Origin of the sequence: Acidovorax sp. 56 (genome assembly GCF_002749705.1) — a bacterium.
In the GTDB taxonomy this organism is placed as follows: domain Bacteria; phylum Pseudomonadota; class Gammaproteobacteria; order Burkholderiales; family Burkholderiaceae_C; genus Acidovorax.
The window spans coordinates 1,340,684-1,395,002 of the sequence record NZ_PEEV01000001.1 but is presented as its reverse complement, the minus strand read 5'-3'; the positions used below and the strand labels follow the sequence as shown (position 1 = coordinate 1,395,002).

The 54,319-nt window shown below is 63.4% G+C and carries 55 protein-coding genes, 1 other RNA gene and 1 pseudogene (2 of these 57 cut by a window edge); 37 read left to right on the top strand and 20 right to left on the bottom strand.

The window, feature by feature from the left end; genetic code table 11:
• From rpsA to gyrA, 6 genes are all read right to left on the bottom strand, one after another.
• A protein-coding gene (gene rpsA, locus CLU88_RS06075; protein ID WP_255408839.1) for a 30S ribosomal protein S1 crosses the window boundary here: on the bottom strand, window positions 1–854 show its 5' portion. 973 nt of this gene lie to the left of the window's left edge; 854 of the gene's 1,827 nt are visible here — the first part of the coding sequence; it begins with the start codon at window positions 852–854; the stop codon falls past the left edge of the window.
• Window positions 855–887: 33 nt separating this feature from the next.
• Window positions 888–2,930 (bottom strand): bifunctional 3-phosphoshikimate 1-carboxyvinyltransferase/cytidylate kinase, encoded by a 2,043-nt coding sequence (locus CLU88_RS06070; RefSeq protein ID WP_099655822.1) that lies wholly within the window; start codon window positions 2,928–2,930, stop codon window positions 888–890.
• The gene (locus CLU88_RS06065; RefSeq protein ID WP_099655821.1) at window positions 2,931–3,815 is read right to left on the bottom strand and encodes a prephenate dehydrogenase/arogenate dehydrogenase family protein; all 885 of its coding nucleotides are present in this window, start codon (window positions 3,813–3,815) and stop codon (window positions 2,931–2,933) included. It abuts the gene before it with no gap.
• 12 nt (window positions 3,816–3,827) lie between these two features.
• Window positions 3,828–4,925 (bottom strand): prephenate dehydratase, encoded by a 1,098-nt coding sequence (gene pheA, locus CLU88_RS06060; RefSeq protein WP_099655820.1) that lies wholly within the window; start codon window positions 4,923–4,925, stop codon window positions 3,828–3,830.
• A 23-nt stretch (window positions 4,926–4,948) separates the two neighbouring features.
• The gene (gene serC, locus CLU88_RS06055) at window positions 4,949–6,058 is read right to left on the bottom strand and encodes a 3-phosphoserine/phosphohydroxythreonine transaminase (protein ID WP_099655819.1); all 1,110 of its coding nucleotides are present in this window, start codon (window positions 6,056–6,058) and stop codon (window positions 4,949–4,951) included.
• Between the two features lie 110 nt (window positions 6,059–6,168).
• Window positions 6,169–8,835, bottom strand: a complete 2,667-nt coding sequence (gyrA, locus tag CLU88_RS06050; protein WP_099655818.1) for a DNA gyrase subunit A — start codon at window positions 8,833–8,835, stop codon at window positions 6,169–6,171.
• A 223-nt stretch (window positions 8,836–9,058) separates the two neighbouring features.
• Here gyrA and ompA point away from each other — a divergent pair, with 223 nt between their 5' ends.
• From ompA to ssrA, 4 genes are all read left to right on the top strand, one after another.
• On the top strand, window positions 9,059–9,703 hold the full coding sequence (gene ompA / locus CLU88_RS06045; protein ID WP_099655817.1) for an outer membrane protein OmpA: 645 nt from the start codon (window positions 9,059–9,061) through the stop codon (window positions 9,701–9,703).
• Window positions 9,704–9,870: 167 nt separating this feature from the next.
• Window positions 9,871–10,581, top strand: a complete 711-nt coding sequence (gene ubiG / locus CLU88_RS06040; RefSeq protein ID WP_099658682.1) for a bifunctional 2-polyprenyl-6-hydroxyphenol methylase/3-demethylubiquinol 3-O-methyltransferase UbiG — start codon at window positions 9,871–9,873, stop codon at window positions 10,579–10,581.
• A 9-nt stretch (window positions 10,582–10,590) separates the two neighbouring features.
• Entirely contained in the window at window positions 10,591–11,256 is a 666-nt protein-coding gene (locus CLU88_RS06035; RefSeq protein ID WP_099655816.1) for an HAD-IA family hydrolase, read from the top strand.
• A 12-nt stretch (window positions 11,257–11,268) separates the two neighbouring features.
• Window positions 11,269–11,655, top strand: a transfer-messenger RNA (tmRNA) gene (ssrA, locus tag CLU88_RS06030).
• A gap of 278 nt (window positions 11,656–11,933) precedes the next feature.
• Here ssrA and CLU88_RS06025 read toward each other — a convergent pair.
• From CLU88_RS06025 to CLU88_RS06005, 6 genes and pseudogenes are all read right to left on the bottom strand, one after another.
• On the bottom strand, window positions 11,934–12,437 hold the full coding sequence (locus tag CLU88_RS06025; protein WP_099655815.1) for a nuclear transport factor 2 family protein: 504 nt from the start codon (window positions 12,435–12,437) through the stop codon (window positions 11,934–11,936).
• A gap of 399 nt (window positions 12,438–12,836) precedes the next feature.
• Complete coding sequence (locus tag CLU88_RS06020) at window positions 12,837–13,544, bottom strand: SEL1-like repeat protein (RefSeq protein WP_233205384.1); 708 nt, start codon at window positions 13,542–13,544, stop codon at window positions 12,837–12,839.
• A gap of 63 nt (window positions 13,545–13,607) precedes the next feature.
• A pseudogene (locus tag CLU88_RS23495) lies at window positions 13,608–13,994 on the bottom strand (SEL1-like repeat protein); the annotation flags it as partial.
• A gap of 23 nt (window positions 13,995–14,017) precedes the next feature.
• Window positions 14,018–15,772 carry a DUF4384 domain-containing protein gene (locus tag CLU88_RS06015; protein ID WP_099655813.1) on the bottom strand — a complete coding sequence of 585 codons (1,755 nt, stop codon included), beginning with the start codon at window positions 15,770–15,772 and terminating at the stop codon, window positions 14,018–14,020.
• A 44-nt stretch (window positions 15,773–15,816) separates the two neighbouring features.
• On the bottom strand, window positions 15,817–16,245 hold the full coding sequence (locus CLU88_RS06010) for a hypothetical protein (protein ID WP_099655812.1): 429 nt from the start codon (window positions 16,243–16,245) through the stop codon (window positions 15,817–15,819).
• A 151-nt stretch (window positions 16,246–16,396) separates the two neighbouring features.
• Window positions 16,397–16,870 carry a hypothetical protein gene (locus CLU88_RS06005; RefSeq protein WP_121728567.1) on the bottom strand — a complete coding sequence of 158 codons (474 nt, stop codon included), beginning with the start codon at window positions 16,868–16,870 and terminating at the stop codon, window positions 16,397–16,399.
• Window positions 16,871–17,521: 651 nt separating this feature from the next.
• On the opposite strand from CLU88_RS06005, the gene CLU88_RS06000 reads away from it, so the two are divergent.
• Window positions 17,522–18,190 (top strand): response regulator transcription factor, encoded by a 669-nt coding sequence (locus tag CLU88_RS06000; protein ID WP_099655810.1) that lies wholly within the window; start codon window positions 17,522–17,524, stop codon window positions 18,188–18,190.
• A gap of 36 nt (window positions 18,191–18,226) precedes the next feature.
• On the top strand, window positions 18,227–19,066 hold the full coding sequence (locus tag CLU88_RS05995; protein WP_099655809.1) for a sensor histidine kinase: 840 nt from the start codon (window positions 18,227–18,229) through the stop codon (window positions 19,064–19,066).
• A 193-nt stretch (window positions 19,067–19,259) separates the two neighbouring features.
• Here CLU88_RS05995 and CLU88_RS05990 read toward each other — a convergent pair whose 3' ends face one another.
• Window positions 19,260–19,808, bottom strand: coding sequence for a phasin family protein (locus CLU88_RS05990; protein ID WP_099655808.1), 549 nt, complete (start codon window positions 19,806–19,808; stop codon window positions 19,260–19,262).
• A gap of 203 nt (window positions 19,809–20,011) precedes the next feature.
• Between CLU88_RS05990 and CLU88_RS05985 the strand changes: the two genes are divergently transcribed.
• The 22 genes from CLU88_RS05985 to CLU88_RS05880 all read left to right on the top strand — a co-directional run bounded on the left by CLU88_RS05985 (window position 20,012) and on the right by CLU88_RS05880 (window position 42,703).
• On the top strand, window positions 20,012–20,971 hold the full coding sequence (locus tag CLU88_RS05985; protein WP_099655807.1) for a histone deacetylase: 960 nt from the start codon (window positions 20,012–20,014) through the stop codon (window positions 20,969–20,971).
• Window positions 20,968–21,465 carry a thioesterase family protein gene (locus CLU88_RS05980; protein WP_099655806.1) on the top strand — a complete coding sequence of 166 codons (498 nt, stop codon included), beginning with the start codon at window positions 20,968–20,970 and terminating at the stop codon, window positions 21,463–21,465. The genes CLU88_RS05985 and CLU88_RS05980 overlap by 4 nt, the downstream gene beginning before the upstream one ends.
• A 387-nt stretch (window positions 21,466–21,852) precedes the next feature.
• The gene (pncB, locus tag CLU88_RS05975) at window positions 21,853–23,109 is read left to right on the top strand and encodes a nicotinate phosphoribosyltransferase (protein ID WP_099655805.1); all 1,257 of its coding nucleotides are present in this window, start codon (window positions 21,853–21,855) and stop codon (window positions 23,107–23,109) included.
• A 60-nt stretch (window positions 23,110–23,169) separates the two neighbouring features.
• Complete coding sequence (locus CLU88_RS05970) at window positions 23,170–24,588, top strand: sodium:proton antiporter (protein WP_369827603.1); 1,419 nt, start codon at window positions 23,170–23,172, stop codon at window positions 24,586–24,588.
• A gap of 170 nt (window positions 24,589–24,758) precedes the next feature.
• A complete protein-coding gene (locus CLU88_RS05965) occupies window positions 24,759–25,751 on the top strand; it encodes a D-glycerate dehydrogenase (RefSeq protein WP_099655803.1) in 993 nt (330 codons plus the stop codon).
• Between the two features lie 80 nt (window positions 25,752–25,831).
• On the top strand, window positions 25,832–27,418 hold the full coding sequence (gene rmuC, locus CLU88_RS05960; protein WP_099655802.1) for a DNA recombination protein RmuC: 1,587 nt from the start codon (window positions 25,832–25,834) through the stop codon (window positions 27,416–27,418).
• Window positions 27,415–28,611, top strand: coding sequence for an MFS transporter (locus CLU88_RS05955; RefSeq protein ID WP_099655801.1), 1,197 nt, complete (start codon window positions 27,415–27,417; stop codon window positions 28,609–28,611). The genes rmuC and CLU88_RS05955 overlap by 4 nt, the downstream gene beginning before the upstream one ends.
• Window positions 28,601–29,629 (top strand): adenosylcobinamide-phosphate synthase CbiB, encoded by a 1,029-nt coding sequence (gene cbiB / locus CLU88_RS05950; protein WP_099655800.1) that lies wholly within the window; start codon window positions 28,601–28,603, stop codon window positions 29,627–29,629. The genes CLU88_RS05955 and cbiB overlap by 11 nt, the downstream gene beginning before the upstream one ends.
• Window positions 29,630–29,632: 3 nt before the next feature.
• Window positions 29,633–30,787, top strand: a complete 1,155-nt coding sequence (locus CLU88_RS05945) for an aminotransferase class I/II-fold pyridoxal phosphate-dependent enzyme (RefSeq protein WP_099655799.1) — start codon at window positions 29,633–29,635, stop codon at window positions 30,785–30,787.
• The gene (locus CLU88_RS05940; protein WP_099655798.1) at window positions 30,784–31,578 is read left to right on the top strand and encodes a HipA family kinase; all 795 of its coding nucleotides are present in this window, start codon (window positions 30,784–30,786) and stop codon (window positions 31,576–31,578) included. Before CLU88_RS05945 ends, CLU88_RS05940 begins: the two co-directional genes overlap by 4 nt.
• Window positions 31,565–31,957: a DUF3037 domain-containing protein gene (locus CLU88_RS05935; protein ID WP_099655797.1), complete on the top strand. Its 393-nt coding sequence runs from the start codon at window positions 31,565–31,567 to the stop codon at window positions 31,955–31,957. Before CLU88_RS05940 ends, CLU88_RS05935 begins: the two co-directional genes overlap by 14 nt.
• 35 nt (window positions 31,958–31,992) lie before the next feature.
• On the top strand, window positions 31,993–33,516 hold the full coding sequence (locus CLU88_RS05930) for a cobyric acid synthase (protein ID WP_099655796.1): 1,524 nt from the start codon (window positions 31,993–31,995) through the stop codon (window positions 33,514–33,516).
• Between the two features lie 93 nt (window positions 33,517–33,609).
• On the top strand, window positions 33,610–34,671 hold the full coding sequence (gene cobT / locus CLU88_RS05925; protein ID WP_099655795.1) for a nicotinate-nucleotide--dimethylbenzimidazole phosphoribosyltransferase: 1,062 nt from the start codon (window positions 33,610–33,612) through the stop codon (window positions 34,669–34,671).
• Between the two features lie 167 nt (window positions 34,672–34,838).
• Window positions 34,839–35,723, top strand: a complete 885-nt coding sequence (locus tag CLU88_RS05920) for an alpha/beta hydrolase (RefSeq protein WP_099655794.1) — start codon at window positions 34,839–34,841, stop codon at window positions 35,721–35,723.
• A 336-nt stretch (window positions 35,724–36,059) separates the two neighbouring features.
• A complete protein-coding gene (locus tag CLU88_RS05915) occupies window positions 36,060–37,154 on the top strand; it encodes an ABC transporter ATP-binding protein (RefSeq protein WP_099658681.1) in 1,095 nt (364 codons plus the stop codon).
• A 60-nt stretch (window positions 37,155–37,214) separates the two neighbouring features.
• A complete protein-coding gene (locus CLU88_RS05910) occupies window positions 37,215–38,507 on the top strand; it encodes a PotD/PotF family extracellular solute-binding protein (protein WP_099655793.1) in 1,293 nt (430 codons plus the stop codon).
• Window positions 38,508–38,687: 180 nt separating this feature from the next.
• Window positions 38,688–39,599, top strand: a complete 912-nt coding sequence (locus CLU88_RS05905) for an ABC transporter permease (protein WP_099658680.1) — start codon at window positions 38,688–38,690, stop codon at window positions 39,597–39,599.
• A 1-nt stretch (window position 39,600) separates the two neighbouring features.
• On the top strand, window positions 39,601–40,488 hold the full coding sequence (locus tag CLU88_RS05900; protein ID WP_099655792.1) for an ABC transporter permease: 888 nt from the start codon (window positions 39,601–39,603) through the stop codon (window positions 40,486–40,488).
• 13 nt (window positions 40,489–40,501) lie between these two features.
• Complete coding sequence (locus CLU88_RS05895; protein WP_099655791.1) at window positions 40,502–41,266, top strand: GntR family transcriptional regulator; 765 nt, start codon at window positions 40,502–40,504, stop codon at window positions 41,264–41,266.
• Between the two features lie 20 nt (window positions 41,267–41,286).
• Window positions 41,287–42,033 carry an aspartate/glutamate racemase family protein gene (locus CLU88_RS05890; protein WP_099655790.1) on the top strand — a complete coding sequence of 249 codons (747 nt, stop codon included), beginning with the start codon at window positions 41,287–41,289 and terminating at the stop codon, window positions 42,031–42,033.
• A 53-nt stretch (window positions 42,034–42,086) separates the two neighbouring features.
• Window positions 42,087–42,311, top strand: coding sequence for an AbrB/MazE/SpoVT family DNA-binding domain-containing protein (locus CLU88_RS05885; RefSeq protein ID WP_099655789.1), 225 nt, complete (start codon window positions 42,087–42,089; stop codon window positions 42,309–42,311).
• Entirely contained in the window at window positions 42,308–42,703 is a 396-nt protein-coding gene (locus CLU88_RS05880) for a type II toxin-antitoxin system death-on-curing family toxin (protein ID WP_099655788.1), read from the top strand. Before CLU88_RS05885 ends, CLU88_RS05880 begins: the two co-directional genes overlap by 4 nt.
• A 94-nt stretch (window positions 42,704–42,797) precedes the next feature.
• Here the strand turns inward: CLU88_RS05880 and nth are convergent, their stop codons facing one another.
• On the bottom strand, window positions 42,798–43,436 hold the full coding sequence (gene nth, locus CLU88_RS05875) for an endonuclease III (protein WP_099655787.1): 639 nt from the start codon (window positions 43,434–43,436) through the stop codon (window positions 42,798–42,800).
• 115 nt (window positions 43,437–43,551) lie between these two features.
• Between nth and CLU88_RS05870 the strand changes: the two genes are divergently transcribed.
• A complete protein-coding gene (locus CLU88_RS05870) occupies window positions 43,552–44,742 on the top strand; it encodes a PLP-dependent aminotransferase family protein (RefSeq protein ID WP_099655786.1) in 1,191 nt (396 codons plus the stop codon).
• 3 nt (window positions 44,743–44,745) lie between these two features.
• Complete coding sequence (locus tag CLU88_RS05865) at window positions 44,746–44,973, top strand: SlyX family protein (protein ID WP_099655785.1); 228 nt, start codon at window positions 44,746–44,748, stop codon at window positions 44,971–44,973.
• Window positions 44,974–45,090: 117 nt separating this feature from the next.
• Here the strand turns inward: CLU88_RS05865 and CLU88_RS05860 are convergent, their stop codons facing one another.
• A complete protein-coding gene (locus CLU88_RS05860) occupies window positions 45,091–46,353 on the bottom strand; it encodes a sensor domain-containing diguanylate cyclase (RefSeq protein ID WP_099655784.1) in 1,263 nt (420 codons plus the stop codon).
• Window positions 46,354–46,532: 179 nt separating this feature from the next.
• Between CLU88_RS05860 and CLU88_RS05855 the strand changes: the two genes are divergently transcribed.
• The gene (locus CLU88_RS05855) at window positions 46,533–46,865 is read left to right on the top strand and encodes a DUF6172 family protein (protein WP_099655783.1); all 333 of its coding nucleotides are present in this window, start codon (window positions 46,533–46,535) and stop codon (window positions 46,863–46,865) included.
• Between the two features lie 83 nt (window positions 46,866–46,948).
• Here CLU88_RS05855 and CLU88_RS05850 read toward each other — a convergent pair whose 3' ends face one another.
• Complete coding sequence (locus tag CLU88_RS05850; protein ID WP_099655782.1) at window positions 46,949–48,214, bottom strand: DEAD/DEAH box helicase; 1,266 nt, start codon at window positions 48,212–48,214, stop codon at window positions 46,949–46,951.
• A 300-nt stretch (window positions 48,215–48,514) separates the two neighbouring features.
• On the opposite strand from CLU88_RS05850, the gene CLU88_RS05845 reads away from it, so the two are divergent.
• The 4 genes from CLU88_RS05845 to CLU88_RS23090 all read left to right on the top strand — a co-directional run bounded on the left by CLU88_RS05845 (window position 48,515) and on the right by CLU88_RS23090 (window position 49,838).
• The gene (locus CLU88_RS05845) at window positions 48,515–48,973 is read left to right on the top strand and encodes a DUF2721 domain-containing protein (protein WP_099655781.1); all 459 of its coding nucleotides are present in this window, start codon (window positions 48,515–48,517) and stop codon (window positions 48,971–48,973) included.
• 2 nt (window positions 48,974–48,975) lie between these two features.
• Window positions 48,976–49,347, top strand: a complete 372-nt coding sequence (locus CLU88_RS05840) for a translation initiation factor Sui1 (RefSeq protein ID WP_199173426.1) — start codon at window positions 48,976–48,978, stop codon at window positions 49,345–49,347.
• Window positions 49,348–49,365: 18 nt separating this feature from the next.
• Window positions 49,366–49,572: a DUF3820 family protein gene (locus tag CLU88_RS05835; protein WP_099655780.1), complete on the top strand. Its 207-nt coding sequence runs from the start codon at window positions 49,366–49,368 to the stop codon at window positions 49,570–49,572.
• Between the two features lie 92 nt (window positions 49,573–49,664).
• Window positions 49,665–49,838, top strand: a complete 174-nt coding sequence (locus tag CLU88_RS23090; RefSeq protein ID WP_162995942.1) for a LiaI-LiaF-like domain-containing protein — start codon at window positions 49,665–49,667, stop codon at window positions 49,836–49,838.
• A gap of 110 nt (window positions 49,839–49,948) precedes the next feature.
• Here the strand turns inward: CLU88_RS23090 and CLU88_RS05830 are convergent, their stop codons facing one another.
• Window positions 49,949–50,374 (bottom strand): group III truncated hemoglobin, encoded by a 426-nt coding sequence (locus CLU88_RS05830; protein WP_099655779.1) that lies wholly within the window; start codon window positions 50,372–50,374, stop codon window positions 49,949–49,951.
• Between the two features lie 17 nt (window positions 50,375–50,391).
• Window positions 50,392–51,117: an iron-sulfur cluster repair protein YtfE gene (gene ytfE, locus CLU88_RS05825; RefSeq protein ID WP_099655778.1), complete on the bottom strand. Its 726-nt coding sequence runs from the start codon at window positions 51,115–51,117 to the stop codon at window positions 50,392–50,394.
• Between the two features lie 93 nt (window positions 51,118–51,210).
• Here ytfE and CLU88_RS05820 point away from each other — a divergent pair, with 93 nt between their 5' ends.
• Entirely contained in the window at window positions 51,211–51,702 is a 492-nt protein-coding gene (locus tag CLU88_RS05820; protein ID WP_099655777.1) for an Rrf2 family transcriptional regulator, read from the top strand.
• Window positions 51,703–51,783: 81 nt separating this feature from the next.
• Here CLU88_RS05820 and CLU88_RS05815 read toward each other — a convergent pair whose 3' ends face one another.
• Both CLU88_RS05815 and serB read right to left on the bottom strand, forming a co-directional pair.
• Window positions 51,784–52,827 (bottom strand): YiiG family protein, encoded by a 1,044-nt coding sequence (locus CLU88_RS05815; protein ID WP_099655776.1) that lies wholly within the window; start codon window positions 52,825–52,827, stop codon window positions 51,784–51,786.
• 342 nt (window positions 52,828–53,169) lie between these two features.
• Window positions 53,170–53,886 carry a phosphoserine phosphatase SerB gene (gene serB, locus CLU88_RS05810; RefSeq protein WP_099655775.1) on the bottom strand — a complete coding sequence of 239 codons (717 nt, stop codon included), beginning with the start codon at window positions 53,884–53,886 and terminating at the stop codon, window positions 53,170–53,172.
• A gap of 263 nt (window positions 53,887–54,149) precedes the next feature.
• Between serB and CLU88_RS05805 the strand changes: the two genes are divergently transcribed.
• Window positions 54,150–54,319, top strand: partial view of a hypothetical protein gene (locus CLU88_RS05805; protein WP_099655774.1) — the 5' portion only. Its footprint extends 49 nt past the window's final position; the window shows 170 of its 219 coding nt (coding positions 1–170); its start codon is at window positions 54,150–54,152; its stop codon lies beyond the right edge, outside the window.

Here is a 54,319-nt window from a genome sequence, read left to right as displayed (position 1 = left end):
CCAGCGGTCACCACTTCGGAAGGGTGACGCACACGGCGCCATGCCATGTCGGTGATGTGCAGCAGGCCGTCGATACCGCCCAGATCCACGAACGCACCGTATTCGGTGATGTTCTTGACCACGCCTTGAACGATGGAGCCTTCCTTCAGGGTTTCCATCAGCTTGGCGCGCTCTTCGCCCATGGAGGCTTCCACCACAGCGCGGCGGCTCAGCACCACGTTGTTGCGCTTGCGGTCCAGCTTGATGACCTTGAATTCCATGGTCTTGTTTTCGTACGGCGTCAGATCCTTGATCGGACGTGTATCGATCAGCGAACCGGGCAGGAATGCGCGGATGCCGTTGACCAGGACAGTCAGGCCGCCCTTGACCTTGCCGCTGGTCGTGCCAGTGACGAATTCGCCGGATTCCAGGGCCTTTTCCAGGCTCATCCAGGAAGCCAGACGCTTGGCGGTGTCACGCGACAGGATGGTGTCGCCGTAACCGTTTTCGATGGAGCCGATGGCCACCGAAACGAAGTCACCGACTTGGACTTCAACTTCGCCCTTGTCGTTCTTGAACTCTTCCAGCGGCACGTAGGCTTCGGACTTGAGGCCAGCGTTCACGACCACAAAGTTGTGCTCAACGCGCACGACTTCAGCGGTGATGACTTCGCCTGGGCGCATTTCCGTACGCTGCAAGGATTCTTCAAAAAGGGCGGCAAAAGATTCGGACATGTGTTTCCTTGCCACAAACAGGATTCCAGTAGCACCATTGCTACTGTTTTTATAGCTGCTTGCGGTGGTTTTTTGCGGTGTGACCGCGGTTAGGTTAAAGATCCAGGCCACCGGTGCGCTGGCGCGCGAGAGGGGCGGCATGGGCCTGTGGCAACGCCTTGCGGCTTTGCCGAATCAACCCTGTGCAGAGGCTGCAAAAGGTTGACGCTCCAGCCACCAGGCAAGTACCTGTTCGACGGCTTGTTCAATCGTCAAAGAGGAGTTGTCCAGCACCAGAGCATCCTGTGCGGGCTTGAGAGGTGCCACGCTGCGGGAGCTGTCCCGGGCGTCGCGCGCTTCCAAATCTGCACGGAGGTCGTCGATATTAGCCTGAAAACCCTTTGAAATCAACTGTTTATGGCGACGCTCTGCGCGGCAGGCCGCGCTGGCCGTCAAAAACACCTTCAAAGGGGCGCCTGGGAAGATCACGGTGCCCATGTCGCGCCCATCGGCCACCAGGCCGGGCAGGCGCTGAAAACTGTGCTGCAGGTCAATCAAGGCTGCGCGCACCGCAGGCAAGGCGGACACGCGGGATGCGTTCATGCCCGCTTCTTCGGTGCGAATGGCTTCGGTGACATCTTCAGTGCCCAGCAGCACATGGCCGTTGTCAAAGCGCACGGGCAGGGTTTGGGCCAGTTGGGCAATCTGCGCTTCATGCGCAGCATCAATGTGTAGGCCTGCTTGCAACGCGGCATAGGCCGTGATGCGATACATGGCGCCGGAGTCGAGGAAGCCGTAGCCCAGGCAGCGGGCCAGTTCGGCGGCCACGGTGCCTTTGCCAGAGGCCGTGGGGCCGTCGATGCAGATCACCGGGATGCGCGCCGTGGGCAGCGTGGTGGTGCCCAAGAAGGCCTCGAAATACTCTGGGAAGGTCTTGGCCACGCACTTGGGGTCTTCAATGCGCACCGGCAACTTGGCGGGATTGAAGGCGGCCAGCGAGAAGCACATCGCCACCCGGTGGTCGTCGTAGGTGTGGATGCTGGCGGCTTTCCAGTCAGCGGACTGGGCGGGAGGCGTCACGCGGATGTAGTCCGCACCTTCCTCCACCGTGGCGCCGAGCTTGCGCAGCTCGGTGGCCATGGCGGCGATGCGGTCGGTTTCCTTCACACGCCAGCTGGCAATGTTGCGCAAGGTGGTGGTGCCTTCGGCATAGAGGGCCATCACGGCCAGTGTCATGGCCGCGTCGGGGATGTGGTTGCAGTCCAGGTCAATGGCTTTGAGGGGCCAGGTGCCGCGCTGCACTTGCAGCCAGTTGGGGCCGCCGGTGACCTGTGCACCCATGGCCTGGGCCGCTTCGACAAAGCGAATATCGCCCTGGATCGAGTCGAGGCCCACGCCTTGTATCTTGATGCCGGATTTGGCATCTTTTTGGCCAGTAGCGCTAGTCGCTATTGTTCCAAGCGCTATGAAATAGCTAGCGGAAGATGCGTCCGCCTCGACGTGGATGCTGCCGGGCGACTGGTAGCGGCTACCCGCTGGAATGGTGAAACGCTGCCAGTTGTCGTGGCTGACGTGGATGCCAAACTGCGCCAGCAACTGCAGGGTGATGGCGATGTAGGGCTTGGAGATCAGCTCCCCCACAACCTCGATGTGCACCGCCTGGGTGGTGGCCACCAGGGGCAGTGCCATGAGCAGCGCGGTGAGGAACTGGCTGGAGACATCGCCGCGCACCTGGATGGGGTGGTGCAGCGCCAGGGCTGGCACCCCTTGGGCGTGGGCGATGCGCAGCGGGGGGTAGCCCGGGTTGCCGAGGTAGTCGATCTGGCAGCCGAGCTGGCGCAAGGCGTCCACCAGGTCGCCAATGGGGCGCTCGTGCATGCGGGGCACGCCCGAGAGTTCAAACTCGCCACCCAGCAGGGCCAAGGCTGCGGTGAGCGGGCGCATGGCCGTGCCTGCATTGCCCATGAACAGGGCTGTGGGCGAAACTGGCTTGCGGCCGCCCAAGCCCGTGATGTGCACGGTGCTTCCTGCTTCCACCACCTCGCAGCCAATCTTGCGCAGGCCGTCGAGCATCACGCGTGTGTCGTCTGACGCCAGCAGGTCATGCACGGTGGTGGTGCCCAGGCTCAAGGCCGCCAGCAACAGCACCCGGTTGGAGATGCTCTTGGAGCCCGGCAAGAGAACTTCACCCCCAGCAGCGTCGAGAGCGGGGAGGTCCAGGAAGGCGGTAGTGAACATTTAGCGTGGTTTGGAGGTGCGTTGGGCGCCCATGCGCCAGTGGGCACGGGTTTCGCTGGCAAGGGTCAGCATGTCTTCCAGGGCCTGTGAGTTGCCGTTGGCAATGGCTTGCTCAAGCTGCGCCAGGGCTTGTTGAAAGACCTTGGATTGCGCCAGCAACTCTTCACGGTTGGCCAGCATGATGTCGCGCCACATCTTGGGCTCGCCAGCGGCGATGCGGGTGAAGTCGCGGAACCCAGGGCCTGCCAGTGACAGAAACTCGTCGCCTTCGGGCTGCCCGGTCAGGCTGTTCATCATGGCAAACGCCAGCAGATGGGGTAGATGGCTGACGGCGGCGAAGGCGGTGTCATGCGATTCAGGCGACATGCTGCTCACGCGGCAGCCAATGGCTTGCCACACCTCTTGCGCTTGCAACAGCTGTGCAGTGAGGGTGCGCTCTGTAGGGGTCAAAATGACCTGGCGGCCGTAGTACAGCTCTGCATCTGCATGCTCTACGCCGGCCACTTCGCGCCCGGTGATGGGGTGCGCGGGCACGAAAGAGCCCACCTGGTCACGCAGCGCACGGCGCGCGGCCTGCACCACATCGGCCTTGGTGGAGCCCACATCCATCACCAGCATTTGGGGGGTGACCAAGTGCTTGATGGCCTTGAGGGTGGCTTCGGTGGCAGACACGGGAACCGCCACCAAAACAATGTCTGCCCCAGCCACTGCCAGCAAGGCCGAGGGCGCTTCGACATCGATGACGCCCATCTGGCGTGCGCGATCGGTGGTGGAGGGGGACTTGCTGTAGCCCACGACCCTTTTGACCAGACCCGCCTTTTTCAGCGCCAGCGCAAAGGACCCGCCCATGAGGCCACAGCCAATCAGTCCAAGTTGTTCAAACATCGCGAGCGCCCTTCACGAGGCCACGGGGTAGGTCCCCAGCACTTTGTAGAACGCGCAGAGGCCTCGCAGCTCTTCCAGCGCCCGTGCCACATGGGGCTGGGCCGGGTGGCCGTCCAGGTCAATGTAGAAATAGTATTCCCACTGGCCTGTGCGTGCGGGGCGGGACTCGAAGCGGGTCATGGACACGCCGTGCTTTTTGAGTGGCACCAACAGGTCATGCACCGCGCCGGGCTGGTTGGGTACTGAGACGATCAGGCTGGTGCAGTCCTTGCTCGAGGGCGGTGGCGTCTGCAGGGTGTGGGGCAGGCAGATGATGGCGAAACGCGTGCGGTTGTACGCATCGTCCTGAATGGCGTGGGCCACGATGTGCAGGCCAAACTGCGTAGCCGCCCGCTCGCTGGACAGGGCTGCCCAGGCCGGGTTGGTCGTCGCCAGGCGCGCGCCTTCGGCGTTGCTGGACACCGGGCGGCGCTCGGCGTGCGGCAGGTGCTTGGTCAGCCACGACTGGCATTGCGCCAGCGCCTGGGGGTGGGCCAGCACCACTTCAATGTCGTCCAGCGAATTGCTGGTGCGCAGCAGGTTGTGCCGCACCAGCAGGCTCACTTCGCCCACCACATGCGTGGGGGTGTGCAGGAACAGGTCGAGCGAACGGGTGACCACGCCTTCGGTGGAGTTTTCTACCCCCACCACGCCATATTGCGCGCTGCCAGCGGCCGTGGCGTGGAAGACTTCGTCGAAGTTGGCGCAGTACATCAAGTCGGCGGCACCGCCGAAAAACTCGATGGCCGCTTGCTCGCAGAACGTGCCTTCAGGGCCGAGCACGGCCACCCGCTGGGGTGACTCCAGCGCCAGGCAGGCCGACATGATTTCGCGCCAGATGGCCGCCACATGCGCACCTTTGAGGGGGCCGGGGTTGGCGGTCTGGATCTTGCCAATGACCTGCGCCACGCGGTCTGGCCGGAAAAAGGGCGTGCCTTCGCGCTTCTTGACTTCGCCCACCCGCTCGGCCACCAGCGCACGCTGGTTCAGCAGCGTGAGCAGTTGCTGGTCGATGTTGTCGATCTGAACGCGCAGACTGGCGAGATCGGGGGATGCTTGCGGAGTATTCATGGGTGGGCGTCGGTGGCGTGCACTCAGGCGTGCTTTTGTTCAAATTCTCGCAGGTAGGTCACCAGCGCCTGTACGCCCTCGATGGGCATGGCGTTGTAGATGCTGGCACGCATGCCGCCCACGGACTTGTGGCCCTTGAGTTGCAGCAGACCGCGCTCACGGGCGCCGGTCAGGAAGGCCTCGTTGCGGCTTTCGTCACGAAGGAAGAAGGGGATGTTCATGCGCGAGCGGCAGTTGGCGGCCACCTTGTTCACGTAGAACTGGGAGTTGTCGATGGCGCTGTACAACAACTCGGCCTTGGCGGTGTTGCGTTGCTCCATGGCAGCAATGCCGCTCAGGCCCCCTTCTGTCTGGCGCTTGAGCCATTGGAAGGTCAGGCCTGCCATGTAGATGCCCCAGGTCGGCGGGGTGTTGTACATCGACTGGTTTTCGGCCACCACTTTGTAGTCGAATGCGCTGGGGCAAATGGACAGTGCGTGGCCCAGCAGGTCTTCGCGCACCACCACCAGCGTCAGGCCTGCAGGCCCCAGGTTCTTTTGCGCGCCGCCAAAGGCCACGCCCACGCGTGACCAGTCCACGCTGCGCGAAGCGACATGGGAGGAAAAATCAATCACCAAAGGCGCATCGCTGCCCAGGGCTTGCAAATCGGGCAGCTCTTGAAATTCGACGCCATGGATGGTTTCGTTGCTGCACAAGTGCACGTAGCTGGCGCCCTTGCTGAGCTGCCATGTGGCCGGGGTGGGCAGGGTGGTGAAGTTGGACTCTTGCCCTGATGCCACCACACGCGATTCGGCGGCGTATTTGAGCGCCTCTTTTTGCGACTTTTGGCTCCAGCTGCCAGTCACCACAAAGTCCACCGTGCCAGCGCGCGACAGGTTCATGGGAACGATGGCGTTCTCTGCCAAGCCGCCGCCTTGCATGAACAGAATCTTGAATTGGGCGGGTACTGCCAGCAGCTCGCGTAGGTCGGCTTCGGCTTGCTCGTAAATCGAGATGAATTCTTTGCCCCGGTGGCTCATCTCCATCACGCCCATGCCACTACCGTGCCAGTCGAGCATTTCGCTGGCGGCTTGTTCAAGGACTTCGGCGGGAATCGCGGCCGGGCCGGCGGAGAAGTTGTATGGGCGGTTCATCTGATAGTGATAAAAAGAGCTTCCAGCGCTTGCTGAGTAAGCGGTAGAAGCTCTGATTTTGATAGCAATTGCAGCTTGGGCCTTGTGGCGTGGCTGCGGCCTTGTGGTGTTTAAGCCTCTGGTGCTTCACCGCCCTCGGGGGTGGAGTTGCCTTCGGCGTTATCGCCACCTTCGGCCGCAGGGTCCGCCACATTGGCGTCGTTTTCCACAATGCGTTGCAGCCCGCTGAGCTTGGAGCCTTCGTCCAGGGCAATCAGCGTCACGCCCTGCGTGGCACGGCCCAGTTCGCGGATCTCGGAGACCCGGGTGCGCACCAGAACGCCCTTGTCGGTGATCAGCATGATCTCGTCGTCAGCGTGCACCAGCGTGGCGGCAACGACCTTGCCGTTGCGCTCGCTTTGCTGGATGGCGATCATCCCCTTGGTGCCTCGGCCGTGGCGTGTGTACTCGACGATGCTGGTGCGCTTGCCGTAGCCGTTTTCGGTGGCGGTGAGCACGCTTTGGGTCTCGTCTTCGGCCACCAGCATGGCGATCACGCTCTGGCTTTCCTCCAGCATCATGCCGCGCACGCCGCGCGCTGCACGGCCCAGTGGGCGCACATCGTTTTCGTCAAAACGCACTGCCTTGCCGCCATCACTGAACAGCATCACGTCGTGCTTTCCATCGGTCAGCGCTGCGCCGATCAGGTAGTCGCCATCGTCCAGGTTGACGGCGATGATGCCGCCCTTGCGGGGATTGCTGAACTCGTCCAGCGCGGTCTTCTTGACGGTGCCCATGCTGGTAGCCATGAACACATAACGATCGGCCGGGAAGGTGCGCATGTCGCCGGTGAGGGCTAGCACCACGTTGATCTTCTCGCCTTCCTGCAGCGGGAACATGTTGACGATGGGGCGGCCACGTGAACCGCGCGAGCCAGCAGGCACTTCCCACACCTTGAGCCAGTACAGGCGGCCGCGGTTGGAGAAGCACAGGATGTAGTCGTGCGTGTTGGCGATGAAGAGCTGGTCGATCCAGTCGTCTTCCTTGGTCGCCGTGGCCTGCTTGCCCCGCCCGCCGCGCTTTTGTGCACGGTATTCAGACAGTGGCTGGCTCTTGATGTAGCCGGTGTGGCTGAGCGTCACCACCATGTCGGTCGGGGTGATCAGGTCTTCGGTCGAGAGGTCTTGGGCGCTGTATTCAACCACCGAGCGGCGTGCGCCCAGCTTGTGCTGACCAAACTCTGCCTTGATGGAGGTGAGTTCGTCGCCAATGATGGTGGATACCCGCTCTGGCTTGGCCAGGATGTCCAGCAGGTCTTCAATGACCGCCATGACCTCCTTGTACTCGGCCACGATCTTGTCTTGCTCCAGGCCTGTCAGGCGCTGCAGGCGCATCTGCAGGATTTCCTGGGCCTGGGTTTCAGACAAACGGTAGAGGCCATCCTGGCCCATGCCGAATTCCTTTTCCAGGCCTTCGGGGCGGTAGTCGTCGGCATTGATCACGCCGCCATCGGCGCGGGTGCGCGTCAGCATTTCGCGCACGAGCTTGCTGTCCCATGAGCGGGTCATCAACTCGGCTTTGGCCACCGGTGGGGTGGGTGCGTTGCGGATGATGGCGATGAAATCATCGATGTTGGCCAGTGCAACGGCCAAGCCTTCGAGTACGTGCCCGCGATCGCGGGCTTTGCGCAGCTCGAACACTGTGCGGCGTGTCACCACTTCGCGCCGATGCTGCAGGAAGACGCTGATCAGGTCCTTGAGATTGCACAGGCGCGGCTGACCATCGATCAGCGCCACCATGTTCATGCCAAACGTGTCTTGCAACTGCGTCTGCTTGTACAGGTTGTTCAGCACCACTTCGGGCACTTCGCCACGCTTGAGCTCGATCACCAGGCGCATGCCGGACTTGTCCGACTCGTCCTGGATGTGGCTGATGCCTTCGATCTTCTTCTCATGCACCAGTTCGGCCATGCGCTCCTGCAGCGTCTTCTTGTTGACCTGGTAGGGCAGCTCGTCCACGATGATGGCCTGGCGCTGACCTCGGTCGATGTCCTCGAAGTGGCAGCGGGCACGCATCACGACCTTGCCACGGCCCGTGCGGTAGCCGTCTTTGACGCCATTGATGCCGTAGATGATCCCGGCCGTTGGGAAGTCGGGGGCAGGGATGATCTCCATCAGTTCATCGATGGTGGTCTCGGGGTTGCGCAGCATGTGCAAGCACGCATCTACCACCTCATTGAGGTTGTGCGGCGGGATGTTGGTTGCCATGCCCACCGCAATACCTGCCGAGCCGTTGACCAGCAGGTTGGGGAGCTTGCTGGGCAAGACCAGCGGCTCTTTTTCACTGCCGTCATAGTTGGGACCGAAATCGACAGTTTCTTTGTCGATATCGCCCAACATTTCATGGGCGATTTTTGCCAAACGGATTTCGGTGTAACGCATCGCCGCAGCGTTGTCGCCGTCTACCGATCCGAAGTTGCCTTGTCCGTCCACCAGCATGTGGCGCAGCGAAAAATCCTGCGCCATGCGAACGATCGTGTCATATACCGCTGAGTCGCCGTGGGGGTGGTACTTACCGATCACATCGCCCACAATACGGGCCGACTTTTTGTAGGGTCGATTCCAGTCGTTGTTGAGTTCGTGCATGGCAAACAGCACGCGGCGATGGACCGGCTTGAGGCCGTCACGAGCGTCAGGCAGAGCCCGGCCCACGATCACGCTCATGGCGTAATCGAGGTAACTGCGCCGCATTTCTTCTTCAAGACTGATCGGCAGGGTTTCTTTGGCAAACTGGGTCATTTGGACGGCGGTGGCAGCAAAGGAGAGCCATTTTAGGCTGAGATGCTTGTAGCGCCTATGCAACATATGCGGGCTATTGCGGTTTTGTCCTACGGTGCCTTATGCGCTAGAGCCGCTTTTAGCCTGTTACGTATGGCACAATCGTTTTAACGTTTTTGGTGGTGGTCACCCTAAACGTCCTGATTCGCAGCGAGGCTGCGGCTTTTTCCCCAAGAGGAGAACCATGAAGAAACTGAACAAAGTGGCGATGTTGTTTGCCTCTGCAGCGCTCGCAACCGCCGCTGGCGCACAATCCGTGGACAACTGGAAGAACGGTTCCGGCGACCTGGTCTGGAAGAACGGCACCAATGAATACTGCTGGCGCGATGCCAACTGGACGCCTGCTACTGCAGCCGCCGGTTGCGACGGCGCTATCGCCGCAGCTGCTCCAGCTGCTGCTGCCCCAGCTTCTGCCGCTCCAGCTGCTCCAGCTGCCGCCGCTCCAGCTGCTGCAGCTCCAGTCGTGGCCGCCCAAAAGGTGACCTACGCTGCTGACGCTTTCTTCGACTTCGACAAGTCGGTTCTGAAGGCTGAAGGCAAGGCGAAGCTCGACGATCTGGTCTCCAAGGTCAAGGACATCAACCTGGAAGTCATCATCGCCGTGGGTCACACTGACTCCGTGGGCTCCGATGCTTACAACCAAAAGCTGTCTGTGCGTCGTTCCGAAGCCGTGAAGGCTTACTTGGTGTCCAAGGGCATCGAAAAGAACCGCGTCTACACTGAAGGCAAGGGCGAAAAGCAACCTGTGGCCGACAACAAGACCGCCGAAGGCCGCGCAAAGAACCGCCGCGTGGAAATCGAAGTGGTTGGCACCCGTGCTACCAAGTAATCTTTGATTACTCCAAAAAAAGCCCCGTCAGGGGCTTTTTTTATGCCTGAGCGATTTGCATCATTGTGGCGAATCTTGGGCTTTTTCAATTTTGATGGCGAGGTAATGACTGGCCCATGGCAATCGCCAAAAGCCGTTTGGGTTATGGAATAGAGGAAAATGGCGAAATGATCGAATCAATCAACGCAGACCCTGCTGAGCTGGCGAAATTCTCTGATTTAGCGCACCGTTGGTGGGATCCAGAAAGCGAGTTCCGTCCGCTACACCAAATCAACCCGCTTCGTTTGGACTGGATCAACTCCCACGCAGGTTTGGACCGGTGCAGGGTCCTTGATGTTGGTTGTGGAGGAGGGATTTTGGCCGACTCCATGGCCCGCAAAGGGGCCGATGTGACAGGGATCGACCTGGCCACCAAATCGTTGCGTGTAGCCCAACTGCATGCACTGGAAACTGGCACCCCCCACATTCAATACCGAGAAATCAGCGTAGAAGCTCTGGCTGAAGAACAACCCTCCAGTTTTGATGTGGTGACCTGCATGGAAATGCTGGAGCATGTGCCGGATCCTCACTCTGTGGTGCAAGCCTGCGCCCAATTGGTGAAGCCTGGCGGGTGGGTTTTTTTCTCAACCTTGCACCGCAGCGCCAAGGCTTTCATGCTGGCCATTGTGGGGGCGGAGTACCTGCTGAATATGTTGCCCCGAGGTACGCACGAGTACGCCAAGATGATCAAGCCCAGCGAACTGGCATCCAGTTGCAGAGCGGCAGGCCTGGATGTGCTTCACACCAAGGGGCTTGAATACAACCCGGTCACGCACCGATACTGGCTCAGCTCGAACACCAGTGTCAATTACATGTTGGCAACCCAAAAGTTTTTTTGATTGCCCCGTATGTTCAACAACATTGAGGCTGTGCTGTTTGACCTGGATGGCACCTTGATTGACAGTGCCCCAGACCTCGGGGCGGCTGCCGACCAGATGCGCACAGACCGTGGCCTCTCCTCCTATTCTCTCGACCTGTACCGCCCGATGGCTGGCGCTGGCGCGCGTGGCATGTTGGCGCAAGCGTTTGGGATGACTCCCGAACACCCAGACTTTCCGGCGATGCGGGAGGAGTTCTTCGTGAACTATGAACGTCGTATGACGGTGTCCACGTCCATCTTTGATGGAGTGGCAGAGATGCTGGAAGCCTTGCAGTTGCGCCAGCTGCGCTGGGGCATCGTGACAAACAAATCGATGCGCTTTACAGACCCTTTGACGCGCTCCATGCCTTTGCTGGCGGCCGCTGAGGTCGTTATCAGTGGTGACACCACACCCCATGCCAAGCCCCATCCCGCTCCTTTGCTGGAGGCTGCTAGGCGTTTAGGGGTGGACCCTGGTCGCTGCATCTATGTGGGCGATGACGAGAGAGATATCGTTGCCGGACATGCCGCCGGTATGGCGACGGTGGCTGCAACCTATGGTTATCTTGGTGCGCAAACCGACATCACGCGTTGGAATGCCCACACCTCAATTAATTCTCCGCTGGAGCTCTTGCAACGGATCGCAGTGGCCTAAAATAGAAAGCCTGGGGCTGTCCTGGTTTCGACGTGGGTTCGGAATCGGTGTGGTGCATGTCGAGCTTGAGTCACGCTCGTAAATCTCGATTTAAAAAACTAACTGCAAACGACGAACGTTTCGCACTCGCTGCTTAATTGCCAGTGAGCCTTGCAACAGTTGGCCGATGGGCTGGGCAAGGGGGTTCTGAGCAATCAGAGCCTCCCGGCTGCAAGGATAATTACATGGGCTGGCCCTGATCCGGGTACCTTGGATTGGGGTAAGAAAATAGGGTGCTGGCTGCTGTTATAGCGTGCGACTGCGCGATGACCGTGGCGAGATTCAAAACAGACCGCTAAACATGTAGATCTGCTCGATGAAGGCTTGCGGACGCGGGTTCAATTCCCGCCAGCTCCACCACCATAACGTCCAAGGGCGTTCGCTGACTTCCAGCGAACGCCCTTTTTCTTTGGTAAATCAACAACTGATGGCCTATGGCATGTCTACAGGCTCCCATCCTGCCTGGAGAAATTGGGGGTACAGCCGGGGGTACAACCATCCCAATTTGGTGTGATCGGTGTTTTGTACCCCCAGGTTAATGCATTTTGAGTGCTCTGAAAATCTCAGGAGGCACACGCGCTAGTTTGGTTGCTGTCGTTGCAGGCGTGGATTCGCGCGCATCAGCGCACTCCTGCGACTCAGCGGCGGAGCGCAGGGTCCCAGTGTTCCACAATCTTCCCATTCGCTATCCGGAACATGTCAAACCACGTAGTAACGTAGCGTTTGGTCGAGTCCTTGGGGTCGGTGTACTCGCGGCCAAAGCTCAGGATGACCAAATCACGTTCTGCAACGATGGAGACCAGCGGGGCTTGGATGTGTGGGGCGATGGTTTGGGGCTTTTTGATTTTGGAGAAAAAATCGACAAAGGCTGCGCGGCCGCTTTGCACATTGGGGTTGTGCTGCACGTATTCGTCTGACAGGTACTTGTCGGCAAGCTCCATGTGCCCACCCTCAAACACTTCCCGCCAGAAATCAAACACCAGCCGCTTGTTGGCGGCCAAGGCAGCGTCGTTGCTGCCCAGCCAAGAGGATTGCTGATCAGGTGCGATGAACGACATTTCAGCATGCGACGCGATGGATGCGGTGCCGAGCAAAGCGGCCACCAGTGCCGCCTTGGCCAAAGATCTGTGCAGGTTTTTCATAGATGACAACGGTACTTGGTTGTGTTTTCAGGGATTGCGCAGTTTGTTGTCTGCGAAGCGTTGGAGTGATTGACGCCGTATGGAAGCCATTTCGCGAGGGGGTGCAACGGCGGCGATTCAGAAAACAAAGCCATGCGCTGCATCAACAGCAATGCCTGATTCCCGTCTTCTCCGGAGTGGCTAATTTCTACCCACCGCCAGTGCCGCCAGAACAGCGATGCTACCTGCGAGGTAGAGCCCACAGAGTCGAGGGATGGCCGCGTAGATTTCGATGGCAGCCAGCGCAAACTGGTAGCCGATTCTCCATTTGAGCCCCAGGGCCACCGGTGTGGTCTTTGATTCAGGCGTCCCCAGGGTTTTGCATCGCAGCCGACGCGATCATTGTCCCCCGTCAATTCATCAGGGCGTGGATGTGGTTCTCGTGGCAAGCCACTGCGCTGGGATCAGTCCATACAGGGGGCTTGGATCTCTTTGCCATGAGTGGGGAGACAGCGGGGTCGTGGCATTTTGCGTGGAACCGTTGGAGTCGGGATTCAGCGCCGCAAGCTGCTGCATCCATGCCAAGTCCACCGTCCCAGTGGGCGTGGGGCGCGAGAAGATCAACTCCAGCATTCTGCGAGCCTTCTCATCGCCGCTGCTGGCTGCAATTTGGTACAGGCGCACTGCCTCTGCGTAGTTGGCTGGCACACCGTCGCCACGGTGGTAGCGTTGCGCTTCGGTATACCAAGCCTGTGCGTTGTTGCGGATGGGTTGGTGGGGCTGCTTGGATGAGCTTGGCTGAATGCGCTTGCGCAGCAGATGGGCATTGGCTGCTGAGGCGGCAGACCTGGTGGCTGCGGACTGGAATTGCGCGAGTGCTTTTTCGAGCTGGCCGGTCGCCAGGTATTCCAGCCCTAGTTCATTCGTCGCCTGGGCATTGCCTGCATTGGCCGCAGCCAGCAAAAGTGGGTGTGGGGCTTGGGCCGGCTCTGACGTGGGCGATGCCATGGGCGCGATCGCCTGGCTGACCAGCCATTCGAGATATTTGGCCAGACCTGGCGTGCCTTTGGTCAACTGCTGGATCCAGGGGATGGCTGCTGCAGGATTCGGGGGGCTCAGGCACCCCATGATTTGGCACCATGCCAAACCTGCGGGTGCCAGAGGGTGCCGCAGTGCTTGGGCTTGTTCAAACCAGTGTTGTGCCTGGGCTGTGTCTGTGGGCGTGCCCACACCATGCAGGCATAGCAGACCCAGCAGCCAAGCGGCTTCGGCTGGGCTCGTGGTTGGCTTGGGGGACGAGTTTGTGGATGGGCGCTTTGATGCAGCGGGCGCAGGCCCGCTGCCCAGCGCTGCTGCGCGCAGCGCCTGCAGCGCTTGTTCAGTGCGGAGGGGTCTATTTGTCGCCGCAGATGGTGAAGGCGCGTGGAGCGTTTCAGGATCCAAACCTTGGTCCGCAGATTCGGAAAAGCCCCTGACTGCAGCCAGTGCCACAACGGGGGAGCACAAACCCAGTCCAAGTGTCGCTATACACAGCAGCTTGGTGGGTAAGGCCAATGACAGGTGATGTGGCTCGGACATGGGGCTGTCGCAGTGTTCTTTTTTTATTTGCGGGGAGCTGGTGCTGCAGAGGCGGCGGTAGGGGTTCGCCGGGGCACCACATTCCAGTACACCGCGTTGCCGGTGTAGCCGGTGCTGCCCCATGCCTTGGCAAAGGCTTCGTTGATCTTCTCCAGCGTGCGGATCCCCTGGATGGCCTTCAGGGCTGGGCCACGCAAATCGTCAGGCAGCTTGGCGGTGCTGTCTTCGTCTGTGGCAAAGCAGGCAACTCCCTCGCGGCCCGGGCTAGCGGCGTCCATCACAAACCCCGGGTTGGGGCTCATCCAGTCCGGGATGCGGACAGCCTGGTTGGCAGACACCCAGCCCACCGTATTGGCCTGGTTGGGCAACAAGCGCATGACGGTGCCGGTGGCATCGGCCAGATAGCACTGCAGAAAAGATGCGCGTGACACCGTGGCAGACAAGAATATTTGTTCGCCGACTTCAAAGGCTGTGCGGTCCAGCAGCACGTTCTCAATCTGCATGTTCAAGGTGCGCTCGGCGGTGGGCGCTCCATACATCAGCGCACTGGTCACCACGGGCTTTGTGGGCTGGTCTGCGGCCTCTGGCTTGGGCTGCACCGGCTCGGCATGGGTAGAACTCCAACCGATGCGCGCCAATGTGCCGTCTGCAGCCAAGTCCACAAAGTGGCGCAAAGCCCGTTCGTAGGTCGGGAAGTCCACCACGCCGGTCACCACCATCCCGTTGTCGGCCTGAAAGCGTGCCAATGCGGCCCGAAGCTGGGGGTTGGGTTCTGCCAGCGAACTGCTGCTGGACGGGCTGGCTGAGCTGGCACCTGCTGCGAGGTACCCGCGGCTGCTCAATGAGCGCGCAACCAGCTGGATGCGCACTGAGGCTGAGCCTTCGTCATACCAGTCGCGCAACTGACGCTGAAAGTCGGGATGGTTTTGCTCCAAAGTGAGGCATTGCCAATAGGGCACGCGTGCCCATTTGCCGACCAGCTCAATCGTGGCCAAGTCCACCAGCGTCCGCATGGCGCTGCCAGCGCCTTGGGTGTAATCGCGCCCGACATTGAATTGCACCCCATAGGTGCCAATGCGGCCCGCCAGGTCCACGCCTTGGCCGCCACTGCCCACAATGACCTCGTTGGCCGAATCCAGTCCGGGTATCAGCGTGCGGGTGCGGAAGTCGCCCAGGTGCATTTCCAGCCCGATGATGGTGGCGTTGCGGCTTTGGCTGTAGCCCAGATCCACGCGGGGGCCAGACAGCCCCGTGTCAAAGCGGTTGTTGATGACGTTTTGGTCCGCAAACGATACGGCGCCAGAGATATACAACGCTGGCCTTTGCAGCTGGATCTGGTTGTTGTTCAGCAAAATGGTGGTCAGGTTCTGCACCGTGTCTTGCCGTGCAATGTCCACCTCATAGTCCACAAACCGGAAGGCATTGCTCAAGCGCGACATTTGCGACAGTGCCGTGATCACCATGTCTTTGCTGGCCACTGCCACGCGGCCAGAGTAATCCGGAATCTGTTTGCTTGTGATGAGTGTGGTGGGCTGCTGGGCGTCGCGCAGCATGTGGTCCATGCACACCAGCGAATCAGAGAAGCTGGAGATTGAGCGGGTGGGGCGGGTGGCGGGGCGGTCGGTGATGGAGGCGCGCTCCTGAAAGGGCTGGTCCTTTCTGGGGTCCATGGGGATGGTGCAACCACTCAGCCACAGGCCGCCAAAGATAGCCACCAAGATGCCCCAACGCAAAGGGCGGTGCAAGGGCCCGGCCTGGGCCAGGTGGGGGGATGGCATGTGTGTGCTCCTACCTCGGGTGCCGCGCCCAATGGGCTGCCTGGCTACTTACAGATGTTGACCAGATCGCCGCGCAGCACCACCACTTGCGGGGCGGCCGTGGTGCCGTACCTGGCGGTGTTGGCTGTACCGCTGGAAACCGTATTGCTACCCACCTCCTGCACGCAGGTTTTTTGCATGCCCTGTGCATTGGCCGTTGTGACCACATCGTTATTGGTCAGCACACCAGAGGTGTCTTCCGAAAACGCCTTGGCCTCATAGCGTGCGATGCGGGCGCGCAGCCATGCGGGCATGCTGGTGTTGCCATCCAGGTTGGAGGAGGGCGTGGCAGCGCCGGTGGGCTGCATTTGCACGGTGAGTTTTTTGGTCAAGATGACCGGGTCTTCGCCAGGCGCCTGTGCCCAGGCGACACCGCAGAGATTGAGACAAAGACTCCAGGCTGCGAGCCTGGGCCAGGTGTAGCGAGTGCCCATGGAACACCTCCAGATTTGAATGAAGGAGCAGCCTTCAAGGGTGTGCTATCCGAGTCATTGGCCTGCGCAAACGGTACGGGCGACCCCGCACTGTTTCCGCAGGCCTTCAGGTGGTGATGGCTGCCGTCAGGCAGCACAGTGGCCAGGGGCCTTAGTTAGGCCAGTTGCTGGTCTTGGTGGGCTGGCAGGTGAAGCAGGCGTTGTTGGTAGCGATGTTTTGCACCGCTTTGCTGTTGCTGCCGCTGGACAGGTTGGCGATGGTGGCGCCAGTGAGGGCGGTGAACTGGAGCGAGTTGCCCGAAATGGTCACTTCGCCAACGTTGGAGGACAGGTTTTGGCTGGCGTAAGCGTCGCTGCCGCTGGCGGTGTTGGTCACACTGCCGCCAACCCCCAGCACCCCCTGGATGGAGTTGCCGCCCACAGTGACATTGCCTGTGTTGGAGGCCAGGTTTTGGAACGCCTCGCTCTTGGAGCCTGTGGAGTTATTGCTGGCAGAAACATTGGCCAGCGAAGCGAATTGCACCGAAGTGCCAGTGATCGAAATATCGGGACTGGAAGACACGGGGCCTGTGGCCATGGCAGTGGAGGCAATGGCGCTCAAAGCAATGAAAGCAAGGGTTTTCATGACAGATCCTTCGATGATGGTTGTCGACACTGTCTGCATCGCAGCGAATCTGCGGTGCAGTGGCTTGGACAGTTCAGGTCGGCTGGCCTCTCCGGGGGGGGGGCTGCGTTTCCTTGCTGTCTGGGGTCAGTGTCTGCCGCCTGGCCTTGTGCACAAATACGGGGGCTTGGTTACTCCATACGGTGGAGCGTTTCGCGACAGGATGGGCGTGCCATCCAAGTGTGGTGCGGGTGTGCGGCGTCGACCATGTCGCCACTTCACTAAAAAGCTAGGTAGTAACTTTTTGTGAAATTTGCAACCAATGGGGCGTTTTGGCCATGGAGTGCCAAATTTGTTGCATTGTGTTTGTGAGCAGACGGAGGGAACCTCGTTTGACCCCCAGATGGGCACAGCCCATAGCGCATGCACCGTGCAGGGTTTGCACCTTGCCCAGTTGCCTTGGGGCGATGGGCAGCAAGCTGGTAGATCCCTCGAAACCACTGCGTTGGCTCTGCTGGCTTTTCAGTCTTGTGGTCAAGTTTTCGAGGAGTTTTTATCGTGAGCAATCTTTGGCAAGTCGACCCGCCGCTGGTATCTGACGGGAGTCCCTCTGCACCTTCGGGCCAGTTCTCCACCTATGCCAACCCCCCGTCGGTGTGGCCTGCATTTTTGATGGGGCAAGAGGCCAGCCCCATCAGGGTCTTGCTGGTAGACGACGACGCCCACATCCGCATGGTGATTGCGCAAGAGCTGATGGCTGACCCGCGCACCTTGCTCGTGGGGCAAGCGGCCAGCGTGCGGGAGGGGCGCAAGGCCATCAAGCAGCACGAGTTTGATGTGCTGCTGGTGGATTTGAACCTGGGCGATGGCGAGGCTTTTGAGCTGCTGGAGTTTTTCCGCTCGTTCAGGCCATCGGCCCAGGCTGTGGTGATTTCGGTGATGGAGAACGACGAACAGGTGATGCGCGCTTTTGAGTTGGGCGCGGCGGGCTTCGTGGGCAAAAACTCCTGGTTTGGCAACTATGCGCAGGCCGTGCTGCAAGTCGCCAACGGTGGGGCTTCCATCACGCCCAATCTGGCGCGCCGCTTGCTGCAGCGGTTTGATCGCACCAACGCCGCAGAGTCCAAGCGCCGCAAGCCCGACGATGCCGATCGCCTGTCTGCCCGCGAGAAGGAAATTTTGCGGATGGTGGCCAGTGGCTACACCAGCATTGAGGTGGGCTCGCGCCTGTTCATCAGCAGCATGACGGTCAACACCCATCTGCGCAACATTTACCGCAAGCTGCAAGTCCGCACCCGTGCGCAAGCCGTGCGGTTTGCTTCGCTGCGGGGGCTGTTCTAGCCGCTGGGTGCAGGGTCCTGCCGGGGCCAGCAGTCCATGTTTCGCACCCGTCCCGCTTGGTTTGCTATCACCTGTGTGGCCCTTTGGCTGCTGCAGTTGCCATTGATGGCAGTGGCCTTTGGGTGGCTGGGCGATGCCAGCGGCAAGGCCTTGCTGGTGCTTCAAACGGTGTTGTGTGGCGCGTCTTTGGTGCTGGGGGGGTTGCTGCTCGTCCAACTGCCCAGGGCCCTTCAATGGCGGCCACGCCTGAGTCCCCGGCCCAGCCCCGAGCTGAGTGCGGAGCGACGGCGCATTGCGCGCGATTTGCACGACAGCCTGGGCTCTCAACTGGTGTGCGCCATGGCGCTGTTGGACTCCAAGCCCGCCACCGACAGCGACGTGCTGGGCGTTCTGGAGCGCTGCATGCTGGACCTGCGCCTGATCGTGGACTCGATGGACGGAGAGGGTGAGTCGGTGACCGAGCGCCTGGCCCGGCTGCGCCATCGCCTGCAGCCGGTGCTGGAGCGCCGGGGGATTCAGATGACCTGGGATGTGCAGGTGTTTGATGCCGAGCCGCAGTTTCAAGGGCACTGCGCGTCGCACCTGGTGGCCATCGTGCAAGAGGCGCTGAGCAACGTGTTGCAGCACGCCCAAGCCACCGAAGTGGCCGTGAGCGTGCACTACCTGGCGGCCTCAGGGTCCTGGTATGCCGAGGTCAGCGACAACGGGGTTGGGATGGATGCGTTGGGTGAGGATGCCAATGCTTCCAAAGGGGCGGGCATTGCAGGTATGCACCGGCGTGCGCAGCTGGCGGGTGGGCGGTTCAGCTTTCTGCCGCGCCAGGGGGGCGGCACCTGCCTGTGGGTCATCGTGCCCGGCGGGCATGTGCAGGGATAGCGCAGACAAGCTAGGGCCACCCCATCCCTTTGTGAGCAGGCTCTTGCAGAGCCCGCAGCGGCCAAAAAAAAGCCCGGCAGGTGCCGGGCTTGAAATGGATCCCTGAAACCCAGGTTTCGAGAGGATCCAAGGAGACAACTGGAGTCAGGAACAGCGTTCCTTGCAACCGGTGTGCACGCAGCGATAGGGCTGATTAGCGCTTGCGTGGGGCGGCCGTCTTAGCAGCGGTGGCGGCAGTGTTGGCCACAGCGTTGAAGTTGGCTTCGGCCACGTCGCTGGCTTGCTTCACGGCCTTTTGCACCGATTCAAAAGCATTGTTGGCGGCAGACACAGCGCTCTTCATTACGGCCACAGCGGTTTCAGAGCCAGCAGGGGCGTTCTTTGCAGCGCTGTCCACCAAGTTGGTTAAGGCCTTCTGTGCGTCGGTGGCTTGGCTTTCAAAAGCCTTGCCAAACTCAGCGCCGGTGCCCGAGGCGATGTCGTACAGGTGGCGGCTGTAGGCAGCGGTCTTTTCTGCCAGGGGTTGGAACAGGCCAGCCTGCAGGGCCAGCAGCTCTTGCGCGTCCTTCACGCCCAGCACGGCTTGGGTGTGGGTTGCGGCTTCCGACAGGGCAGCGCGCGAGGCCGTCACGTTCAGCTCGACCAGCTTTTCCACGCCTTCAAAGGCTTTGGTGGTCAGGCCAAACAGGGTTTCGATGTTGGCTTTGTGGGAGGCCAGGATTTGTTCTGCGGTCAACGTCATGTCATATCTCCTAAAAAAGGGGGCCGAAGGTGGCCGGGTACTTACAGACATCTGCTCTGACGTTGTGATTCGGATGAATCATGTTGCAGTGCAGCATGGGTTGAATTTTAGGCCGCTGCTCGGCTATTGCAAGTGTTTTTTGTTGCAGTGCAGCAAATTAGAGGCAAGGCTCCAGGAATGGGGTGGCTTGCCACAATGGCGTCATGCACGCCTATTACGCCGACCAGTTCGTTTTGCCTTTGCCCGAGGGGCACCGCTTTCCCATGGCCAAGTACCGCATGCTGCGTGACCGCATTGCGCAGGAGCTGCCCGGCGTGGCCTTGCATGTGGCCCCCACTGCGACGGATGCCGAGCTGGTGCTGGCCCACGCACCCGCCTACGTGCAGGCGGTGGCCACGGGCACGCTCACGCCCGCCGAGCAGCGGGAGATCGGCTTTCCCTGGAGCGAGGCCATGGCCGAGCGGGCGCGCCGCTCCGTGGGGGCCACGCTGGGGGCTTGCCGCGCAGCGCTGCGCGACGGGATTGCAGGCAACCTGGCAGGTGGCACGCACCACGCCTATGCCGACAAGGGCAGTGGCTTTTGTGTTTTCAACGATGTGGCCGTTGCCGCACGCCTCATGCAAAGCCAGCACCCGATGGCCCAAGACACCTCCCCGGAGGCTGGCCTTGAACCCCTCAAACCCCTGCAGGTGGCCGTGATTGATCTGGACGTGCACCAGGGCAACGGCACGGCCCACATCTTTCAAGGCGATGCCAGCGTGTTCACGCTGTCGCTGCACGGCGAGCGCAACTTTCCGTTCCGCAAAGAGGCCAGTGACCTGGATGTGCCGCTGCCCGATGGTTGCGGCGACGCGGATTATTTGCAGGCACTGGACCAAGCGCTGGACGTGCTGGCGCAGCGCTTTCGCCCCGACCTGGTGTTGTACCTGGCAGGGGCAGACCCGCACGAGGGCGACCGGCTGGGCCGCCTGGCGCTGAGCTACGACGGGCTGCAGGCCCGGGACCACCGCGTGTTCGATTGGGCCTGGCAGCGCCGCGTGCCGCTGGCGTTCTCCATGGCCGGGGGTTATGGGCGCGACATTGCCAGCACCGTGCAGGCCCAGCTCAACACCTGGCAGGTGGCACTGCAGTACCACGCCCGCTGGCAAAATGCGGCGGCATGAGCACGCCCACCTCCGCACCCACCGCAGCCGCTGCACCCACAGTGCAGACACCCGCCCGCCCAGCGCCGCAGCCCCGCAGCGCTTACCAGGCGTTTCGCTCCATCAGCACCCGCTGGGCCGACAACGATGTGTATGGGCATGTGAACAACGTCGTTTACTACAGCTGGTTTGACACTGCGGTGAACGCGCACCTGATTGAGCAGGGCGTGCTCGACATCCACGCGGGCACCACCATCGGGCTGGTCATCGAGACCCAGTGCAACTACTTTGCGCCGCTGGCCTTTCCGCAGACGGTGGAGGCGGGCATCCGGGTGGCGCGGCTGGGCGGCTCCAGCGTGCGCTACGAGGTGGGGTTGTTCGCCCAGGGCGAGCCCCTGACCGCCGCCGCAGGCCACTTTGTGCATGTCTACGTCGACCGCGAAACCCGCCGCCCCGTGCCTGTGCCAGCCCCGCTGCGCGCCGTGCTGGAAAAGCTGGTGCCCCATCGCGATTGAAGTGCGATCTCCGTGCGATGTGCGTGCGCTTGATATGCTATTAAAAATATAGCTGCTCGCGCTTTATTGGTAAGCGATAGAGGCTGATTTTTCTTCAATCCCGGCGCGGGGGCGGCCCCCGCAGGCCGTGGCCCTGCTGCAGCGCTGGGCACCCTGCAAGGGCTACACTTTGGCGCCTTGCTCCCGAGAGCGCTCCAACCACCCCCTGGCACCTTGGTTCCGCCGTGTCGCACTGTGCCTGCATCGTCTGCGGCAGGGTCCCCGGCCAGGGCCGCTTTGCGGGGTGTCGGCAGCCCTTGGCGCGCACGGTGCGTTGTGAAACCAGATCCCTGACCCTATGGCCTCCCCCGGGCCTTCCCGGTCTTTTGCGAGGGCGTCGCCCAGTCCATGATCATCACCAGCTTGCTCGACACCGACCTGTACAAGTTCACCATGATGCAGGTGGTGCTGCACCAGTTTCCCAGTGCCCAGGTCGAATACCGCTTCAAGTGCCGCAACCCCGGCGTGCAACTGGCGCCCTTTGCCAACGAGATCCGCGACGAGATCCGTTCGCTGTGCGGCCTGCAGTTTCAGGATGCTGAGCTGGCCTACCTGCGGTCCATGCGCTTCATCAAGAGCGATTTTGTGGATTTTCTCGGGCTGTTCCGCCTGAACGAGAAGTACATCACCATCACGCCCCTGCCCACGGGCGAGATCGAGATCACCATCCGAGGCCCCTGGCTGCACACCATCTTGTTTGAGATCCCGGTGCTGGCCATCGTCAACGAGGTGTACTTTCGCAACACGCAAAAGGTGCCCGACTTCCCCGAAGGCCGCCGCCGCCTGGACGCCAAGATCGCAGCGCTGCAGGCCGATGGGCTGGGCGACCTCAAGATTGCCGACTATGGCACGCGCCGGCGCTTTTCCCGCGCCTGGCACGAAGAAGTGCTGCGCGTGCTGGTGGCCCGCCTGGGCACGGGCGACCGCCGCCCCGGCGCACCCACCGGGCCGGGCCAGTTTGCAGGCACCAGCAACGTGCTGTTTGCCATGAAGCTGGGCCTGACCCCACTGGGCACCATGGCACACGAGTACCTGCAGGCCTGCCAGGCCCTGGGCCCGCGCCTGCGCGACAGCCAGGTGTTTGGCTTTGAAATGTGGGCCAAGGAATACCGGGGCGACCTTGGCATTGCGCTGTCGGATGTGTACGGCATGAGCGCCTTCCTGCGCGACTTCGACCTGTACTTTTGCAAGCTGTTTGACGGTGCGCGGCACGACAGCGGCGATCCCTTTGCCTGGGGCGAGCGCCTGCTCGAGCACTACCGCAAGAACCGCGTTGACCCACTGACCAAAACCCTGATCTTCAGCGACGGCCTCACCATTCCGCGCACCATCGAGCTGTACCAGCAGTTCCGGGGGCGCTGCCAGCTGGCCTTTGGCATTGGCACCAACCTCACCAACGACCTGGGCGACGCGCCCGCGCACGAGCCGCTGCAGGTCGTCATCAAGATGACCCGCTGCAACGGCCAGCCCGTGGCCAAACTGTCCGACACGCCCGGCAAGGGCATGTGCGACGACGAGGCCTACCTGGCCTACCTGCGGCAGGTGTTTGAAATCCCCGCGCCACAGTCTGTGCAGTCCGCGCAGTCAACGCAGCCATCGCATTGACTGTGCCTGCTGCCGCCCGTTGAGTTTTCAGAAAAACCGCAAATGATGGAGACAAGAACAATGAACCTATCTCGCCGAGCGGCCCCCTGGATGGTGTTGGCCGCAGCCCTGTTGCCCAGTCTGGGTCAGGCGGCCGAACTGGATGGCAGCACGCTGTCCGCGCTGTGGGGTGTGCCGTTTGCAGGCCTGTTGCTGTCGATTGCGCTCATGCCCTTGCTGGCCCCCATCTTCTGGCACCACCACTTTGGCAAAGTGGCTGCGGGCTGGGCGCTGGCCTTCTTGCTGCCGTTTGCCGTGGCCTTTGGCCCGGGCGCAGCGGGAGCCAGCTTTGTGCACGCGCTGGTGGCCGAATACATTCCCTTTGTGATCCTGCTCACGGCGCTGTTCACCGTGGCGGGGGGCATCTACATCCGGGGCAACCTGCACGGCAGCCCGGCGCTCAACACCGCCATCCTGGCCATTGGTGCGGTGCTGGCCAGCGTCATGGGCACCACGGGCGCGTCCATGCTCATGATCCGCCCGCTGATCCGCGCCAACGACAACCGCAAGCACACGGCGCATGTGGTGGTGTTCTTCATCTTCATCGTCTCCAACGCCGGGGGCTCGCTCACCCCGCTGGGCGACCCGCCGCTGTTCCTGGGCTTCTTGAAGGGCGTGGACTTCTTTTGGACCGTGGGCCACATCTTCCCCGAGACCCTGTTCCTCGTGGGCGCGCTGCTGGCCATTTTCTTTGCGATGGACTCCTGGTACTACCACCGGCGCGAAGAAGTGCTCAAGACCGATCCAACCCCTGATACCAAAGCCATCGGCTTTGACGGCAAGGCCAACTTTGCCCTGCTGGGCGTGGTGGTGGCGCTGGTGCTGATGAGCGGGCTGTGGAAGTCCCCCATATCGTTCACCCTGGCCGGGGCCGACGTGGGCCTGCCTGGCCTCGTGCGCGATGTGGGGCTGATCTTGGTCACTCTGGCCTCTTTGTATGTCACCCCCAAGCAGGTGCACGAGGACAACCAGTTCAGCTGGGGCCCCATGCAAGAGGTGGCCAAGCTGTTCGCGGGCATCTTCCTCACCATCATCCCCGTCATCGCCATGCTCAAGGCCGGTGTCAACGGCCCGTTTGGCGCCGTGGTGGCCGCCGTCACGCGGCCAGACGGCACGCCCGACCCAGCCATGTACTTCTGGGCCTCCGGCGCACTCAGCTCCTTCCTCGACAACGCGCCGACCTACCTCGTGTTTTTCAACACGGCGGGGGGCGACCCTGCCGTGCTGATGACCACCCTGGCCCCCACGCTGGCGGCCATCTCGGCGGGCTCGGTCTTCATGGGCGCCAACAGCTACATCGGCAACGCCCCCAACATGATGGTCAAGGCGATTGCCGAAGACCGGGGCGTGAAGATGCCCAGCTTCTTTGGCTACATGCTGTGGTCGGGCAGCATCCTGGTGCCGCTCTTTATCGTCATGACTTTCATCTGGTTTAGGTAATGCACATCCCCCTGAGCGGCTGTGCCGCTTCCCCCTTCTCTCATCGCTGCGCGATGGGAAGGGGGACGCCACCGGTGCTGCGGGGCGGCCCTTGCACGGTGGCCGCTGGCCTGGGCCGCGCCAGTTGCACCGCACTGCGGCTGTATCAAGACATTGGAGATTGAAGACTTATGAGCAAACCCCGCATCCTGGTCGCGCGTGCGATCTTCCCCGACATCGTGGACCGCCTGCGCGCGCATTTCGACGTTCAGGACAACCCAGATGACGTGATCTGGACGCAGCAAGAGCTGGCCGAGCGCCTGGCCGACAAGGACGGCGTGCTGACCACCGGCAGCCAGCGCGTGGATGCCGCGCTGCTGGCCGCCGCGCCGCGCCTCAAAATCTGCGCCAACATGGCCGTGGGCTACAACAACTTTGACGTGGACACCATGACCGCTGCGGGCGTGCAGGGCACCAACACGCCCGATGTGCTGACCGAAACCACGGCCGACTTTGGCTTTGCCTTGCTGATGGCCACGGCCCGCCGCATGACCGAGAGCGAGCATTACCTGCGCGCCGGGAAGTGGACGAAGTGGAGCTACGACATGTTCGCGGGCAGCGACATCCACGGCAGCACGTTGGGCATCATCGGCATGGGCCGCATCGGGCAGGGCATTGCCAAGCGCGGCGCGCACGGCTTTGGCATGAAGGTGGTCTACCACAACCGCTCGCGGCTGCCCGCCGAGCTGGAGGCCGAATGCAAGGCCACCTATGTGGGCAAGGAAGAGTTGCTGCGCACGGCCGACCATGTGGTGCTGGTGGTGCCGTACAGCGCGGCATCGCACCACACCATTGGCGCTGCCGAGCTGGCGCTGATGAAGCCCACGGCCACGCTCATCAACATTGCGCGCGGCGGCATTGTGGACGACGCGGCGCTGGCCGTTGCGCTGCGCGAAGGGCGCATTGCCGCAGCGGGGCTGGATGTGTTTGAGGGCGAGCCCAGCGTGCACCCCGACCTGCTCACCGTGCCCAACGTGGTGCTCACGCCCCACATCGCCAGCGCCACGGTGCCCACGCGCCGGGCCATGGCCAATCTGGCGGCAGACAACCTGATCGCCTTTTTAGGCGGGCGTGGCCCCCTCACGCCGGTGAACCAGCCCGTGCCCGGCCTGCGGGCGCAGTAACACCGCTTCTTCAAGCGAAATAGGCCGCTAGCGCTTTATTAATAAGCGCTAGCAGCTATCAAAATAATAGTAAACCTGCCTTGACTACCGATACCCTCGTTCTGCTGGCCGCACTGGCCCTGGTGTTCATCGCGCTCGCGCTGCTGGCGCTGCGCCGCCCCCGTGTGGATTTGCCGCCCGAATGGCTGGCCCGCCTGCAGACGCTGGAGCGCACCACCCAGGCCACCCAACTGGCCGTGGCCAAGAACGATGGGGCGCTGGACGGCATGGGCCAGCAGCTGCGCGGCTTCACGCAAACCACGCAGACCACGCTGGAGGGGCTGCGCCACGCGGTCGATGAGCGTTTGACGCAAGCGGTGGCCGAATCGCGCAACGGCCGTGCCGAACTGCTGGCCGCCTTTGGCGTGTTCGAGGCGCGGCTGGAGCAGCGCCTCATGGCCCTGGACTCGGCCACGCGCCTCACGCTCGATGCGCTCAAGGGCGACACCCAGTCGCAGCTGGGGGTGATGTCGCAGGCACTCAAAGACCAGCTCGAAGCCAACAGCTTTCAGATCAAGAACCAGTTTGCGGTGCTGCAAGACGCGGTGTCGCAGCAGCTCACCGGGCTGGTGCAGGGCAGCCAGCACAACGCCGAGCAACTGCGCACCGCGCTCAACGAGCGCCTGGCCGCCATCCAGGCCGACAACGCCACCAAGCTCGAAGAAATGCGCCGCACGGTGGACGAAAAGCTCCACGCCACGCTGGAGCAGCGCCTGGGCGAATCCTTCAAGCTGGTGAGCGACCGGCTCGAGCAAGTGCACAAGGGCCTGGGCGAGATGCAGACCCTGGCGGGCAGCGTGGGCGACTTGAAGCGTGTGATGACCAACGTGAAGTCGCGCGGCACCTGGGGCGAAATGCAGCTGGGCGCCATCATCGACAACGTGCTCACGCCCGAGCAGTTCGCGCGCAACGTCAAGACCGTGCCGGGCAGCGACGAGCTGGTGGAATTTGCCATCCGCCTGCCGGGCAAGAGCGATGAGCACCCGGTGTGGCTGCCCATCGACTCCAAGTACCCGGTCGAGCAATACCAGCGCCTGATGGACGCGCAGGACGCTGCCGACAAGGCCGCCACACTGTCGGCAGGCAATGCGTTTGAAACGTCGATTCGGCTCGAAGCCAAGAAGATCTTCGCCAAGTACGTCTCGCCCCCGCACACCACCGACTTTGCCGTGCTCTACCTGCCCACCGAGGGCCTGTTTGCTGAGGTGATGCGCCGCCCCGGCCTGGTCGAAGCGGTGCAGAACGAGTGCCGCGTGATGATCACCGGCCCGGCCAACCTGGCCGCCATGCTCAACAGCCTGCAAATGGGCTTCAAGACCCTGGCGATTGAAAAGCGCTCGTCCGAGGTGTGGAGCCTGCTGGGCGTGGTCAAGACCGAATTCGCCAAGTTTGGCGATGTGGTGGAGGCCACCAAAAAATCCATCGACGCCGCCGCCAAGAAGTTTGACGAGGTGGGCGTGCGCACCCGCGCCATCCAGCGCAAGCTGCGCGATGTGCAGGACCTGCCTGCGCCAGAGGGCGATGGCGCCTTGCCCGGCGGGGGCGATGGCGTCTTGCCTGGCGGGGGGAATGGCGCCTTGCCCGGCGCCAAGGCATCGCTGCTGGGCCTGGAGGACGACGCCCCATGAACATGGCGCTGGCCCGGCTGATTGCCGGGCAAATCTTTTTGCACGCCTGCATGACCGGCATGCGCATGGCCACGCCGCTGCTGGCACTGCGCGAGGGCTACAGCGCCGCCGCCGTGGGGGTGCTGCTGGCGCTGTTCGCGCTCACCCAGGTGTTTCTGGCGCTGCCCGCAGGGCGCTACGCTGACCGGCACGGCCTCAAGCGCCCCGTGGGCATTGCGGTGGCCATGGCCTGTGTGGGGGCCGGGGCGTCGCTGGTCTATCCGGTGTTTGCGGTGATGTGCTTTTCGGCCCTGCTCACGGGCGGGGCCACGGGCCTGGCCATCATTGCGCTGCAACGCCATGTGGGCCGCGCTGCGCACGACACCACCCAGCTGCGCCAGGTGTTCAGCTGGCTGGCCATCGGGCCTGCGGTGTCCAACTTCATCGGGCCGTTTTTTGCGGGGCTGATGATTGACCACGCAGGCAGCGCTGCGGGCAGCACCGAGGGCTACCGCGCCGCATTTGCGCTGCTGGCCCTGTTGCCGCTGGCCACCTGGTTCTGGGTGCGCCACACCGAAGAGCTGCCGCCCGTGATCGCCGCTGAGGGGGGGCCGCCCCGGGGCTCGTGGGATCTGCTCAACGAACCCGCCTTTCGCCGCCTCATCATCGTGAACTGGGTGCTTTCGTCGTGCTGGGACGTGCACACCTTCGTCGTGCCACTCATCGGGCACGAGCGGGGGCTGTCTGCCTCGGTCATCGGCTCCATCCTGGGCGCATTTGCCGTGGCTGCGGCCGTGGTGCGGCTGCTGCTGCCGCTGGTGGCCAAGCATGTGCGCGAGCATGCCGTGGTGGCCGGTGCCATGGTGATCACGGCGGTGTTGTTTGGGGTGTACCCGCTGCTGGCGTCGGCCCTGGCCATGGGTGTGTGCTCGGTGCTGCTGGGCTTCACCCTCGGGTCGGTGCAGCCCATGGTGATGAGCCTGCTGCACCAGATCACGCCCGAGCACCGCCATGGCGAGGCCCTGGGCCTGCGGCTCATGGCCATCAACGCCTCCAGCGTGCTCATGCCCATGCTGTTTGGCACGGCCGGGGCCGTCATCGGCGTAGCAGGCGTGTTCTGGGTGGTGGGCGCCACGGTGGGGGCCTGCGCGCGCACTGCCTGGCGCATGAACACCAACACCCATCCCGTGGCAGGTGACGCGCATGGTCGATAGTGGGCTGCACAACGGGTGGCTCGGCTGGCTCAGCCTGCTGGGAGGGCTGGGCACCGAGTGGGCCCTGGTCTGCGCGCTGGCCCTGGGGTTGGCGCTGCTGCTGGACTGGCGCTTTGGCGAGCCACCCTTGCCCCTGCACCCCGTGGTGTGGATGGGGCGCTACCTGGGTTGGGCCGGGCGCCGCGTTGCCCCGCTGACCACGGCAGACCCACCGCCCCATGTGCAAAAGCGCCGCTCCTTCTGGCTGGGCGCGCTGGCCTGGTGCGTGGGGGCGGGCGGGGCAGGGGCGCTGGCCTGGTGGCTGCAAAGCCACTTGCAGCAAGGCCCTTGGTGGCTGGCTGCGCCGGTGCTGGCCGTGCTGCTCAAGCCGCTGCTGGCGTGGCGCATGCTGCGCGATGAAGTCATGGCGGTAGAGCGCGCACTGGCCCGCTCGCTGCCCGAGGGGCGTGAGCAACTGGCCCGCCTGGTCAGCCGCGATGTGAGCCAGCTCACGCCCAGCGAGGTGCGCGAATCGGCCATCGAATCGCTGGCCGAAAACCTCAACGATTCGGTGGTGGCGCCGGTGTTCTGGTTTGTGCTGCTGGGCCTGCCGGGCGCGGCCATCTACCGCTTTGCCAACACGGCCGATGCCATGTGGGGCTACCCCGGCAGCCGGGGCGCCCGCTACTGGCAATGGGCGGGCAAGTGGGCCGCGCGGGCCGACGATGTGCTGTCGTGGCTGCCCGCGCGCATCACCGCGCTGCTGCTGGCTGCGCTGCACGGCGGCCTGCCCGCCCGTCTGCTGGCGCAAGAGGCCCGCAAAACCCCATCGCCCAACAGCGGCTGGCCCATGGCCGCCATGGCCCTGGCGCTGGGCGTGCGGCTGGCCAAGCCCGGCGTGTACACCTTGCACCCCGACGGGCACGAGCCCGGCCCGCTGGACACACACCGGGCAGCGGGTTATGCGAAAAAAGTGGTTCTAGCGCTTGTTCCCACAGCGGTAGCAGCTCTTTTTTTTATAGCAATTGCCGGGGGCTGACGCATGCAGCAACCCTTGCCAATCCCGCAGCCCCTGCCGGGCGACAACGCAGCCGATGGCTCCCACCGCCTGGTCGGCGTGCATGGCGGCCCCGATGCGCAGGGCGTGCCCGTGCACGACTTCTCGACCAACAGCAACGCCTGCGGCCCATGCCCTGAGGCGCTGGCTTGTGTGCAGCAGGCCGACCCCACCCGCTACCCCGACCCGGCCTACACCGCGCTGCGCGCCGCGCTGGCGGCGCTGCACGGCGTGGTACCTGGGCGCATCGTGGTGGCGGGCAGCGCGTCTGAATTCATTCACCGCATCACCACCTGGGCGCGGCTGCAATGCGCGGCGCAGGTGCTGCTGCCCCTGCACAGCTATGGCGACTATGCCCAGGCCGCCCAGGCCCATGGGCTGGCCGTGCGGCGGCGCGGGGCAGGGGATGTGGATGTGGATGTGGATGTGGATGGCGCTCATGATGCGTCCACTACCTTGCACTGGGCCTGCGAACCCGCCAGCCCGCTGGGCACGGTCGATGCCGCACTGGCCGCGTGGCATGCCGACCCGACACTGAAAACTCCCGGCAGCTTGCGCGTGCTGGACTGCGCCTACCGCCCTTTGGTGCTGGAGCCTGCAGACCCCGCCCCCGCACTCCCCGCATCGGCCTGGCAGCTGTGGTCACCCAACAAAGCCCTGGGCCTGACGGGCGTGCGCGCCGCCTACGCCGTGGCCCCAGCGGGGGGCGAGGGCACGGTGCTGGCGCTGCAAGCCCTGGCCTCGTCCTGGCCCGTGGGCGCGCACGGCGTGGCATTGCTTCACGCCTGGGCCACGCCCGCCGTGCAGCAATGGGTGGCAGCCTGCCTGCCCACCTTGCGCGAATGGAAGGTGCGCCAGCAGGCCCTGTGCTCTGCGCTGGGCTGGGCCGTGGTGCCGGGCAGTTTGGCCAACTACTTCTGCGCGCAACCGCACACGGCAACGTTGCAAAGCGACCTGGCGATGCTGCGTGCCAGCGGCATCAAGCTGCGCGACGCCACATCGTTCGGCCTGCCGGGCATGGTGCGCCTGGGGGTGTTGGCGCCCGCCGCGCAAGATGCGCTGCGGGCTGCATGGTTGGCCGTCTTGGGCCCTGCGGGCCGTACCATCCCGCATTCCATCGGTTCCAGGGAGACCTTGTGAGAACCATCACTGTCAATCGCTACGTCACGCCGCTGCGCGAAGGTGGCTCCATGCCCGCCATCGTCGAGGGCGATGACCTGGGCACCTACGTGCTCAAGTTTCGCGGCGCAGGGCAGGGCGTGCGCGCACTGCTGGCCGAGATGATCGCGGGCGGCATCGCCCGTGCGCTGGGCCTGCCCGTGCCAGAGATCGTGCTGGCCCAGCTCGACCCCGCCCTGGCACAGACCGAGCCCGACCCGGAGATCCAGGACCTGGTGCGCGCCAGCGGCGGCCTGAACGTGGGGCTGGACTACCTGTCGGGCGCGCTCAATTTCGACCCGGCGGTGGATGCGGTGTCGGATGACTTTGCCTCGCGCCTCGTGTGGTTCGACACGCTGGTCGGCAATGTGGACCGCACCGCGCGCAACACCAATCTGCTGATGTGGCACCGCCAGCCCTGGCTCATCGACCATGGCGCCGCGCTGACCTTTCACCATGCGTGGAACGGCACGGTAGCCCAGCCCGCCAAACCCTTTGCGCCCATTGCCGACCATGTGCTGCTGGCCCGGGCCACGCTGCTCGCGCAGGTGGATGCCGAGCTGGCTGCCCGCCTCACGCCTGCGGTGGTGGCAAGCATCCTGGCCGAGGTGCCCGACGAGTTCTTGTTGCTGGCCGGCGCCGACCATGAAGAAGGCTTGCTGATGGCTGCCGTCACCCATCGCCAGGCCTATGTGGACTATTTTTGCGCCCGCCTGGCCGAGCGCGCCACTTGGGTGAATGCATTGAAGGAGGCCATTGATGCACGCGCCTGAGGTGTATGACTACGCCATCGTGCGCGTGGTCCCCCGCGTGGAGCGCGAGGAATTTATCAACGCGGGCGTGATCCTGTCGTGCCAGCGCACCGGCTTTCTGCAGGCCGCCATTGCGCTCGATGAGGCCCGCCTGTTGGCCATGGACCCGCACGCCGACATCGACGCCGTGCGCCGCCACCTGTCCGCCATCGTGGCCATCTGTGCGGGCGACGAAGGCTGCGGCCCCATTGCCCGCCTGCCGTACCGCCAGCGCTTTCACTGGCTCACCGCCAAACGCAGCGCCATCATCCAGACCTCGCCCGTGCACACCGGCCGCTGCACGGATGCAGCGGCTGCACTCGACCACATCATGGACCGCATGGTCCACCCACTGCCTTGACTTCCACCACTTCTTCCAAACAGGCCCGCTGCGTGATGGTGCTGGGCACCACCAGCGGCGCGGGCAAAAGCTGGCTCACCACCGCGCTGTGCCGCTACTACAGCAACCTGGGCCTCAAGGTCGCGCCCTTCAAGGCGCAGAACATGAGCAACAACGCGCGCGTGGTGAGCAGCGCCACCGGGCAGGGGGGAACGGCCCCCTCGGGGGGCAGCGACCCAGCGCAGCGGCGGAGCGTGGGGGCAGAGATCGGCAGCGCGCAGTATTTCCAGGCCCTGGCCGCCCGCGCAGAGCCCGAGGTGCGCATGAACCCGCTGCTGCTCAAGCCCGAGGCCGACACCCACAGCCAGGTCGTGCTGATGGGGCAGGTCAGCGCCGAGCTCACGGCCTTGCCCTGGCGCGGCCGCAGCGCCCTGGTGTGGCCGCACATTGCGGCCGCGCTCGATGCGCTGCGGGCCGAGAACGATGTGGTCGTCATCGAAGGCGCAGGCTCGCCCGCCGAGATCAACCTGCACGCCAACGACATCGTCAACATGCGCGTGGCGCGGCATGTGGGAGCCGCCTGCCTGCTGGTGACCGACATTGACCGGGGCGGCGCCTTTGCCCACCTGTACGGCACCTGGGCGTTGCTGCCCGAGGACGAGCGCGCACTCATCCACGGCTTTGTGCTCAACAAGTTTCGCGGCGACGCCAGCCTGCTGGCCCCTGCCCCGCAAATGCTGCAAGACCTGACCGGCGTGCCCACCGTGGCCACCATCCCCATGAACTGGCGCCACGGCCTGCCCGAGGAAGACGGCGTGTTTGACGACCGCACCCTGGCTGCAGGCACGGTGCACACCACCGTGGCCGTGGTGGCCTACCCGCGCATCAGCAACCTAGACGAGTTCCAGCCCCTCAAAAACGTGCCCGGCGTGCGCTTGCTGTGGGCGCGCAGCCCCGCAGACCTGGGCGGCTTGAAGCCCACCGACTGGGTGGTGTTGCCCGGCTCCAAGGCCACGGCGGCCGATCTGGCCTGGCTGCGCACGCAGGGGCTGGACCAGGCCATTGCCCAGCATGCAGGGCAGGGCGGCACGGTGCTGGGCGTGTGCGGTGGCCTGCAGATGCTGGGCGAGGCGCTGATCGACACCGCAGGCATTGATGGCAATGCCCCCGGCTTGGGCCTGCTGCCCTTGGTCACCACCTTTGAGATCGCCAAAACCGTGCAGCGCACCCAGGCGCAATTTGGCGCTGTGCAGGGCCCCTGGTCTGCGCTGGCCGGGGTGGCTGTGCAGGGATACGAAATCCACCACGGCCAGACGGCCCAGCACCCTGCCATGGCCGCCAAGGGCGATGTGGCGCGCGAGGTGATTCCTGGCATGTGCTGGCAAAACGCGCAGGGCAACGTGCTGGGCCTGTACCTGCACGGCCTGCTGGAAGACCCCGCCGCCTTGCAAGCCCTGTTTGGCCGCGAGGGCGCAGCCCCCGTGCCCACGCTGGACGCCGTGTTTGATGGCCTGGCCGCCATGGCCCAGGCGCACTTTGCCCCGGGCTTCTTGCAAGGCCTCGTTGCGCAGCCCGACTGATCCCCGCATTCGTTGACATCCGTGCTTGCGTGGGGGCGCTGCCCAGCGCAGCATCGGCCCCTTGTTTTTGAACTGACAGCATTGCCGCACACCATGACGAGCTTCACCCTACCCACGATCTCCGACCTTCACGACACCGCCCTCACAGCCCGCCTGCAGCATGTGCTGGACCACAAGACCAAGCCACTGGGCTCACTGGGCCAGCTCGAAGCCCTGGCACTGCGCATCGGCCAGGTGCTGGGCACAGAGGCCCCCGTGCTGCAGCAGCCGCAAATGCTGGTGTGCGCGGGTGACCACGGCTTTGCGGCCAAAGGCGTCTCGGCCTTCCCCAGCGACGTGACCTGGCAGATGGTCGAGAATTTTCTGGCCGGTGGCGCAGCCGTGAGCGTGCTGGCCCGCCAGCACGGCCTGGGCCTCACCGTGGTGGACTGTGGCGTGGCCAAAGACATTGCTCCGCGTGAGTCTGCCCCCGGCCAGCCCCGCCTGCTGCTGCGCAAGGTGGCCCCCGGCACGCAAGACGCATCGGCGGGCCCCGCCATGACCGAAGCCCAGTGCCAACAGGCCCTGGAGAATGGGGCCGAGGTGGTGCGCAGCCTGCCCGGCAATGCGCTGCTGCTCGGTGAAATGGGCATTGGCAACACCTCGGTCGCGTCGCTGCTGCTGGCACGCCTGGGTGGCTTGCCGTTGGCCGATTGCGTGGGCGCAGGCACAGGGCTGGATGCTGCCGGCATCGAGCGCAAGCGCGCCGTGCTGCAGCAGGCGCTGGAGGTGAACGCCGCCGCCACCACGCCCCTGGCCGCTTTGGCCGCGCTGGGCGGCTTTGAAGTGGCCACGTTGACAGGCGCCGTGCTGCAGGCCGCCGCCGAGCGCCGTGTGATCGTGGTCGATGGCTTTATCACCAGCGCGGCGGTGCTGGTGGCCAGCCGCATCGCGCCAGCGGTGCTGCAGCGCTGCGTGTTTGCCCACCGTTCGGGCGAGCGCGGCCACAGCTTGATGCTGGCGCAAATGCAGGCCGAGCCCTTGCTGGAGCTGGGCCTGCGCCTGGGCGAGGGATCAGGTGCCGCCCTGGCCTGGCCCCTGCTGCAATCGGCCTGCGCGGTGCTTCGCGAGATGGCGAGCTTTGAATCGGCCGGGGTGGATGGGCAGGTGAAGTGAGTGGAGTGGGGTGCTGGGTTTTGATGATTTTGGCCTGTGGCGCTTATCCAATAAGCGCTAGCAGCTATTGAAATGATAGTAAAAGAGAAGATTGGCAAGGCGGTTGGGCGCAGCCAGGGCGGTGCGTGCCGCCCGCTGTGCCGCGCCGATGCTGTGTGGGGCGGGCCATGAACATTCGCCGTTGTGCCGCAATCGCTTTGGCCGCGTGGATCGGCGCAGTCGGCGTGCCGTGGGGCGCGGGCGCATGGCTGAGCCAGCCCGCCGCCCGGGCCATTGGCGCAGCCCCCGCAGACTTTGCGGCGCAGGCGGTGCGCATCCCCATCCCCGCGTCTGCGGGCCAGTTTGTGGCGGGGTGGTTCAAGCCCGGGCAGCCCCATGGGGGCGCTGTGCTGCTGCTGCACGGTGTGCGCGCAGACCGCACCCAGATGCTGGCGCGGGCGCGGTTTCTGGCCGCTGCGGGCTACGCCACGCTGCTGATTGACTTGCCCGCCCATGGCGAGAGCAGTGGCGACCACATCACCTTTGGCGCCCGCGAGGGCGAGGGGGTGAAAGCCGCGCTGGCGTTTTTGCGAACTCAGGTGCCGGGTGAGCGGGTTGCGGTCATCGGGGCATCGCTGGGGGCGGCCTCCACCGTGCTCGCGCTGCCCCAGCCAGAGCCGGATGCGCTGGTGCTGGAGTCGATGTTTCCTACTATTGACGATGCGGTAGGCAACCGGCTGGTGGGCACGCTGGGGCCTGCGGGGCGTTACCTTGCCCCGTTGCTGCTGTGGCAATTGCCGTTGCGCCTGGGTGTGCACACCGCGGATCTGCGCCCTGTGGAGCGGCTGGCGCAATGGCATGCGCCCGTGCTCATCGCTTCGGGCTCCGAAGACCGCCACACGCCCTGGCCTGAGACCGAACGCCTGTTTGCTGCCGCGCAGGCGCCCAAGGCGCTGTGGAAGGTGGAGGGCGCTGCGCATGTGGATTTGCATGCCTTTGCGCCCGCGCAGTACCAGCAGCGGGTGCTGGCATTTTTGGCCGTGCACTTGCGTGGGGCACCGCCTGGGCCCTGAGCAGGGGCCGCCGTAGCGCTTCCTTTGAACAGGCGCTTATCCGGATTCGCTTTCTTTTCATCACAACCTAAACCGTTCGGGCGGAGCCCTTCGACATCCTCAGGACAGGCCTGTCGAAGCCTTGTGCGGCGCTTCGACAGGCTCAGCCCGAACGGTTTTCTATTTTTTGAACGCATTGCGCGCCATGAGGCCGCTCTCGCAGGCTTGTTGGCGGTGCAGGCCAAATGGGGGGCAATGGGTGCCAGAACAGGCACTCCCCGTTGAGGTGCATTTTGTATACAAAACGGTGCAAACATTGTGTGCAAAGCTGGCATGGCGCTTGCGTACTGCGTTGGCATGCAAGCCCACACCTCTGCACCCGCACCCTCTTCGGCTACTTCCGCTGCCCCGGCTGCCATTGAAGTCGTCGCGCTGACCAAGCGCTACGCCAGCGGCAAGCCCGCCGTGGATGCCATCAACCTGCGCATTGCCAGCGGCAGCTACTGCTGCCTGCTGGGGCCTTCGGGCTGCGGCAAGAGCACCACGCTGCGCATGATTGCCGGGCACGAGTCAGTCACCAGCGGCGACATATTGCTGGAGAACCGCAACATCACCGACCTGCCTGCCGCCGCGCGCGGCACGGCCATGATGTTTCAGAGCTTTGCGCTGTTCCCGCACCTCTCGGCGCTCGATAACGTGGCCTTCAGCCTCAAGATGAAGGGCGTAGCCAAGGCCGAACGCCAGGCCAAGGCGCGCGACCTGCTGGAGCGCGTGGCCCTGGGGCACCTGGCCGAGCGCAAGCCCGCAGAACTCTCCGGTGGGCAGCAGCAGCGCGTGGCGCTGGCGCGGGCCCTGATCACCCAGCCGCGCGTGCTGCTGCTCGATGAGCCGCTGTCGGCCCTCGACCCTTTTCTGCGCATCCAGATGCGCGCCGAGCTGCGCCGCTGGCAAAAAGAGCTGGGCCTGACTTTTATCCATGTGACCCACAGCCAGGAAGAAGCCATGGCCCTGGCCGACACCATGGTGGTGATGAACCATGGCGTGATCGAGCAGGTGGGCAGCCCGCACGAGGTCTATAACCGGCCCGCCAGCGAATTCGTGGCGCGCTTCATGGGCGGGCACAACGTGATCGACACACCCGAAGGCAAGGTGGGCGTGCGCACCGACCACCTGCAGATTGCCCCCGCCAGTGCCGAGTTGCCCTGGGGTGCCCAGCGCATGCAGGCCGTGGTGACCGATGTGGAATACCAAGGCACCTATGTGCTGGTGGGCCTGCAAAAGCAGGGCGTGGCCTTGTCGGCCAACGCCACGGCGGCGTATTCGGTGATGGTGTCTGAAGCCGCCTTTGCCGCGCAGCCCTATCAGGTGGGGCAGGGCGTGCAACTGCACTGGACGCCCGACCAGGCGCACCCGTTGTTCGCTCCCGCTCCCGCAATGGCCTTGGCTGCCTGACCGCATTGCCACGCCTCCTATTTTTCACCCGTCCCCTTCCGCAACCCAAGGAGTTTTCCCATGTCCGATGCTTCCCGTGCTGATTCCCCTGTCGTTGTCTCCGATGCCTCTGGCGTGAAGCGCCGCTCGCTGCTCACTGGCACGGCGGGCATCCTGGCCGCTGGCATGTTCCCGGCCGTGCATGCGCAAGAGAAGATCGTGCTGCGCTACCTGGGCACGGCCGTGAACCAGGACAAGGCGATTGCCGAAAAATTCAAGGCCGACACCGGCATCGAGATCCAGTACGTGGCTGTGACCACGGACGACGTGACCAAGCGCGCCGTTACGGCACCCAACAGCTTTGACCTGATCGACACCGAGTACTTCTCGCTGAAAAAGATCGTACCCACGGGCAACCTGAAGGGCATCGACACCAAGCGCATCAAGAACGCTGACAAGATCACCACGCTGTTCACCACCGGCCAGGTGGCTGGCAAAGCCGTGGGCGACCAGGGCACCGCGCCCAAGAAGGTGATCTACCTGGAAGGTGAAAAGTCCAAGAAGTTCGCGACGGCGCCCACGCAGTTCATGAGCCTGATCCCCACCGTGTACAACGCCGACACGCTGGGCATCCGCCCCGACCTGATCAAGCGCCCCATCAACTCCTGGGCCGAGCTGCTCAACCCCGAGTTCAAGGGCAAGACCGCGATTTTGAACATCCCCTCCATCGGCATCATGGACGCCGCCATGGTGGTCGAGGCCATGGGCCTCTACAAGTACCCCGACAAGGGCAACATGACCAAGAAGGAGATTGATCTCACGATCAAGACCCTGATCGAAGCCAAGAAGCAGGGCCAGTTCCGCGCGCTGTGGAAGGACTTCAACGAGTCGGTGAACCTGATGGCATCGGGCGAGGTGGTGATCCAGTCGATGTGGAGCCCTGCCGTCACGGCCGTGCGCACCAAGGGGATTGCCTGCAACTTCCAGCCGCTCAAAGAAGGCTACCGCGCCTGGGCCGCAGGCTTTGGCCTGCCCGCCACGCTGAGCGGCCGCAAGCTCGATGGTGCGTACGAGTTCATCAACTGGTTCCTGGATGGTTGGGCTGGTGCCTACCTGAACCGCCAGGGCTACTACAGCGCCGTGCTGGAGACCGCCAAGTCCAAGATGGAAGCCTACGAGTGGGCCTACTGGATGGAAGGCAAGCCCGCCACGCAGGACATCAAGAGCCCCAATGGCGACGTGCTGGCCAAGGCCGGTGCAGTGCGCGACGGCGGCAGCTACGAGTCGCGCATGGGCGGCATCGCTTGCTGGAACGCGCTGATGGACGAGAACAACTACATGGTCCAAAAATGGAATGAGTTTGTAGCGGCGTAAGGAGTGCACCCCCTGAGTCGCTTCGCGCCTTCCCCCTCTCTCATATTGCTTCGCAATCTGGGAGGGGGACGCTCCCGGCGCGGCGGGGCGGCCCTTGCGCGGGAGCACTGGCATTGGGCCGCGACTGTTTCAACAGCCGGCTGCGAAGCACAGCCCGCTAGATATTTGATTGCAAACACCATGAGCACGACCACACAGTCCTTACCTGCTGCAGCTGTCCCCGGCCGCAGCATTGCCGCCTGGTGGCAGGCTGCGCCGTTCACGCTGGTGTTCGCGCTGTTTTTTCTGATTCCGCTGGCGCTGATCGTGATGGTCAGCTTCTGGGACTTCAACGAGTACGAGCTGTTGCCCGGCTTCACGTTCAAGAACTACGTGTCGATCTTCGCGGGCTGTGGCGATGCGTCGGAGGGCCTGTGTGTCACGCTCAAGACGTATTACTCCACGCTCAAGTTCAGTTTTCTGGTGTGGCTGATCACGCTGGTGATCGGCTTCACCGTGGCCTATTTTTTGGCTTTCCACGTGCGCTCTTCGGGCATGCAGACCCTGCTGTTCGTGCTGTGCACCATTCCGTTCTGGACGTCGAACGTGATCCGCATGATCTCGTGGGTGCCGCTGCTGGGGCGCAACGGGTTGGTCAACCAGAGCCTAGTGGGGGCCGGGCTGGTCGATCAGCCCATCGAATGGCTGCTGTTCTCGGACTTCTCGGTGGTGCTGGCCTTTGTGCACCTGTACACCATGTTCATGATCGTGCCCATCTTCAACAGCATGATGCGCATCGACCGCAGCCTCATCGAGGCCGCCAGCGACAGTGGCGCGAGTGGCTGGCAGACGCTGTGGAACGTGATCGTGCCGCTCTCGCGCACCGGCATCATCATCGGCTCGATCTTTGTCATCACCATCGTCATGGGCGATTTCGTGACCATCGGAGTGATGGGCGGGCAGCAGATCGCATCGATTGGAAAGATCATCCAGGTGCAGACGTCTTACCTGCAGTTCCCGCTGGCGGCGGCCAATGCCGTGATCCTGCTGGCCGTGGTGCTGATGATCATTTGGGGCCTCACGCGCCTCGTCGACATTCGCAAGGAGCTGTGAGATGAAAGTCCGTGAATCTCGTCCCGCCAGCTTCTGGCCCCTGGCCATCTTCTTTGCGCTGTTCGTGCTGTTCATGTACGGACCCATGTTCGTCATTTTCATCCTGAGCTTCCAGGGCCCCGAGGGTGGGCTCACTTTCCCCATGCGCGGTGTGTCGCTGCACTGGTTTGCCAAGCTGGCCGAAGGTCTGGGCGTGGTGGACATCGGCGCGGCGCTGTGGCGCTCGCTGGGCCTGGGTGTGGCGGTGATGCTGTGCACGGTGGTGCTGTCGGTGCTGGCGGGCCTGGCGTTTCGCAAGCGGCTGGCGGGGGGCAACACGCTGTTCTTCATCGTCGTGGCCAGCCTCATCATGCCGTCCATCATCGTCTCGCTGGGCATCGGGCTGGAGTTCCGGCTCATCGACAACGGCATCAAGGCGGCCCTGGAATGGCTGGGCATGGAGAGTGCGCTGGAGGGCTATGGCACGTCGCTGGGCCTGTTCACCTCGGCCCTGGGCGCGCACCTGACCTGGACGCTGCCGTTCGGCCTGCTCATCATGTTTGCGGTGTTCAACCGTTTCAACCCTGCATACGAGGAAGCCGCACGCGACCTGGGGGCCACGCCCTGGCAGGGCTTTGCGCATGTGGTGCTGCCGCTGATTGCGCCCTCGGTCGTGGGCATTGGCATGTTCGGTTTCACGCTCAGCTGGGACGAGATCGCCCGCACCTCGCAGGCCATTGGCGACGTGAACACGCTGCCGCTGGAGCTGCAGGGCCTGACCAGCACGGTGACCACGCCGTCCATCTACGCGCTGGGCACGCTGACCACGGTGGTGTCGTTCATCGTCATGGGCATCACGCTGGCGCTGGTGTGGGCCTTGGGGCGCCGGGGCCAGGGCCGCCCGGGTTAAAAACGGCACCCTTATGACGACCACTATTCCCAGGCCCCGGCGAGCACGCGCTGCGGCCGCCGAACCGACCGTGCAGCCCGACACGACCGGCCAGCTCAGCGACAACGACATGTACGACCGCATGGTGTCGGCCATCCTCGACCACCGGCTGCCGCCCGGCACCAAGCTGGTGGAGGACAAGCTGGCGGCGGCCTTTGGCGTGTCGCGCACGCGGGTGCGGCCTGTGCTGGTGCGGCTGGCCAACGAGCAGGTCGTTACGCTCACGCCCAACCGGGGCGCATCCATTGCCCAGCCCACGCCGCAAGAGGCGCTGGAGGTGTTCGAGGCCCGCCGCCTGCTGGAGCCGCGCCTGGTGGAGCTGTTCATCGCCAACGCCACCGACGCCGACATCGCCGCGCTGCGCGCCTGCATCGATGACGAAGAGGCCGCCCGCGCCAGTGGCGACATGCGCCGTGCCATCCGCCTCTCGGGCGACTTTCACCTGCACATCGCGCAGGCTGCAGGGCACCAGACGCTGGGGCGCATCCTGCGCGAGCTGGTCTCGCGCACCTCGCTCATCTTGATGACCTACAGCCCCAGCCATGCCCAGACCCGTGAGGAGGCCACGGCCTGCGGCTGCCGCGAACACCGGGCGCTGATCGATGCTATTCGCCTGCGCGACGCCAAGGAGGCGGCCCGGCGCATGCTGGACCATTTGGTGCGCATTGAATCGCAGCTTGAATTCACGCCCCCAGCGGCGGATGCCCCCGACCTGACCCAGCTGCTGGGCCGGGTCTGATTTTTGAACGCCCTTGTTCCATGCGCCAACTGCTCGTCATCAACCCCAACACCTCGGCCCATGTCAGTGCGCTGCTGCAGCAGCATGTGCAGGCCGCTGCGGGTTCGCACGTGGCGGTGCGCACGGCCACTGCGCGCTTTGGCGCCCCTTACATCGCGTGTGAAGCCAGCTACGCTGTGGCGGCCCACGCCGCGCTCGACGTGTGGGCGCATGAGATCGCACAGCCCCAGATCGCGCCCGACGCGGTGCTGATCGGCTGCTTTGGTGACCCCGGCCTGATGGCGCTGCGCGAAAGCAGCCCAGTGCCCGTCACTGGCCTGGCCGAAGCGTCGTTCATCGAAGCCGCGCGCCATGGCCGCTTTGCCATCGTGACGGGCGGCGAGCGCTGGGGCCCCATGCTGCAGCGCCTGGCGCAAGCGCTGGGCCATGCCCATGGGCTGGCAGGCATCCACACCGTGGCCCCCACCGGCGCCCAACTGGCTGCCGACCCCGTGGCCGCCCGCGCTTTGCTGGCCCAGGCCTGCCGCGACGTGGTGCGCCAGATGGGCGTGCAGGCCGTGATACTGGGCGGAGCAGGGCTGGCCGGCATGGCCGCCGCCGTGCAGCCGCAGGTGTCGGTGCCAGTGATCGACAGCGTGGTGGCCGGGGCCACCTGGGCGCTGCGTGCCCATCCTGTGCCGCCTGAGCGCAAGGCGGCAGGGTTTGATGTGGCTTGGGCAGGGGTTTCGGGGGAGATGGCTGCGCTGGGTGTGGCTGGAGTGGTTTGACGTTGCCGAGAGGAAAGCCTAGTATTACGTTCGTAATTACTTGGGGATTTCCCATGCACATGCTCAAACTGACCCAGATCGGAAATTCTGTGGGTGTTGTCCTGCCCAAAGAAGCCCTGGCGCGCCTGAAGCTAAGCAAAGGTGAATCGATCTTTCTCACGGAAACGCCCGATGGCTATGCCCTGACGCCGTACGACCCCACCCTTGAGGAAGAGATCAAGGCTGGCCGTGAGTTCATGCACGACTTTCGGGACACCTTTCACCAGTTGGCCAAATGAGCTGGCGCTGGGTTAGCAAGCAGGCGCTGGTTCTGCTTCACGGCGAGAGCCTAGCCACTCATGGTGGGCGCGAAGGCATGCGGGATGAAGGTTTGCTGGAGTCCGCCCTGATGCGGCCGCAGAACATCGTGGCTTATGCGGATGCCGACAATCCCCCAGACGTGGCCGCCTTGGCAGCGAGCTATGGCGTGGGCTTGGCCAAGAACCATCCCTTCGTGGATGGCAACAAGCGGGCGGCCTTTTTGGCAGTAGGCCTGTTCCTTTACCTCAATGGTTTGCGTTTGCAGGCCAACCAGACGGACGCCACGTTGACCATGCTCGCTGTCGCCGCAGGCGACATCACCGAAGAGGCCTTCGCTGCATGGCTGCGGGACCACACCGTCGCTCGTTGATGCAAATTTGAAGTGTTTTTAGGTTCTAGCGCATATCCAGAAAGCGCTAGCAGCTATAAAAATAGAAGCAATTCTCCCGCTTCCTGTCTTCTCACTAAGCAGCCAGCGTCTTCGGCTGGTAGTCGCAATACTGGCTCACCGCACACTCCCAACACCGCGGCTTGCGTGCCTGGCACACATAGCGGCCATGCAGGATGAGCCAGTGGTGGGAATCCACCGCATAGGCGGCGGGCACCCGCTTCATCAGTTGAAGCTCTACCGCCAGCGGGTTCTTGCCGGGGGCCAGGCCCGTGCGGTTGCTCACGCGAAAGATGTGCGTATCGACCGCCATGGTGGGTTGGCCAAAGGCCACGTTCAGCACCACATTGGCCGTCTTGCGGCCCACGCCGGGCAGGGCCTCCAGCTCTTCGCGGGTGCGTGGCACGACGCTGCCGTGGCGCTCCACCAGGATGCGGCAGGTTTCCATCAGGTGCTTGGCTTTGCTTTTGTACAGGCCGATGGTCTTGATATAGCCCTCCAGCCCTTCCAGTCCCAAGTCCAGAATGGCCTGCGGCGTGCCCGCCACCGGAAACAGCTTGCGCGTGGCCTTGTTCACGCCCACGTCGGTGGCCTGGGCCGACAGCAGCACGGCGGCCAGCAGCTCGAACACGGTGGTGTATTCCAGCTCCGTGTTGGGCATGGGGTTGGCCGCCTTCAGCGTGGCAAAAAACGGTTCGATCATCGTGGTTTTCATGCCGCGCAGTGTAGGGGCTGGCGCCTGTTTGCGTGCAGTGCGCTGCCAAGCAGGAAACCTGCGTGCCAATTGGCGACAATGCAGGGTCCATAGCCATTTTTCTTCAGCACACGCCATGCAATTTGCCGACCGCCTGAACAACGTAGAAACCTCCGCCATCCGCGAACTCTTCAAGCTGCTGGGCAAGCCCGGCATCATCAGCTTTGCGGGTGGCTTCCCGGACAGCGCGATGTTCGACGTGGAAGGCATCCGCGCTGCCAGCAACGCCGCCCTGGCCGAAGAACCCGGCGCCGCGCTGCAGTACGGCGCCACCGAGGGCTACAACCCGCTGCGCGAACAGCTGGCCGCCTTCATGGCCAGCAAGGGTGCCAAGGACGTGGCGGCCGATAACCTCATCGTCACCACCGGCAGCCAGCAGGCGCTGGACCTGCTGGGCAAGACGCTCATCAGTCCCGGCGACAAGGTGATTGTGGAAGGCCCCACCTTTTTGGCCACCATCCAGTGCTTTCGCCTGTACGGCGCTGAACTCATCAGTGCGCCCATCGATGGCAACGGCGTGAAGACCGACGAGCTGGAAAAGCTCATTGCCGAGCACAAGCCCAAGTTCGTCTACCTGATCCCCACCTTTGGCAACCCCAGCGGCGCCATGCTGAGCCTGGAGCGCCGCAAGGCCGTGCTGGAGATGGCGGTGAAGCACAACACGCTGATCGTCGAAGACGACCCTTACGGCGACCTGTACTTCGGCGAAGCCCCACCGCCCAGCCTGCTCAACCTGTCGGCCACTGTGCCCGGCAGCCGAGAGCTGCTGGTGCACTGCGGGTCTTTGAGCAAGGTGCTGTCGCCCGGCCTGCGCGTGGGCTGGATGATTGCCCCGGCCGAGTTGCTGGGCAAGGCCACCATGTGCAAGCAGTTCAGCGACGCGCACACCAGCACCTTTGCGCAGGCCACGGCCGCGCAGTACCTTAAGGCTGGCCGCATGCCCGCCACGCTGGCCAACGTGCGCAAGGTGTATGCCGAGCGCGCCCAGGCCATGGGCGATGCGCTGCGCAAGGAGCTGGGTGACGCCATCGAGTTTGTGCAGCCCCAGGGCGGCTTGTTTGTGTGGGCGCGCCTCACGGGGGCAGGCGGCAAGGTGGCCGACGGCAACGTGCTGGCCAAGCGTGCCATCGAAAAAGGCGTGGCCTTTGTGCCTGGCACGCCGTTCTTCTGCGCCAACCCGGACCACGCCACCTTCCGCCTGTCGTTCGCCACGGCCGATGTGGACAAGATCCGCGAAGGCGTGGCGCGCCTGGGCCAGGCCATTTAAAGCATGCCGGACGCCAACGACCTGGAGCAGGTGCACCAGCGCCTGGAGAGCCTGGAGATCAAGGCCAGCTACACCGAGGACTTGCTGGACCAGCTCAACATGACGATCTACCAACAGCAGCAGTTGATAGAGCGGCTGGTGGAGGAGATCAAAACCCTGCGCCAGCAGGTACCTGATGGGGGAAGCGGCAGCGTGCGCAATCTGCGCGACGAGTTGCCGCCGCATTACTGAAGCGCGATGAAGGCATCCACCGCGTGCCCTTGGGCGCGCTGGGTGGATTCACGCTGGCAGGTTGCCTGGTTGGTCGCGGGATGCTGGGCTGATTCTCAGAGGGAGGGGGCCGTAGCCTCAGCCCACTTCGTGCTCAGCCGACGCAATCTGGTTGCGTCCCCGGTTCTTGGCCAGGTACAGCGCCTGGTCGGCGCGGTCCAGCATGTCGCGCAGGCTGCGGTCTGTGGCGCGGATGGCGCCCATCCCCAGGCTGGCGGTGATGTGGTACGGGTGGCCGGTTTCATCTTGCAGCTGCAGGTCTGCCACCCCTTGCAGAATGCGGGTGGCAACTTCCACGGCCTCGGTCGCGGAGGTCAGCGGCAACAGCACCCCAAACTCTTCACCGCCCAGTCGCCCCACGATGTCAGAAGCGCGCAGGTGCACCCTGACGGCGTGGGCGAACTCCACCAAGGCCCTGTCGCCCTCCAGGTGGCCCAGGCGGTCGTTGATGGCCTTGAAGTGGTCCAGGTCCAGCATCAGCAGGGTGAGCGGCTCGCCATGCGCGCGGGCGCGCTCGTAGATGGCCGTGGCAGTCTCCAAAAAGGCACGCCGATTGGCCATGCCGGTCAGCATGTCGGTGGTGGCCAGGCGGTGCAGTTCACGCTCCAGGTTTTTGCGCTGGGTGACGTCGCGGTAGATGCCCTCCACTCCCGCAAATTGGCCTGCATGGTCGTACAGCAGGTGGCTGCTGATGGAGATGTCAATGACGGAGCCATCACGCCGCACCATCTGCCCGGGGAAGTCTGAGACCTCGCCTTTTTCCATGATGGCGGCCTTGAAGGCGTCTCGGTCGGAGCTTTGGGGGTAGTACGACTCTGCCGTGCGTCCCTCGATCTCGTGGGGCTCGTAGCCCAGCACCCGCCGCACCCCTGGGCCTACATGCAGCACCACACCCTGGTTGTCGGTGCGGTAGTAGACGTCCTGCATGTTCTCAAACAGGCGACGGAAGTTTTGCTCGCTTTCGCGCAGTTGCGCCTGGATCTCGCTTTGGTGGGTCATGTCCAGCCCGCACATCAACACGGCGGGGGCTCCTTGCCACTCAATGGCCACGCTGGAGATCAGCACCATCCGCAGCTGGCCTTTGGCAGTGCGGATGCGGAATTCGGAGGACTTGTTGGGGCGGCCCTCCTGGTCGGGCTCGGCCACTTGCTGGATGCGGTTGGTGGAGCGCACCTGGTCCATGGGGTGCACAAATTCGCCGGACTGGCGGCCCACAAGATCTGCTGCGCTGCCCGCCTGTAGCAATGTCACGGCGGCGGCATTGGCAAAGCAGATTTTGCCCTCCTGCGTGATGATCACGGCCCCGGGTAGCACCTGCAACAGATCGACGTTGTGCGACATTGGTTTGGAACAATCCAAAGTGTTGCAACATTTTGGCACCCGAATCGCCCGGATGGAATTCATTTTGGTGCATGCAGGCCCGGTGCAAGTCCTGTGCGCGTCACTCGGCTTATCCCGCTTGGGTGCATGAAATGGTCAAACCGAGGCGCCCAGGGTGACCACAAGCGGTACCATCGCCCATGAGAAAAACTTTCCAACTCCACGTTGAAGGCAAGAACCGCGACCGCGTTCTGGACGCCGTCAAGCATGAAATCCGCAAATACATCAAGCGTGAGCGCCGCCGTGATGTGCCCGAGGGCGCCCATTTTTGGGACTTTGATTGCCGCTTTGGGCTGAGCAAGGACGCTGCTGAAGCAGTGCACCTGTCGGCGCTGACGGAGCGCATCAACGCCGTGGCAGCAGAGGGTGGGGCGCAGTTTTACGTGGAAATCCTGGCCAAGCCCGGGGTGCGCAAACCGCGTGCGCCTGGCGAAACGGGCGACGCCGAGCCAGACGACTTCGACGCTGAGTAAGTACCAGGGGGCCGAAGGCCCCCTGATTGCATTTGGTGTTTGGCCGTTTTTTCTGCGAAAGCAGGAAGCAGCCTGGGCGGTGGTCAGTCTTTTGGTGTACCTGCCGTACCCGTTGTGCCTGCTGCCAGGGCGGCAGCGGCGCGCAGTTTGTCTTTTTTGCTGGGCCGTTTGCCCTTGATGCCGCCGTTGCCCTCACCCTTGTCTTGCACGGGTGGCTCGGTCGGCTCAAAGCCCGCCACCGTTTCGCGCGGCAGGCTCAGGTTTTGCCGCTTTTCAATCAACCGGAAATGGGCCTCTGAATCTGCGGTGACAAAGCTCACGGCCACACCGCTTTCGCCCGCGCGACCGGTGCGGCCAATGCGGTGGGTGTAATCGTCGGTGGAGCGGGGCAGGTCGTAGTTCACCACGGCAGGCAGCTGCGCAATGTCAATGCCCCGGGCGGCGAGGTCGGTGGTGACCACCACCTGCCAGCGTTCATCCTTGAATTCCTGCAGCACCTGGGTGCGCGCGCCTTGGCTCAATCCGCCATGGAACGGTGATGCGTAGATGCCCGCTTTGTAGAGCTTTTCGGCAATGTGCTCTGCCGCATATTGGGTGGCCACAAACACCAACACGCGCGACCATTGGTGTTGCTCGACCAGGTGCTTGAGCAACTGGGTGCGCCGGGGCGCATCCACGGCAATCGCGCGCTGGGCGATGTCTGGCTGTGTTTGTTCGGTGGGGGCGATGTCCACGCGCACGGGCTCGCGCAGCAGGCTGTGGGCCAGTGCCTGCACCGGCGGGGCGAAGGTGGCTGAGAAGAACAGGTTTTGCCTGCGCTCGGGCAGCAAGTTCAGCACCGCTTGCAGCTCCTCGGCAAAGCCCAGGTCCAGCAGGCGGTCTGCTTCGTCCAGCACCAGGTGCTGCACCTGGCTCAGCCGCAGGGCGTTGTGCTGCACCAGGTCCAGCAGGCGCCCCGGCGTGGCCACCACCACATCAGCCCCGCCGCGCAGGCGCATCATCTGCGGGTTGATGGAAACGCCGCCGTACACCACGGCCACCTTGATGGGATGGGCCAGGCGTTGCGCCAGCAGGGTGATCACTTCGCCGACCTGCGAGGCCAGCTCGCGCGTGGGCACCAGTACCAGCACCTGGGTGTTGCGTTGCTGCGCTTCGGTTTGCAGCATCTGCAGCAGGGGCAGGGCAAAAGCGGCGGTCTTGCCAGAACCTGTCTGGGCGCATGCCAGCAGGTCTTGCCCCTTCAAAACGACGGGAATGGCCGCCGCCTGTACCGGCGTGGGGGCCGTGAAGCCGCTGGCTGCTGCCGCGTCGACGAGGGCAGGGGAGAGACCGAGAGAAGCAAAAGGCATGGCGTGTAGCGCTGGGGCGGCAGCAAGGTGGCGCGCAATGCGCGGTAGGGCAAAAGAAGCTCTGGGGTGGTTGGCACCCCCCATTGAGGGCTGGGCGACGCAGGCTCCCACCATGCCGTGCGGCTGGGTTGTCGGGAGACTGTGGCGGGGCGCGGAGTAGGCGCCGATCCCCCGATTGTGAGGCACAGGGTAATGGGTCGCGCCATGCCCTCGGGGTTTTCACGCATTGGGTCGGGTGTGTGGGGCCGCTTCGCGGGATCACACCGATAATCGCTTCCCCACCGCATACGCACACACAAAATGAGCTTCGCCATAGAACCCAGCACCATCACCCACGGCATCCAGCTGGCCGTGGCCCCGGTGTTTTTGCTGACCGCCGTGGCCGGCATGATTGGTGCCGTGGCGGGGCGCCTGGCGCGCATCATCGACCGCGCCAGGGTGGTCGAGGACCGGGCGCGCAACTCCAGCGACACCGAGCACCACGACCGCGCCATGCTGGAGCTGGGCTACCTGCGCACCCGGGGGCGCTTGGCCAATGCCTGCATTGGGCTGTTGACGCTGTGTGGCTTCCTGATCGGGGTCACCATCGTCTTGCTGTTTTTGGGGGAAACCATGGATTTCCGGGGGCACAGCTGGGCTGTGGCGAGCTTCTTGAGCGGGGTGATTTCGTTTTTGATGGCGCTGGTGCTGTTTTTCACCGAGACAGTGATGGCCACGCGCCTGCTGAACTTTCAGCTGCTGAGTGCGCAGGGGAAGTGACCATGGCCTCGTTGCGTGATCTCAAAAGCCTGGGCGGCCTGGTCTATTCCACCGACCACGGCCGCATGTGCCCGGACTGCAGCCAGCCCCAGGCTCAGTGTGTGTGCAAGCAAAACAAGCCCTTGCCCACGGGGGATGGCATCGTGCGGGTATCGCGAGAGACCAAAGGCCGGGGAGGCAAGGCCGTTACCCTGGTCAAAGGCGTGTTGCTGGATGCCACGGCGTTGGAGCAGCTGGGCAAACAGCTCAAAACCGCATGTGGCACGGGCGGTACCGTCAAGGATGGGGTGATTGAGGTACAGGGCGACCACATTGACCGCGTGATGGCTGCGCTGCAAAAGCTGGGCCACAAGGTCAAGCGCGCGGGGGGCTGATCCATGGACATTGCGGGCATGGACCCCGCCACACTGCAGCGGCTGGTGACTGTGCAAATGCCGTATGGCAAGCACAAGGGGTGTGTGATTGCCGATTTGCCTGGCAATTACCTGAACTGGTTTGCGCGGGAAGGCTTCCCCCACAACGACCTGGGGCGCCTGTTGGCCCTGATGCACGAAATCGACCACAACGGGCTGACTGACCTGCTGGCACCATTGCGATAGGGTTTGCGGTCAGTCGGGCCTCACGCGTTGGCCAGCGCCATAATCGCGGCAGCATCTATTCGGCATCTGTTTACCAACTTGAGGGAGTGCCAATGAAAGGCAATATCGCAGCCATTGTGCTGGTCGTTTTGGGCGTGTTTTTCTTGCTGACCAACCTGGGGCTGATCAGCATCAGCCTGCGTGAGTTGTTGCGCGTGTGGTGGCCGGTGGCGCTCATCGCGGTGGGCTTGGCGCTGTTCTTTACCCCTGGCGGCAAAGGCCGATAAACCTGAGCAGAGGCCTTGATCCAAGGCCATTGCACGCAGTGCTGGACATGTGGGAGCGCTGACCGCCACGAAACCCCCTCAGTGGCGCAAGCGGCCCTGTGAACAGCTTCTTAGCCGTGCGCGTGGGGCTCCTGTGGCTCTGACGCTGCAAACGCAGGCAGGCTCCCAAAATACCCTCTGAACAAATTGCGGGCCACGCCATGGGCTGCCGCTTGCAAGCCGTGGGCCACCTCGGGGGCAAACAAGCGCGCGGTGTGCCCGTTCCACAGGTGCACCCACGCTGCAAAATGGGCGGGGGTCACGTCCTGCAGCGACAGGTGCTTGTCCAGCACATTGCCTTTGAAGCTGCGGGTGCCCAACAGCACGGTGCTCCAAAAATCGACCAAACGGTGCAAGTGGGCATCCCACTGCCCATGCAGCGCCTTGTCAAACACCGGGCCCAGCAAGTCGTCCTTGCGCACATCCGCATAAAACGCATGCACCAGCTCGGTGATGCTTTCCTTGTCGGGGGTGCGGTGTGCGGTATTGACTGGCATGGGCGCAGTGTGCACGATCAGTTGCAGCTACAAGCTGATGTACCGCAACCTTGCGTGGTGGCCACTGCTTCAAACTGTGGGAACAAAACGTTGTTCTCCAGGTGAATGTGGTTGATCAGGTCTTCTCCCAACTGGGCAATGCCCGCATACAGTGCGCGCCAGGTGTTGCAGGCGCCTTGGGGTGGGGTGGCGTCGTTGGTCAGGGCATTGAGCTTGTCCAGCGATGCTCCGTGGTCCACATGCTCGGCGCGCATCATGCCAATGGGCTGGCCCACAAATGGATTGCCGCCCGCCTTGAGCATGGGGAACAACACGACCTCTTCCTTTTGCATGTGCGAGAGCAGTTCTTCGTGCATGGCCTCCAGGGTGTCGGCCAGGCCTGCGGGCACCAGCGGGTGGTCCCGGTGCACGGCTTCCACGCGGCGGGCCATGCGAATCAGCTCGGGCAGTTGCACGCGATGCACTTCGTGGTAGCGCTCCAGAATGTGGTCGATCAGCTCTGTGGGCGATGTCACCCCAGGCAGGCTGCTGCTGCGCTGCAGTTGCGACAACTCTGCCAGCACAGCATCCACATCCAGCGACTTTTGGGTGGCCGCTTCGCGCAGGCTTACCTGGCCGCCGCAGCAAAAGTCCAACTTCAAGCGGCGAAAAATCGCGGTCGATCCCGGCAGTTGCACGGCGATCTGGCCAATGGCTTGCTCTGCGCTCAGGGCAGGTTGGGTTTCTTGAAGTCGAGCATTCATGGGGGATTCCTTTAAAGATTCATTTGATGTGAATATTTTATTCAATAAAATTCAGATAACAAGCATCTTTTAAATTGAGCCAGGACAAATTCCATGCGCCTTACCCAATGGACGGACTACACCTTGCGTGTGCTGATGTATTGCGCGGCCACCCAGGGCCGCGAGCAGCCCGTGACCATCACCGAGGTGGCCGAGGGCTATGGCATATCGCGCAGCCATTTGATGAAGATCGTGCAAGAGCTGGCAGCACAAGGCCTGCTGGAGACCACGCGCGGGCGTGGGGGCGGCATGCGCCTGATGAAAGCCCCTGCCGAGATCAACCTGGGCGCCGTCGTGCGCCAGACGGAGACGGACTTTCACCTTGTGGAGTGTTTTGACCCCAATGTGAACCAGTGCCGGCTGAGCGGCAACTGCAGACTCAAAGGGGTGCTGGGCGGTGCCATCAATGCTTATCTGGCGGTGCTCGATGGCGTCACGCTGGCCGACTTGGTGGATGCACCCAACCCCAAGATGCTAGCGCAGCCCTTGATTCGGCACGCCGCACGGGTTGACAAGCCAGTGACTGGATTGCCGCCCAAGGGCTGAAGGGTCTTGGGTGCGCAGAGGCGGCGTGAGCGAAAACTGGATGCGAGCGCTCCTCCCAAAGCGCCCTCACCTGTGGGGCTCTCAAAACTGGTTGCTTTTCCCGACCAGATCGTTGTATGCCTTGAGCAACTTGTGGGGGCTGCCTTCCACCATCCAGCCTGAGTCTGCTTGGAAGGTCATGCGATCCATCTCGGTGTAAGGCACTTTGTCACGTACGCGGCGAAAGCGCTCTTTGGCCGTCTGGCGGAACTGCTCGGTACTGCTCTCAAAAAAGCTCCAGTGGATATCGCGGTTGTCTTTGTGCGCCTTGGAATATGCCAACGATTCGTCGGCAAGGGCTTCGTAGGCTGACAGGCGTGTCTCGGCCATGGCCACGTCAAACTTCTCTTCGCCCAGCAAGTTGATCAACCCCTTGGCACGCGCCATCAGTGCCATGCGGTAGTAGGTGTATTGCTTTCCTTCGGTCTTTTCCACGTCGGCCAGTTTGTCTGCCAGCACCTTGTCGTTTTCTACATCCAACTGGTCAGAGAAGGCGCTGCTGGCTTTTTGGAACGCCTCAAAGCTGGCCACCAGCGGGGCATGCATGGCCTTGCCTTTGGCGAACTTGTCGTCCTTGTAGTTGTCGCGGCTGTAGTAGTTGTTGGCCTCGGTCACCTGGGTGTCCATGGCGTCAAGCGCCTGGATGTAGGCGGCGCCCGCTGCATCCAGCGCGGGCATGGCGGGCTTTTGCGCTGCGGACGTGGCAAAGCTGGTTTTGCACTTTGCAGTGCTTTCAGGGTCGGTTTCGTACAGGCCGTACACCACGCTTTCGCGGCCTGTGGGGCCGGTTTTCATGTTTTTCACCCAGGTGGCGTAGCGCTCGATGGACTTGTGGGCTCGGCCATCCAGCTTGTTGTAGCAGCCGATGTAGTCCTGCAGCTTGGCGGCGGCGCTGGGTTCCTCCACAGGGGCCTTGGCGGGGGGCGTTGCCGCGGCGGGTTTGCCGCTGGCTGGCGCTTCGTTGACAGCGATGCTGGGCGCCGCAGGGGCCTTGGCGGTGTCTTCAGATTTGGAGTTGCAGGCAAGCAAAGCCAGCAGCAGCGGTGCTGCCAACAGCGCACGGGTGGCGCAAGCGAAAGAGGTCATAAGGGCAGGGCGCAAAAGCGCAAATGAGGGTGGCAAAGTGGGGCGATGTGGCCCCGTGCGGGCGGATTGTGCCGACGCCTTTGCCCTGCCAAGGGCATTGCTGCCCTCTGAAGTGCGACAAGCTGTGCACTTTTCCTCAAACGCCCGCGCTAAGGCGGCACACCCTGCACTCCGCCTGAGGGATGTCCTGCATAACTCCCTGCGGTCTGTGATAGCGCGGCCTCGGGCGGTCCGCTGCGTTGCTTTTCTTGCCAATAGCCGGGCTATTGGCTGCCAAAAGACGCCTTGCGTCCCCTCCCGATCCGCACTACCACCGCCTCGCGAGGGTGATGCAGGACATCCTTAGCGGCTGAAGACTTCCAGCAACCTGTCCAGGCCGCCTTGGTTGATGGCCACTTTGGCCTGTGCGCGCACGGCGGGCTTGGCGTGGTAGGCCACAGACAGGCCCGCAACGCCCATCATGGGCAGGTCGTTGGCTCCATCGCCCACCGCAATCGCCTGCGATGGCGAGATGCCCATGAGCGAGGCTAGCTCCAGCAAGGTGCGGCGCTTTTCGGCACCGTCGCAGATGTCGCCCCAGGGCTGATCCACCATGCGGCCGGTGAGCAAGCCGTTGTCCACCTCCAGCATGTTGGCGCGGGCAAAGTCGATGCCAAGGCCCGCCTTCACGCGGTCGGCAAAGAAGGTGAAACCACCCGATACCAGCAGCGTGGTCAGGCCAGCAGCCTTGGCTGCGGTGATGAGTTCCTGGGCGCCAGGGTTAAAGCGCAGGCGCTCTGCAAACACCTGCTCCATGTGTTGCACCGTCACGCCTTTGAGCAGGGCCACGCGCTGGCGCAGGCTCTCTTTGTAGTCGGTGATCAGGCCTTGCATGGCGGCCTCCGTGATCGCCGCCACTTCGGCTTTGCGGCCTGCGGCATCGGCGATCTCGTCCACGCATTCGATGTTGATGAGGGTGGAGTCCATGTCGAAGGCGATCAGCTTGTAGCTGGACAGGGACAGGAGCGGGTCAATGCCCTGGACCACAAGGCCAGGGGCAAATTCGGTGGTGTTTTTCATGGCAAGGCGCTTGGGGCAAATGCTGGAATCAGAACCCGTAATGGTATCGCCCATGGAATGCGGCTGGGCTGCGGCGAGGAAGCCAGAGCGTTGGCCGTGGAGTGCGGGCGGGCTTCACAGCCCAGCGTGCAAAGGAGCAAGGCGGCCGTGACCCGGTCTAGGTTGATATTGACCGATGTGGCGGCATGTTTGTGGGGTAGCCTTGGCCATCCGCACACCCATCCTCAAGAGCCCGCGAGAGCCTTTACCGATCCGCCCCTCAGATGAAAACCATTGACGAGATGTTGAACCTGGATCTGCTCACCTCTGAGCAGCATGCTGAAATCAGCGCGTGGATTGCACGCGCTGCTTCACCCGATGAGATTTTGCAGATGCCCGCCCCGCTGTGGCAGGCCGTCGAGCGTGCCAGCAAGGTGATGGGCATCGATGAGGA

What these genes read in the sequence shown, in the direction of transcription:
- CLU88_RS06070 (WP_099655822.1), bottom strand. Translation starts at nt 2,930, where the DNA reads ATGTTCACTACCGCCTTCCTGGACCTCCCCGCTCTCGACGCTGCTGGG.
- CLU88_RS06065 (WP_099655821.1), bottom strand. Translation starts at nt 3,815, where the DNA reads ATGTTTGAACAACTTGGACTGATTGGCTGTGGCCTCATGGGCGGGTCC.
- pheA (WP_099655820.1), bottom strand. Translation starts at nt 4,925, where the DNA reads ATGAATACTCCGCAAGCATCCCCCGATCTCGCCAGTCTGCGCGTTCAG.
- serC (WP_099655819.1), bottom strand. Translation starts at nt 6,058, where the DNA reads ATGAACCGCCCATACAACTTCTCCGCCGGCCCGGCCGCGATTCCCGCC.
- gyrA (WP_099655818.1), bottom strand. Translation starts at nt 8,835, where the DNA reads ATGACCCAGTTTGCCAAAGAAACCCTGCCGATCAGTCTTGAAGAAGAA.
- ompA (WP_099655817.1), top strand. Translation starts at nt 9,059, where the DNA reads ATGAAGAAACTGAACAAAGTGGCGATGTTGTTTGCCTCTGCAGCGCTC.
- ubiG (WP_099658682.1), top strand. Translation starts at nt 9,871, where the DNA reads ATGATCGAATCAATCAACGCAGACCCTGCTGAGCTGGCGAAATTCTCT.
- CLU88_RS06035 (WP_099655816.1), top strand. Translation starts at nt 10,591, where the DNA reads ATGTTCAACAACATTGAGGCTGTGCTGTTTGACCTGGATGGCACCTTG.
- CLU88_RS06025 (WP_099655815.1), bottom strand. Translation starts at nt 12,437, where the DNA reads ATGAAAAACCTGCACAGATCTTTGGCCAAGGCGGCACTGGTGGCCGCT.
- CLU88_RS06020 (WP_233205384.1), bottom strand. Translation starts at nt 13,544, where the DNA reads ATGGGGTGCCTGAGCCCCCCGAATCCTGCAGCAGCCATCCCCTGGATC.
- CLU88_RS06015 (WP_099655813.1), bottom strand. Translation starts at nt 15,772, where the DNA reads ATGCCATCCCCCCACCTGGCCCAGGCCGGGCCCTTGCACCGCCCTTTG.
- CLU88_RS06010 (WP_099655812.1), bottom strand. Translation starts at nt 16,245, where the DNA reads ATGGGCACTCGCTACACCTGGCCCAGGCTCGCAGCCTGGAGTCTTTGT.
- CLU88_RS06005 (WP_121728567.1), bottom strand. Translation starts at nt 16,870, where the DNA reads ATGAAAACCCTTGCTTTCATTGCTTTGAGCGCCATTGCCTCCACTGCC.
- CLU88_RS06000 (WP_099655810.1), top strand. Translation starts at nt 17,522, where the DNA reads ATGGGGCAAGAGGCCAGCCCCATCAGGGTCTTGCTGGTAGACGACGAC.
- CLU88_RS05995 (WP_099655809.1), top strand. Translation starts at nt 18,227, where the DNA reads ATGTTTCGCACCCGTCCCGCTTGGTTTGCTATCACCTGTGTGGCCCTT.
- CLU88_RS05990 (WP_099655808.1), bottom strand. Translation starts at nt 19,808, where the DNA reads ATGACGTTGACCGCAGAACAAATCCTGGCCTCCCACAAAGCCAACATC.
- CLU88_RS05985 (WP_099655807.1), top strand. Translation starts at nt 20,012, where the DNA reads ATGCACGCCTATTACGCCGACCAGTTCGTTTTGCCTTTGCCCGAGGGG.
- CLU88_RS05980 (WP_099655806.1), top strand. Translation starts at nt 20,968, where the DNA reads ATGAGCACGCCCACCTCCGCACCCACCGCAGCCGCTGCACCCACAGTG.
- pncB (WP_099655805.1), top strand. Translation starts at nt 21,853, where the DNA reads ATGATCATCACCAGCTTGCTCGACACCGACCTGTACAAGTTCACCATG.
- CLU88_RS05970 (WP_369827603.1), top strand. Translation starts at nt 23,170, where the DNA reads ATGAACCTATCTCGCCGAGCGGCCCCCTGGATGGTGTTGGCCGCAGCC.
- CLU88_RS05965 (WP_099655803.1), top strand. Translation starts at nt 24,759, where the DNA reads ATGAGCAAACCCCGCATCCTGGTCGCGCGTGCGATCTTCCCCGACATC.
- CLU88_RS05955 (WP_099655801.1), top strand. Translation starts at nt 27,415, where the DNA reads ATGAACATGGCGCTGGCCCGGCTGATTGCCGGGCAAATCTTTTTGCAC.
- cbiB (WP_099655800.1), top strand. Translation starts at nt 28,601, where the DNA reads ATGGTCGATAGTGGGCTGCACAACGGGTGGCTCGGCTGGCTCAGCCTG.
- CLU88_RS05945 (WP_099655799.1), top strand. Translation starts at nt 29,633, where the DNA reads ATGCAGCAACCCTTGCCAATCCCGCAGCCCCTGCCGGGCGACAACGCA.
- CLU88_RS05935 (WP_099655797.1), top strand. Translation starts at nt 31,565, where the DNA reads ATGCACGCGCCTGAGGTGTATGACTACGCCATCGTGCGCGTGGTCCCC.
- CLU88_RS05930 (WP_099655796.1), top strand. Translation starts at nt 31,993, where the DNA reads ATGGTGCTGGGCACCACCAGCGGCGCGGGCAAAAGCTGGCTCACCACC.
- cobT (WP_099655795.1), top strand. Translation starts at nt 33,610, where the DNA reads ATGACGAGCTTCACCCTACCCACGATCTCCGACCTTCACGACACCGCC.
- CLU88_RS05920 (WP_099655794.1), top strand. Translation starts at nt 34,839, where the DNA reads ATGAACATTCGCCGTTGTGCCGCAATCGCTTTGGCCGCGTGGATCGGC.
- CLU88_RS05915 (WP_099658681.1), top strand. Translation starts at nt 36,060, where the DNA reads ATGCAAGCCCACACCTCTGCACCCGCACCCTCTTCGGCTACTTCCGCT.
- CLU88_RS05910 (WP_099655793.1), top strand. Translation starts at nt 37,215, where the DNA reads ATGTCCGATGCTTCCCGTGCTGATTCCCCTGTCGTTGTCTCCGATGCC.
- CLU88_RS05905 (WP_099658680.1), top strand. Translation starts at nt 38,688, where the DNA reads ATGAGCACGACCACACAGTCCTTACCTGCTGCAGCTGTCCCCGGCCGC.
- CLU88_RS05900 (WP_099655792.1), top strand. Translation starts at nt 39,601, where the DNA reads ATGAAAGTCCGTGAATCTCGTCCCGCCAGCTTCTGGCCCCTGGCCATC.
- CLU88_RS05895 (WP_099655791.1), top strand. Translation starts at nt 40,502, where the DNA reads ATGACGACCACTATTCCCAGGCCCCGGCGAGCACGCGCTGCGGCCGCC.
- CLU88_RS05890 (WP_099655790.1), top strand. Translation starts at nt 41,287, where the DNA reads ATGCGCCAACTGCTCGTCATCAACCCCAACACCTCGGCCCATGTCAGT.
- CLU88_RS05885 (WP_099655789.1), top strand. Translation starts at nt 42,087, where the DNA reads ATGCACATGCTCAAACTGACCCAGATCGGAAATTCTGTGGGTGTTGTC.
- CLU88_RS05880 (WP_099655788.1), top strand. Translation starts at nt 42,308, where the DNA reads ATGAGCTGGCGCTGGGTTAGCAAGCAGGCGCTGGTTCTGCTTCACGGC.
- nth (WP_099655787.1), bottom strand. Translation starts at nt 43,436, where the DNA reads ATGAAAACCACGATGATCGAACCGTTTTTTGCCACGCTGAAGGCGGCC.
- CLU88_RS05870 (WP_099655786.1), top strand. Translation starts at nt 43,552, where the DNA reads ATGCAATTTGCCGACCGCCTGAACAACGTAGAAACCTCCGCCATCCGC.
- CLU88_RS05865 (WP_099655785.1), top strand. Translation starts at nt 44,746, where the DNA reads ATGCCGGACGCCAACGACCTGGAGCAGGTGCACCAGCGCCTGGAGAGC.
- CLU88_RS05860 (WP_099655784.1), bottom strand. Translation starts at nt 46,353, where the DNA reads ATGTCGCACAACGTCGATCTGTTGCAGGTGCTACCCGGGGCCGTGATC.
- CLU88_RS05855 (WP_099655783.1), top strand. Translation starts at nt 46,533, where the DNA reads ATGAGAAAAACTTTCCAACTCCACGTTGAAGGCAAGAACCGCGACCGC.
- CLU88_RS05850 (WP_099655782.1), bottom strand. Translation starts at nt 48,214, where the DNA reads ATGCCTTTTGCTTCTCTCGGTCTCTCCCCTGCCCTCGTCGACGCGGCA.
- CLU88_RS05845 (WP_099655781.1), top strand. Translation starts at nt 48,515, where the DNA reads ATGAGCTTCGCCATAGAACCCAGCACCATCACCCACGGCATCCAGCTG.
- CLU88_RS05840 (WP_199173426.1), top strand. Translation starts at nt 48,976, where the DNA reads ATGGCCTCGTTGCGTGATCTCAAAAGCCTGGGCGGCCTGGTCTATTCC.
- CLU88_RS05835 (WP_099655780.1), top strand. Translation starts at nt 49,366, where the DNA reads ATGGACCCCGCCACACTGCAGCGGCTGGTGACTGTGCAAATGCCGTAT.
- CLU88_RS23090 (WP_162995942.1), top strand. Translation starts at nt 49,665, where the DNA reads ATGAAAGGCAATATCGCAGCCATTGTGCTGGTCGTTTTGGGCGTGTTT.
- CLU88_RS05830 (WP_099655779.1), bottom strand. Translation starts at nt 50,374, where the DNA reads ATGCCAGTCAATACCGCACACCGCACCCCCGACAAGGAAAGCATCACC.
- ytfE (WP_099655778.1), bottom strand. Translation starts at nt 51,117, where the DNA reads ATGAATGCTCGACTTCAAGAAACCCAACCTGCCCTGAGCGCAGAGCAA.
- CLU88_RS05820 (WP_099655777.1), top strand. Translation starts at nt 51,211, where the DNA reads ATGCGCCTTACCCAATGGACGGACTACACCTTGCGTGTGCTGATGTAT.
- CLU88_RS05815 (WP_099655776.1), bottom strand. Translation starts at nt 52,827, where the DNA reads ATGACCTCTTTCGCTTGCGCCACCCGTGCGCTGTTGGCAGCACCGCTG.
- serB (WP_099655775.1), bottom strand. Translation starts at nt 53,886, where the DNA reads ATGAAAAACACCACCGAATTTGCCCCTGGCCTTGTGGTCCAGGGCATT.